The organism is Sphingomonas paucimobilis NBRC 13935, assembly GCF_000739895.2.
Lineage (GTDB): Bacteria > Pseudomonadota > Alphaproteobacteria > Sphingomonadales > Sphingomonadaceae > Sphingomonas > Sphingomonas paucimobilis.
In genome coordinates this window covers 56,310-97,083 of the sequence record NZ_BBJS01000001.1, presented here as the reverse complement: position 1 = coordinate 97,083, position 40,774 = coordinate 56,310, and the positions used below count along the sequence as shown (strand labels likewise).

32 protein-coding genes and 1 tRNA gene (1 of these 33 running past the window's edge) are annotated in these 40,774 nt (G+C 66.1%); 10 read left to right on the top strand and 23 right to left on the bottom strand.

What is annotated here, in order from left to right:
* Window positions 1–147: 147 nt before the first annotated feature.
* Window positions 148–1,497: a glutathione-disulfide reductase gene (gor, locus tag SP6_RS00420; RefSeq protein ID WP_007405734.1), complete on the top strand. Its 1,350-nt coding sequence runs from the start codon at window positions 148–150 to the stop codon at window positions 1,495–1,497.
* A 166-nt stretch (window positions 1,498–1,663) separates the two neighbouring features.
* Window positions 1,664–1,831, top strand: coding sequence for a hypothetical protein (locus tag SP6_RS20710; RefSeq protein WP_007405732.1), 168 nt, complete (start codon window positions 1,664–1,666; stop codon window positions 1,829–1,831).
* Between the two features lie 85 nt (window positions 1,832–1,916).
* Here SP6_RS20710 and SP6_RS00415 read toward each other — a convergent pair whose 3' ends face one another.
* Both SP6_RS00415 and SP6_RS00410 read right to left on the bottom strand, forming a co-directional pair.
* Window positions 1,917–2,543, bottom strand: coding sequence for a glutathione S-transferase family protein (locus SP6_RS00415; RefSeq protein WP_007405730.1), 627 nt, complete (start codon window positions 2,541–2,543; stop codon window positions 1,917–1,919).
* A gap of 45 nt (window positions 2,544–2,588) precedes the next feature.
* Entirely contained in the window at window positions 2,589–3,485 is an 897-nt protein-coding gene (locus SP6_RS00410; protein WP_037569113.1) for a dienelactone hydrolase family protein, read from the bottom strand.
* 132 nt (window positions 3,486–3,617) lie between these two features.
* On the opposite strand from SP6_RS00410, the gene SP6_RS00405 reads away from it, so the two are divergent.
* The gene (locus SP6_RS00405) at window positions 3,618–4,463 is read left to right on the top strand and encodes a hypothetical protein (protein ID WP_007405747.1); all 846 of its coding nucleotides are present in this window, start codon (window positions 3,618–3,620) and stop codon (window positions 4,461–4,463) included.
* 297 nt (window positions 4,464–4,760) lie between these two features.
* Here SP6_RS00405 and ftsH read toward each other — a convergent pair whose 3' ends face one another.
* The 5 genes from ftsH to ptsP all read right to left on the bottom strand — a co-directional run bounded on the left by ftsH (window position 4,761) and on the right by ptsP (window position 12,330).
* The gene (gene ftsH / locus SP6_RS00400) at window positions 4,761–6,728 is read right to left on the bottom strand and encodes an ATP-dependent zinc metalloprotease FtsH (RefSeq protein WP_037569062.1); all 1,968 of its coding nucleotides are present in this window, start codon (window positions 6,726–6,728) and stop codon (window positions 4,761–4,763) included.
* 141 nt (window positions 6,729–6,869) lie between these two features.
* Entirely contained in the window at window positions 6,870–7,862 is a 993-nt protein-coding gene (tilS, locus tag SP6_RS00395) for a tRNA lysidine(34) synthetase TilS (RefSeq protein ID WP_007405663.1), read from the bottom strand.
* A gap of 147 nt (window positions 7,863–8,009) precedes the next feature.
* Window positions 8,010–8,951 carry a tetratricopeptide repeat protein gene (locus tag SP6_RS00390; protein WP_037569065.1) on the bottom strand — a complete coding sequence of 314 codons (942 nt, stop codon included), beginning with the start codon at window positions 8,949–8,951 and terminating at the stop codon, window positions 8,010–8,012.
* 87 nt (window positions 8,952–9,038) lie between these two features.
* Window positions 9,039–9,986 (bottom strand): helix-turn-helix domain-containing protein, encoded by a 948-nt coding sequence (locus SP6_RS00385; RefSeq protein ID WP_007405679.1) that lies wholly within the window; start codon window positions 9,984–9,986, stop codon window positions 9,039–9,041.
* A gap of 70 nt (window positions 9,987–10,056) precedes the next feature.
* Window positions 10,057–12,330, bottom strand: a complete 2,274-nt coding sequence (gene ptsP / locus SP6_RS00380) for a phosphoenolpyruvate--protein phosphotransferase (RefSeq protein WP_007405687.1) — start codon at window positions 12,328–12,330, stop codon at window positions 10,057–10,059.
* Between the two features lie 367 nt (window positions 12,331–12,697).
* Here ptsP and SP6_RS21165 point away from each other — a divergent pair, with 367 nt between their 5' ends.
* A complete protein-coding gene (locus SP6_RS21165) occupies window positions 12,698–12,859 on the top strand; it encodes a hypothetical protein (RefSeq protein ID WP_164541244.1) in 162 nt (53 codons plus the stop codon).
* A 171-nt stretch (window positions 12,860–13,030) separates the two neighbouring features.
* On the opposite strand, the gene SP6_RS19940 is transcribed toward SP6_RS21165, so the two are convergent.
* Window positions 13,031–14,137, bottom strand: coding sequence for an RICIN domain-containing protein (locus SP6_RS19940; protein ID WP_053058543.1), 1,107 nt, complete (start codon window positions 14,135–14,137; stop codon window positions 13,031–13,033).
* Between the two features lie 40 nt (window positions 14,138–14,177).
* Between SP6_RS19940 and SP6_RS20705 the strand changes: the two genes are divergently transcribed.
* Window positions 14,178–14,366, top strand: coding sequence for a hypothetical protein (locus SP6_RS20705; protein ID WP_126053196.1), 189 nt, complete (start codon window positions 14,178–14,180; stop codon window positions 14,364–14,366).
* A gap of 165 nt (window positions 14,367–14,531) precedes the next feature.
* Here SP6_RS20705 and SP6_RS00365 read toward each other — a convergent pair whose 3' ends face one another.
* From SP6_RS00365 to SP6_RS00340, 6 genes are all read right to left on the bottom strand, one after another.
* Window positions 14,532–16,556, bottom strand: a complete 2,025-nt coding sequence (locus SP6_RS00365; protein ID WP_113667436.1) for a glycoside hydrolase domain-containing protein — start codon at window positions 16,554–16,556, stop codon at window positions 14,532–14,534.
* Window positions 16,553–17,674, bottom strand: a complete 1,122-nt coding sequence (locus SP6_RS00360) for a YdcF family protein (protein ID WP_007405646.1) — start codon at window positions 17,672–17,674, stop codon at window positions 16,553–16,555. Before SP6_RS00360 ends, SP6_RS00365 begins: the two co-directional genes overlap by 4 nt.
* Window positions 17,668–18,864, bottom strand: coding sequence for a Ca2+-dependent phosphoinositide-specific phospholipase C (locus SP6_RS00355; RefSeq protein ID WP_007405713.1), 1,197 nt, complete (start codon window positions 18,862–18,864; stop codon window positions 17,668–17,670). Before SP6_RS00355 ends, SP6_RS00360 begins: the two co-directional genes overlap by 7 nt.
* Window positions 18,861–21,410: a TonB-dependent receptor gene (locus tag SP6_RS00350; RefSeq protein WP_007405708.1), complete on the bottom strand. Its 2,550-nt coding sequence runs from the start codon at window positions 21,408–21,410 to the stop codon at window positions 18,861–18,863. Before SP6_RS00350 ends, SP6_RS00355 begins: the two co-directional genes overlap by 4 nt.
* Window positions 21,411–21,487: 77 nt before the next feature.
* Window positions 21,488–22,630, bottom strand: coding sequence for a TetR family transcriptional regulator (locus SP6_RS00345; protein ID WP_007405653.1), 1,143 nt, complete (start codon window positions 22,628–22,630; stop codon window positions 21,488–21,490).
* A gap of 292 nt (window positions 22,631–22,922) precedes the next feature.
* Window positions 22,923–23,576: a TetR/AcrR family transcriptional regulator gene (locus tag SP6_RS00340; protein WP_007405642.1), complete on the bottom strand. Its 654-nt coding sequence runs from the start codon at window positions 23,574–23,576 to the stop codon at window positions 22,923–22,925.
* A 184-nt stretch (window positions 23,577–23,760) separates the two neighbouring features.
* Between SP6_RS00340 and SP6_RS00335 the strand changes: the two genes are divergently transcribed.
* Window positions 23,761–26,922 carry a bifunctional cytochrome P450/NADPH--P450 reductase gene (locus tag SP6_RS00335; protein ID WP_007405740.1) on the top strand — a complete coding sequence of 1,054 codons (3,162 nt, stop codon included), beginning with the start codon at window positions 23,761–23,763 and terminating at the stop codon, window positions 26,920–26,922.
* A gap of 383 nt (window positions 26,923–27,305) precedes the next feature.
* On the opposite strand, the gene SP6_RS19935 is transcribed toward SP6_RS00335, so the two are convergent.
* Window positions 27,306–32,243 (bottom strand): DUF8508 domain-containing protein, encoded by a 4,938-nt coding sequence (locus SP6_RS19935; protein WP_007405731.1) that lies wholly within the window; start codon window positions 32,241–32,243, stop codon window positions 27,306–27,308.
* Window positions 32,244–32,380: 137 nt separating this feature from the next.
* Here SP6_RS19935 and SP6_RS00325 point away from each other — a divergent pair, with 137 nt between their 5' ends.
* Window positions 32,381–32,794, top strand: coding sequence for a toprim domain-containing protein (locus SP6_RS00325; RefSeq protein WP_047866770.1), 414 nt, complete (start codon window positions 32,381–32,383; stop codon window positions 32,792–32,794).
* A gap of 129 nt (window positions 32,795–32,923) precedes the next feature.
* On the opposite strand, the gene SP6_RS00320 is transcribed toward SP6_RS00325, so the two are convergent.
* From SP6_RS00320 to dapB, 3 genes are all read right to left on the bottom strand, one after another.
* A tRNA-Arg gene (locus SP6_RS00320) sits at window positions 32,924–33,000 on the bottom strand.
* A 46-nt stretch (window positions 33,001–33,046) separates the two neighbouring features.
* Entirely contained in the window at window positions 33,047–33,715 is a 669-nt protein-coding gene (gene nth, locus SP6_RS00315; protein WP_007405693.1) for an endonuclease III, read from the bottom strand.
* Between the two features lie 10 nt (window positions 33,716–33,725).
* Window positions 33,726–34,454, bottom strand: a complete 729-nt coding sequence (dapB, locus tag SP6_RS00310) for a 4-hydroxy-tetrahydrodipicolinate reductase (RefSeq protein ID WP_007405753.1) — start codon at window positions 34,452–34,454, stop codon at window positions 33,726–33,728.
* A 144-nt stretch (window positions 34,455–34,598) separates the two neighbouring features.
* Here dapB and SP6_RS00305 point away from each other — a divergent pair, with 144 nt between their 5' ends.
* Complete coding sequence (locus SP6_RS00305; RefSeq protein ID WP_007405650.1) at window positions 34,599–35,300, top strand: NAD-dependent deacylase; 702 nt, start codon at window positions 34,599–34,601, stop codon at window positions 35,298–35,300.
* Here the strand turns inward: SP6_RS00305 and SP6_RS00300 are convergent.
* Both SP6_RS00300 and SP6_RS00295 read right to left on the bottom strand, forming a co-directional pair.
* Entirely contained in the window at window positions 35,290–36,093 is an 804-nt protein-coding gene (locus tag SP6_RS00300) for a 3'(2'),5'-bisphosphate nucleotidase CysQ (protein WP_037569072.1), read from the bottom strand. The genes SP6_RS00305 and SP6_RS00300 overlap by 11 nt on opposite strands.
* Window positions 36,086–37,432, bottom strand: coding sequence for a TldD/PmbA family protein (locus tag SP6_RS00295; RefSeq protein WP_007405680.1), 1,347 nt, complete (start codon window positions 37,430–37,432; stop codon window positions 36,086–36,088). Before SP6_RS00295 ends, SP6_RS00300 begins: the two co-directional genes overlap by 8 nt.
* 147 nt (window positions 37,433–37,579) lie before the next feature.
* Here SP6_RS00295 and SP6_RS00290 point away from each other — a divergent pair, with 147 nt between their 5' ends.
* A complete protein-coding gene (locus SP6_RS00290; protein ID WP_007405647.1) occupies window positions 37,580–37,795 on the top strand; it encodes a hypothetical protein in 216 nt (71 codons plus the stop codon).
* Between the two features lie 3 nt (window positions 37,796–37,798).
* On the opposite strand, the gene SP6_RS00285 is transcribed toward SP6_RS00290, so the two are convergent.
* Entirely contained in the window at window positions 37,799–38,428 is a 630-nt protein-coding gene (locus tag SP6_RS00285) for a DNA-3-methyladenine glycosylase family protein (RefSeq protein WP_007405654.1), read from the bottom strand.
* A 57-nt stretch (window positions 38,429–38,485) separates the two neighbouring features.
* Here SP6_RS00285 and SP6_RS00280 point away from each other — a divergent pair, with 57 nt between their 5' ends.
* Window positions 38,486–38,803 (top strand): 2Fe-2S iron-sulfur cluster-binding protein, encoded by a 318-nt coding sequence (locus SP6_RS00280; RefSeq protein ID WP_037569127.1) that lies wholly within the window; start codon window positions 38,486–38,488, stop codon window positions 38,801–38,803.
* A 465-nt stretch (window positions 38,804–39,268) separates the two neighbouring features.
* Here the strand turns inward: SP6_RS00280 and rlmB are convergent, their stop codons facing one another.
* Both rlmB and SP6_RS00270 read right to left on the bottom strand, forming a co-directional pair.
* On the bottom strand, window positions 39,269–40,012 hold the full coding sequence (rlmB, locus tag SP6_RS00275; RefSeq protein WP_007405685.1) for a 23S rRNA (guanosine(2251)-2'-O)-methyltransferase RlmB: 744 nt from the start codon (window positions 40,010–40,012) through the stop codon (window positions 39,269–39,271).
* A protein-coding gene (locus SP6_RS00270) for a M20/M25/M40 family metallo-hydrolase (RefSeq protein ID WP_007405738.1) crosses the window boundary here: on the bottom strand, window positions 40,012–40,774 show its end. It continues 848 nt past the right edge of the window; the window shows 763 of its 1,611 coding nt (coding positions 849–1,611); its start codon lies beyond the right edge, outside the window; its stop codon occupies window positions 40,012–40,014. The genes rlmB and SP6_RS00270 overlap by 1 nt, the downstream gene beginning before the upstream one ends.

Genomic DNA, 40,774 nt, shown 5'->3' with positions numbered 1-40,774 from the left:
GGGCTGACGCCCTGCCCCCCCTTGCAGGTGAGGAATTTGGAATAACCGATCACTGTCAGGGGGACGCTGAACTTGGCTCGGCGTCCCCCGTTGTGCTTTTAAGCAGGCGCTATCGCCCTTTACCTATTCCCCGGAGAAACTGACCCCATGGCTGAGTATGACTATGACCTGTTCGTCATTGGCGCAGGGTCCGGGGGCACGCGTGCCTCGCGCGTGGCGGCGGCGCATGGCGCGCGCGTGGCGGTGGCCGAGGAATATCGCGTCGGCGGCACCTGCGTCATTCGCGGCTGTGTGCCGAAGAAGCTGCTCGTCTACGGTGCGCATTTCGCCGAGGATCTGAAGGACGCGCGCCGCTTCGGCTGGCAGGTGCCGAGCGAATGCGAATTCTCCTGGGCGACCTTGCGCGACAATGTCCTGGCCGAAGTCGATCGCCTGAACGGCGCCTATAAGAAGACGCTGGAAAGCCACGGCGTCGAGATCATCGACCAGCGCGCCGTCGTCACCGGTCCCAACAGCGTGCGGCTGGCCGACGGCACGGAGAAGACCGCCGAGCGCATCCTGATCGCGGTCGGCGCGCATCCCGCCATCCCGAGTTGCCCCGGCCATGAGCATGGCATCACCTCCAACGAGGCGTTCCATCTCGACTCGATCCCCAAGCGCGTGCTGATCGCGGGCGCGGGCTATATCGCCAATGAATTTGCCGGCGTCTTCCACCAGTTCGGCGCGCACGTCACGCTGATCAATCGCAGCAAAGAAATCCTGCGCGGCTACGACCTGACGATCCGCGACCGGCTGCTCCAGATTTCGATGATGAAGGGGATCGATTTCCGCTTCGACGCGACCTTCCAGGGGATCGAAAAGCTGGACGACGGATCGCTCAAGGTCTCCATGTCGGGCCATGACCCGATCGAGGTCGATCTGGTCATGTTCGCCACTGGCCGCGTGCCCAACACCTATGGCCTGGGCCTGGAGACGGCGGGCGTCGAGTTGGACGATATCGGGGCGATCAAAGTCGATGAGGACAACCAGTCGACCTGCCCCAGCATCTATGCGGTCGGCGATGTCACCAACCGTGTCCAGTTGACCCCGGTCGCCATTCGCGAGGGCCAGGCCTTTGCCGACACCGTCTATGGCAACAAGCCGACCCGCGTCGATTATGACTGCATTCCTGCGGCCGTATTCAGCCACCCGCCCATGGCCGGTGTCGGCATGACCGAGGCGGAGGCCAAGCAGAAGCTGGGATCGGTGCAGGTCTATACCTCCGACTTCCGCCCGATGAAGAATGTGCTGGCGGGTCGCGACGAGCGTGCCCTCTACAAGATGGTGTGCGAGGGCGTGACCGGCCGGGTCGTCGGGCTGCATATGATCGGCCCCGACGTGCCCGAAATCCTCCAGGCCGCCGCCGTGGCGGTGAAGGCCGGACTGACCAAGGCACAGTTCGACGCCACCGTCGCGCTGCATCCGACCATGTCGGAAGAACTCGTCCTGATGCGATGATCGGGAACCACATGCCCCTAACGGCGTCCCGCTTGGGGGCATGTGGTCAGAATCGATTGCATAAATACTTGTCGCGATAACGATTAGTTTGGTGCAAGCTTCGATTCGTAGCTTTCCTACCCGGCCGCGCTGACACGGTCGTGATTCTTTTCGAGTTGATAGTCCGATGAGCCACCCGAACGTCACATTGGAGCATGTCATCGCCCTGGCACAGGCCGCCATGGAGGGCGCCGACGCGCTCGGCATGCCGCTTGCGGGCAATCATATCGCGGCGGGCCTCGATATCCTGCGCGCCGCTAGCCCCGAGCAGCCGGATGTCCGCGATCACGGCTGAACCACGATCAGCCTGACGCAAAGGGGCTGAACGAAATCCTGATATCCACGCTCATGGGCAAGGATATCGGGATGATGATCGGCCTTTAGTCGACGACGACGTCTTCCACCTTCCCATCGTCGAGCGCGGTCGCGCGGACATGCGCCGGGCGATCGGCCAGTCGGCCGATATAGGCCATGACCGAATCGGTTTTGGGTATCAGTCCAAACTGGGTGAACCACATGAGTTGTGACCCCAGATAAACATCGGCGGCGGTGAAGCGCTCGCCGGCGATATAAGGATACCGGGCCACGGCCTGGTCGACGACCGCCACCGCCCGGTTGAAATCGCCATAGCCCGCCATGCGCTGCTGCTCGAGCGTCGGCGTGACGTTCATCGCGCGATTGGTGATCGCGGCCTCCAGCGGCCCCGACGCGAAGAACAGCCAGCGATAATAATCCGCGCGCTCCTGCGGCAGCGGCGCCAGTTCGGCATCGGGAAAGGCCTCGGCCAGATAGGCACAGATCGCCGCCGTCTCGGTCACCACCTGCCCGCGATAGACGATCGCGGGCACCTTCATCATCGGATTGATCGCGCGATATTCGGGCGCCACCATCGTCGTACCATAGTCAAGGATGACGGTATCATAAGTGGCGCCCGTCTCCTCGAGCATCCAGCGCGCGATCCGGCCGCGCGATTGCGGATTGGTGTAGAGTATCAGTTCGGCGGTCATGCGATATCTCCCCTATATGCTGCTGCCCCGAGCCCTCATCGGGTATCAGGCATGATCGAGATGGCGATGCAAAAAGCCGAGCGTCCGCGCCCAGGCCTGGGTCGCGGCGGCGGCATTATAGCGTTCGGCGCTGGTGTCGTTGTTGAAGGCATGATCGACCCCGGCATAGGTAAAGGCCTCTACCGGATGCCCGGCGGCCTTCAGCGCGGCGACCCAGGGCTCGCCCGTGGCGTTCACCCGCGTATCCTTGCCGGCATAATGGAGCATCAGCGGCGCACGGACCTTGGCCGCCTCGGCCGGCGCGGGCGCGGGACCATAATAGGCCACGCCTGCCGCCAGAGCCGGCCCCGCCGCGACCGCCAACCGGTTGACGAAGGCCCCGCCCCAGCAGAAGCCGACCGCGCCGACACGCCCCGTCCCCGCCTTGTCCGCCGCCGCATGCGCCATCATCGCCCGCGCCTGGGCCAGCGCCTGATCATAGTCGAGCGAACCGATCAGCGTGCGGGCGCGATCCTCGTCCGCCGGGGTGCCGCCCTGCGGCGCCAGCAGATCGGGGGCGGTCACGCGGAACCCCGCCAAAGCCAGCCGCCGCGCGACATCCTCGATATGCGGGGTCAGCCCGCGATTCTCATGGATGACCAGCATCTCGCCCAGCCGCTTTTTCGCGTCACGCGGCACCACGATATAGGCTGCGGAGCGAGCCCCCGCCTCCATCCCCTCGCGACGATCGATGCGCAGGCGGGCGTCATGGGGATCGGTGATCGCCGCCGCCGCCGGGCTCGCCGCGATGCCCAGGATCAACGCCTCGGCCGCGGCGGCCGAGCCAGCCAGGGCAGTCATCTGGCGCAACAGGGTACGCCGGTCATGATGCTCATGGGTGAAGGCGTCGTAGATCTGAACGGCGCGGTCGCGCAGCGTCTCGGTCGGGGGGACTTCGGTCATGCGGACATCCTCCATCCGGCCGCGCGGGGCGGGCCTGCCACCCTTCGCTCCCATCGCGACCACGCCATCAGCATAGTCGCTGGCATCCTGATCGGCTAGGCTCGGCATGGATCATAGGGGAGGATCAAGAACATGATGATCATCGCATGGGCCCTGCTCCAGTCGCAGGTGCAAACCCCACCACCGCCGCCTCCCCCGATCCATGGCGGCAACGTGCCGATGACCTGCCCGATCGGCGGTGAGACATTCTCCGGATGGCAGATGGGCAGCTATTCCACCTATGGCGAGCGTCCTGATGGGCGTCCCTATAGCTATATGCAGTTCCCCTTTCCCGTGCCGGAATGCCCGGACAATCATCTGGTGGTGTTCGATCGCTTCTCGGAGACGGACAAGGCCGCGCTCGCGGTGCTGATCGCCACGCCCGTCTATGCCAAGCTGGTCGCGCAAAAGGATTCGGCCCATTATCGGGCCGCATGGCTGGCGGCGCGGCTTGGGCGGCCCGAATCCGCCGTGCTCGGCTGGCTCCAGGCCGCCTTGTGGGCGCAGACGCCGGGCCCGCGCGATGGGCCGGACACTCCCGAAATGCGTGCGCGCCGAACGCGCTATGCCAGCGAGTTCGTCGAGCGGGTCCGCCATTTGCCAGCCAATATCAGCCTGAAGGACCGTCTATGGTCGACCGCCCGCGCCGCCAACCAATTGCGGCAGATGGGCGATTTCGCCGGTGCCGAGGCGATGCGGCGGGATGCGATGGCGCTGCTCGGGCAGCCGGGGGTCGGTGAGGGTTGGGATGCGTACCTGACCAAGCTCGGCCCGGTGATCGCGCGGCAGGATGCCTCGGCCGAACCGCTCGACATGATCCCGGCGCGTGAGGCGGCCTATCGGTGCGCCAAGCCGGGTGACGCGCCGCTCAGTGCCGTGGAGGTGCGGCTCTGCACGACACCCACCATTGCGGCGGAGATCGCGAAGCTGAAGGATTAAGCGGGTGTTGTTGAGGCGGGGCGATCGACTGCCCTCAAGCTGAACGGAGTTGGGGTAAGTGCCGTTCGTCCCGTCCGGAGCGAAGCATCCAGAGTTCCCTGTCCAGGCCCTGGGTTGCTCCGCTACGCTCGCCATGACGGCGGACGGCGATGGGACGTCATCTTAAGCCAAACGCGGCCGGTTCCAATGATGGCCAATTCTGTGCGGACATTTTGCTATCAGCCGCCGCCCATAGATATCCAAATGACAAGGGCCGCCCCAACCGGGACGGCCCCTTCGTCATCCGATCCGGACGGATCAGGCGCCCAGCGGGCTCGGCGCTCCGAACGGACCCGTGCCACGGCGCGTCTTCGGGATCGACGTTCCCGCCTTGGCGATCGGCGCCGACTTGGCCTTGGGATCGTCGCGGCCGATATCGTCGCCGGCGATCAGCTTCTTGATCTCATCGCCCGACAGCGTCTCATATTCGAGCAGCGCGCCGGCCAGCAGGTGAAGCTGATCGACATGCTCGGTCAGCACATGCTTGGCGCGGTGCAGGCCGCCCTCGACGATCGACTTGATCTCGTCGTCGATCAGTTGCGCGGTCTGATTGGACATGCGCACCGGCTGGCTCGACGAATAGCCCAGGAAGCTCTCGCCTTCCGGCTGGGCGTACTCGACCGGGCCGACCTTGTCCGACATGCCCCACTTCGTGACCATGTCGCGCGCCAGACCGGTGGCGTACTGGATGTCGCCGCTCGCGCCGCTCGACACCTTCTCATAGCCGAAGATGATTTCCTCGGCCACGCGACCACCCATGGCGACCGCGAGGTTCGCGTACATTTTGTCGCGGTGATAGCTGTACGAGTCCCGCTCCGGCAGACGCATCACCATGCCCAGCGCACGGCCGCGCGGGATGATCGTCGCCTTGTGGATCGGATCCGACGCCGGCTCGTGCAGCGCGACGATGGCATGGCCCGCCTCGTGATAGGCGGTCATCCGCTTCTCGTCCTCGGTCATAACCATGGAGCGGCGCTCGGCGCCCATCATGACCTTGTCCTTGGCTTCCTCGAACTCCGCATTGGCGACCAGGCGCTTGCCCTTGCGCGCCGCCATCAGCGCCGCCTCGTTGACCAGATTGGCCAAGTCCGCGCCCGAGAAGCCCGGCGTGCCGCGCGCAATGACGCGGGCATCGACGTCGGGGGCCAGCGGCACCTTCTTCATATGAACTTCGAGGATCTTCACGCGGCCATCGATATCCGGGCGCGGTACCACGACCTGACGGTCGAAGCGACCGGGACGCAGCAGCGCGGGGTCGAGCACGTCCGGGCGGTTGGTCGCGGCGATGATGATGATGCCTTCATTGGCCTCGAAACCATCCATCTCGACCAGCAACTGGTTCAGCGTCTGCTCGCGCTCGTCATTGCCATTGCCCAGGCCGGCGCCGCGATGACGGCCGACCGCGTCGATTTCGTCGATGAAGACGATGCAGGGGGCCGACTTCTTCGCCTGCTCGAACATGTCGCGCACACGGGATGCGCCGACGCCGACGAACATCTCGACGAAGTCCGAGCCCGAAATGGTGAAGAAGGGCACGCCCGCCTCCCCCGCGATCGCACGGGCGAGCAGCGTCTTACCCGTACCCGGCGAGCCGACCAGCAGCGCGCCCTTCGGGATCTTGCCGCCCAGGCGGGCGAACTTCGACGGATCCTTCAGGAACTCGACGATTTCCTGCAGTTCTTCGCGGGCTTCGTCGATGCCGGCCACATCGTCGAAGGTCACCTTGCCTTCCTTTTGGGTCAGCATCCGCGCGCGGCTCTTGCCGAAACCCATCGCACCGCTCGCGCCGCCGCCCTTCTGCATCTGGCGCAGAACGAAGAAGGCGATGCCGATGAACAGGATGAAGGGCAGCGAATTATAGAGCATCAGCATCCAGATGGACGGACCTTCCTCGGTCTTCGCCGTGAAAGTCACGCCCTTTTGGCGCAGACGCGGGATCAACTGCGAATCGGGAACCGGGGTCGTGCGGAACTTCTCACCCGACGACAGGGTGCCGGTGATCGAATCACGCGAGATGGTGGCGGTCTTCACCGTCCCCTCGTCGACCTTGTCGAGGAAGGTCGAATATTCGATCGGGTTACCGCTCTGCGCGGACGACCCCGCGCCGGACAGGCTGACGAACAGCGCGAGCGCCATCAGGATGCCCACCCAGATCAACAGGCTCTTCATCCAGGGGTTGCCGCCCCCATTGGGATCGGGGCTCTGCTGCTTGTCGTTATCGTTCATCGGTGCCGGATACCTTTCGCCTCCAAGATAAGCGCGGCGAGGTTAATGGCAATGGAACAACACCGATCAAAGTGATCGATCGGTAACGGCTGCCCCGGTCGGCAACGCAGAATCAACCCGGAGAGGCCGCTATCGCCCCGATCAGCCGGTCCGGCGCGGCGGTGCGGGGCGGAAGCGCCAGACGCCCGAGCGCACGCTGGCGATCACGCCAGCCTGAGTCGCACGACTGCCGGCGGCGAGTGCGTCGAGCAGTTTCTCGATATTGCCCCCCTCGCTCCAGGCGGGGTTTTCGATTGTTGCGACCTGACGCACCGTGCCGATCGCCCGGCGCGCCAGCCGACGGCCGAGTTCGCGCGGCAGGTCGGCCGCCGCAATGCGGACATTGTCGTCATCGATCTGCGCCCGCTCCTGCCACAGCCAGTCGACCGTCGCCCGCAGATCGGCGTCCGCCTCCGCCAGTTGGGCAGCAGCACGCGCCATCTGCGCCACGCCCAGCCACTCATTGGCGCCGAGCAACTGACGGAACCGGGTACGGTCATGCCGGGGATCGTGATTGGCAGGATCGTCGACAAAGGGCGCCTCCGCCCGGCGCACGATCTGGCGCAGCTCGGCACGGCGCCAGTCGAGCAGCGGCCGCAAAACCGGGACACCATTGATCTCGGTCCGCACCCGGACACCCGACAGGCCCGACAGGCCGGCACCGCGCGCGGCGCGCATCAGGAAGGTCTCGGCCTGATCATCGGCATGATGCGCGGTCAGGATCGCCGCCGCACCGATCGCCCGTGCCTGATCGGCGAGCAGCGCATAACGCGCCTCGCGTGCCTGCGCCTGAAGGCTCGCCCCCTCAATCGGCGTGGCGGGGCGCAGGCCATGATGGGGTACGCCCAATATCCGGCAATGCTCCGCCACCATGCGCAGCTCTTCCGCCGCCTCGGGTCGAAGGCCGTGATCGACCGTGGCCACCGCGATCCGCCCCGGAAATGCCGCCGCCGCCAGCATCAGCATCGCCATGCTGTCCGGCCCGCCGGACACCGCCAGCAACAGCGGCGCGGGATTGGTATGGAGATCGTGAAGCGGCGTCAGATCGGCGGCGAAGCGCGCAATCTGATCCTCGGCCGTGGCGTCGGTGGCCATGATATTCTCAAAGCTGGTCAGGGATGCCCGGCTCTAGGCCCCTCCCCGACACCCGCGCAAGCGATTTCCGGCCCGAATGCCTATCACCCGCATCGGAAATCGGACGCCGCGCGGATCCGCGACGCCCGATGCTCCGACATCATGGCGTCACTTGCACTTGGCGGTGGTGCGTCCCGCTTCGATCTGGGCCTTCATCGCGGCCGAAATCTTGCCGCCATAGACGTCGGTCAGTTCGTCATAGACCTTGCAGGCATCGGCCGGCTTGTTGAGCTTGGTCAGCGCCTGGCCGAGATAGAGCAGGCTGTCGGGCGCGCGCTCGCCATCGGGGAACTTCTTGTAATTCTCGTAAAAGGCCATCGAGGCGAGGCTCGGCTTGCCCGAGTCGAGATAGCTGCGGCCGAGCAGATTCTGCGCAAAGCTCGCCCGGCGGCTCTTGGGATAGTCGGCGACGACCTTCTTGAGCTGCGTCTCCGCCTCGGCATAGCGCTTGGCCGTCCACAGGCGATAGCCATAGAGATAGGCGTCCTCGGCCAGATCGCCGGTCGAGGGCTTGTCGACCGTCGCCGCGCCGCTCGCCGCCGGCGTGCCGGTTGCGGTATCGCCGCTGGCCACCGCCGCCGCCGGGGTACGGCCAGGGCGAGGTGCCGTCGCCGCGCCCTCGGTCGGCGTATCGAGCGGGGCGCTCTGTCCGGCCGGGGCGATCGGGGCCGGCCCCGATTCCAGCGCCTTCAGCCGCGCGTCGGTGGCGCGCTTGTACGCGTCGAACTGGTCCTGCAACTGGCGGGTGCGATAACCGCTCTGTTCGACCTGGCCGGTCAGGCTGGTCAATTGCTCCTCCAGCGAGGTGACGCGCGCGGTCAGGTCCGCCAGCGCGCTGGTCGCGGGCACGCCGGGGGCCTGCGCCTGGGTCTGCGGCGCGGTGATCTCGGGCTGGACATATTGGTTCGCACCGCCCGGAAACACCTTGCGCTGCACCGCGCGCATTTCGCTTTCCAGCTTGCCGACCCGGCCCTCGATATTGGACTGGGCACTGGCCATGGTCGGCACGATCAGGACGGCCGCAGCGCCGGCCAGCAACAGGTTACGCATCGCTCTCACCCCCCGGTGGGTTCATGGAAAAGACGGGACATCCTATCTGCCCTGCCGAAGCTGTCGCCAGCCTTAAAGATCAGCCCCTTACAGATCGGCCGGTGCCGTCGTCGCCGGGCTCGGCGACGGTGCGGGTGCCGGTGCAGTCTGCGCCGTGGCGGCAGAGCGCTGCGTACGGCGCGGCGCGCTCGTCTCACGCGGGCTGGGCGCATTCGCCAGCGGCGCGCCCGAGGCCCGCGCCGCGATCGAGGCCGGATCGAGCTTCACATCCTTGATCGCGCGCGATCCGTCGCCCAGCGGCGGGATGGCATTGCCGTTCAGCGTGACGGTCAACTTGTCGGGGCGGCCGACATTCAGCATCGGGCCATTGGCGTCGGCGGGCACCTCATATTGCTCGCCCTGCTTCAGCGTCCCGATCTTCAGCGTCTTGTTGTCGGCGTCATAGACGCGCAGCCACACTTCGCCATTGGCGGTCAGCATCACCTTGCCGCCGGTCACCGGCGTCGGGCTGGCGGCCGGCGCGACGGGCGCCGCCTCGGCGGTATTGGCCAGCGGGGTCACGGCCGGCACGTCCTGCGCGGTGCGGTCGCGGCGGAACAGATCGGTACCGTACCAGAGCCCCGCGATGATCAGCAGCGCCAGCGCGATGCCCGCGCTGATGATCGCCAGTCCGCGCGACGGCACGCGGGCGGGATCGGCGATATCCTGCGGCACATATTCGCTGATCCGGCGACCGACCCGGTCGACATCGGCGCGCACCGCCTGGGCGATCGCGACCTCGTCGGCGCCGACCGCGCGGGCATAGGCCTTGGCGAAGCCCACCGCGTAGGTTGCCGAGGGCAGGCTTTGATAATCGGATGCCTCGATCGCCGCGAGATGGCGGCTGGGGATACGCGTCCGCGCACCGATGTCGCCGAGCGACAGCCCCTGTGCCTCTCGCGCCGCACGCAGGACGTCACCGGCGCGGGCGGGTGCCGATGGTGCGGCATCGTGGCCCGGATTGACCTCGTCCATTCTCAACTCCGAAGTGATCATGGCCCACCCCATGATCGCGGTCGTTCTTTCAGACGGCTGGGATCAAGTCAACGCGAACCCCCGGCCTGGATCAGGCCAATTCCACACCATTCGTCGCAGCCCAGGCACCAAGCGCCCCGCGCATGTCACGCACCGGGTTTTCCAGCAGCCGCGCCATCTCGGCGGTGACCCCGTCGCGGTCCAGCGATCGGATCATCGCCTTGACCGGGCCGACCGCCGCAGGGGTGATCGACAGGCGATCAATGCCCAGCCCGATCAGGGCCATCGCCTCCAGCGGGCGCCCCCCCATTTCCCCGCAAACACCGACCGGCACCCCGGCGGCACGCGCCGGTTCGACCACCCGGCGCAGGAAGCGCAGGATGGAGGGGCTGAGCCAATCGTAACGCTCGGCCAGCTTGGGGTTGGCGCGGTCGGCGGCGAACAGGAACTGGGTCAGGTCGTTGGTGCCGATCGACAGGAAATCGACATTGGGCAGGATCAGGTCGAGCTGCTCGGCCAGCGCCGGCACCTCGAGCATCGCGCCGTAGCGGACCTCCAGCGGCAGGCGACGGCCGCGCCCGGCGAGCCACACCCGCTGCGCTTCGAACAGCGCCTTGGCCTCGTCGAATTCCCAGGCTTCGGACACCATCGGGAACATGACGTGAAGCGTGCGGCCCGCGCCCGCCTCGATCAGCGCGCGCGCCTGCGCCTTCATCAGCCCTTCGCGCTCCAGCGCCAGGCGCAGCGCGCGCCAGCCCATGGCGGGATTTTCCTCATCCCCCGCCTCGACATTCAGATAGGGAAGCGCCTTGTCGCCACCGATATCGATGGTGCGGAACACGACCGGGCGATCACCCGCCGCCTCCATCACGTCGCGGTACAGCCGCAACTGCCGCTCGCGCTGTGGCAGGGTGGCGGAGACCAGGAACTGGAATTCGGTGCGGAACAACCCGATCCCGTCCGCGCCCGTGGTATCGAGTGCAGCGGCATCGTCGCGCAGCCCGGCATTGACCATCAACGTGACACGGTGCCCGTCCTTGGTCACCGGCGGCACGTCGCGCAGCGCGGCAAAGGCCGCGCGCCGCTTCTGACGCAGCGCCAGCTTGGCCTCGAAAGCCTCCTCCATCGCCGCGGTCGGACGGACCAGCACGCTGCCCTCGGTCACGTCGAGCAGCAACTGATCGCCATCGGCGATCTGGCGCCGCACTTCGCGCACCCGGCCCAGCACCGGCACGCCCATGGCGCGCGCGACGATGATGACATGCGCGGTCAGCGACCCTTCCTCCAGGATCACGCCCTTCAACCGCCGCCGGTCATATTCCAGCAGCTCGGCCGGCCCCAGATTGCGCGCGATCAGGATCGTGTCCTGGCGCAGACCCAGTTGCGCCGCCGTCCCCATCTGGCCCGACACGATGCGCAGCAACCGGTTGGACAGGTCCTCCAGATCGTGCATGCGATCGGCGAGCAAGGGATCGTCGATCTGGCGCATCCGCTGGCGCGTGCGCTGCTGCACCCGCTCGATCGCCGCTTCGGCGGTCAGGCCACTGTCGATCGCCTCGTTGATGCGGCGCGCCCAGCCCTCGTCATAGGCAAACATCTTATAGGTCTCGATGACCTCGACATGCTCGCCCGCGACGCCGAACTCGGCCTCGCGCGCCATGCGGTCGATCTGTTCGCGCATCTTGTCGAACGCGGCATAGACGCGGCGACGTTCGGCATCGATGTCCTCGGCGACCGTGTGTTCGATGACAATGCGCGGCTGATGGAAGACGGCAAAGCCGCTGCCCATGCCATCGACCAGCTTCTGGCCGCCGAGCCGGATCGAGGCGGTCATCTGCGGCCGCGCACCCGCCGCACCCGCCGCATCGATCAACCCGGCATTGGCGATCAGCTCGGACAGCACCATGGCGACCGTCTGCAATGCCTCGATCTCGACATCGGCATATTTGCGCGGTTCGCTATGCTGGACGGCCAGCACACCCACCGCCCGCTCACGCCGGATGATCGGCACGCCGGCAAAGCTGTGGAACCGGTCCTCGCCGGTCTCGGGCTTGTAGGCGAAGTCGGGATGGCTGGCGGCTTCGTCGAGATTTAACACCTCGACATCCTCGGCGATGGTGCCGACCAGCCCCTCGCCCAGCGCCAGCTTGGTAACGTGCACCGCCTCCTCGGCGAGGCCACGCGTGGCGAACAGTTCCAGCACGCCTTCGCGCAACAGGTAGATGGAACAGACCTCGCTGCCGATCGACTCGCCGATGATCTGGACGACCTGGTTCAGCTTGGCTTGGGCGGGCGCGCGCGACGCCATGACGTCGTGCAGGCGGACGAGGATTTCGCGGGCGGAGGCGGCGGCCGAAACGGGCATGGTGACAGGGCTATCAGACCGGATGCGGCGGTGTCATGCGCTAATCGCACGCAGGCGTCTTTTTGGTCGGCGAGCTTGGTCACAAGCCCATCGAAAATGGCTGATCCGGGTCATGTTTCAATGATTTATCGGAACAGGCCAAGCGGTGACCGGTTGCACCCGCCATGACAGTCATGGGAGATCATCATGCCCAAGCCCGTCACGATCATACCCGCCCTCGCCCTGCTCGGGGCGCCAATCGCAGCGCATAGCCCGATGCCACCGAGGATCGAGCGGCCCCAGATCTTGATCACGGAACAGGCCGACGCCCGGCCCGATCGCTTCAATCGGCGCCATATCGCACCGGTCCTAGCCTATGGAGACGATCATGAATGACTGCCCCCAGTCCAGCACCGAAACCGATCAGCCCAACCTGTCGACCGAGCATCAGAAACCCGGTGACGCCCGCCGGCCGAACGATACGCTCGACAAGGGCCGGTCGAGCACCGAAGGACAGGATGCGCCTCCGCGAAGGTCTTCGCTAACCTGAGGCGGAAGCATAAAGTCTGACAAAACATCGCCGCTCCGGTATCGCCATTCTTGGTGAGAGCGATCTGCTCAGCGATGATCGGCACCCGACCAACACTAAAATTGTCGCGTTGGGTGAAATGTCAGAACCCGATGGACGCCCCGGATCCGACCGGGGCGCCCCCGCTTCAACTTACCGCACCAGATGCCATTGCTGGTTCGGATGCCCACCGCAATCCCAGACGCGGATCGACGCGCCGGCGCCCAGTTCGCCGACATTGTCCAGGCACTTGAACGTCTGGCGATTGCGCAACAGGAACCAGCCATCGTCGGTCGTGAGCAGTTCCCATTGCTGGGCGATGCTCTGCGAACGCGGCGCGAGCACCGTCGGGTCCCCATTGTTCGTGTTGCCCGCCGAGTCGATCGCACGGCCATCCGCGCTCACCAATTCGACATAGCCGTCGGCATAATGCACATTCCAGGTCAGGGTCGCGCCGGTCCCGCTGCCGGCGACGGGTTCGGTACCGGTCCCGTCCAGCAACAGCTTGCTCGACCGGTTGACGAAGCGGCGATCGCCCGCGAACTGCGTCGCGGCGTCACCCAGCCCCATGTCCCCCAATTGCGAGGATACCAACTGGACGTTCCGCTGGGTTTCATAGAATTCATTGTCGTAGTTCAGGCCATAGGGCCAGAAATGGATGCGGTCGCCCCACTGCACCGCGTCGGGGCCGTCAAACGCCTTGATCCGCGCATTGGTGATGGCCCCTCTCCAGCGGCCATCGACCATGTAATTTCCCCATTCGCCATAGGTGCCCGAGCCGAGCCAATGCGCCATTTCGTGCAGCGCCACGCGCCGGCCGATCGAACCGCCGAACTGGATGCGCCAGCGATAGCCGGCCTCCGCCGTGGGCGTGCCGGGGTGATAGGTGACGCTGACATGGCCTTCATAGCCGGCCAGGGTATTGGTATGATTGATCGTCCAGTTCATCGCATCGGTGATGCGGTTGCGGATATCCTCGGACACATCGGTATCGAGCGACCATGTCAGTCGGCCGACCGTATAGAGTTCCAGTTCCGCCGGGGCGGCGGCCGTGGTGCCGGAGGATGGTGTCGCGGCATTGGTCGCGGCGGCCGTTGCCGTCCCCACGCTCGGTGTGGACAGGGCGGACGTCGCGCCCGGCACGACCGAGATGGCGTCGGATGCGCCGTCGTTACCGCATGAGGCCAAGGTCAATGCCAGCGCACATGCCGTCAACGCGATCGCAAGGCGTGATGATTGCGGCGGTAGGTCCTTTCGCATGTCACTCTCCCATTCCATCTTCAATCATGAACATAATTTCATGATCGAATTTGACAGACGAAAGAGGAATGTAAAGGCAAAAGTAAGACAAATTAATGCTGTTAAGAATGGATATCAGGTCACCTCAAGAGTGTTAGACGATGCTTTCGAGCCCGTAGTCGCCTTGAAAGATGACGGAATTTTCATGATCCCCTCTCAAGGTCAGTTGAGCAGCCACACGGAAGCATGAGAGTAGTTTTTGACGCAAATCCGCGATTGGGGGTGGCTGGCTGACCATGAAGGAGCGCTCGAGTCGCCGGGAATCGGCAAATGATGGCGAAGGTCGGAAAGTGGCGACCCCTCGGAGCGGAATGGCGATAGCAATTCGCGCTCGGCGCGCTCGCACGATACCGCGTCAGCCTATGGGCGCGGTATAGACCGACAAGACGCCGCCCGAAACAAGCGCGGCATGATCGAGCCAAGGCGTGGCGACCGGCTTTCCGTTCCACAGGATGGCGGTGACGGCACCATCGGCCGGGCCGATACGCTCGATCGTCACGCTGCGCCCCTGCGACAGCGCGAGGCGCGCTTGCCGGACGAGCGGAACGCCGATCGCATAGCGCGGGCTGCCCGGTATCAATGGATACAGGCCCAGCGCGCCAAAGGCGTACCAGCCGGTCATCGCCCCGGCATCATCGTCCATGCCATCGGCGAAGCCCTGCGGCGCGAGCGCGAAGCTGCGGCCATGAAACGGCACATCGCGCTTTCCGGCATTGGTATAGGGATGGTCGATCGCTTGCGTCATGATGCGATGCACCAGCCGCGCGGTCCGGTCGCGTTCGTCCAGCGCGGCATAGAGCCACGGCACCTGGATATCGGGCTGGTTGGTCATGTTGAACAGCCCGTCGGCGAAGAAGCGATCCAGCTCGCCCAGGAACCGCTGCCGCCCCAGCGTCGCCACCATCCAGTCGAGATCGAAAACGGGTGCCCAGCGATATTGCCACAGCGTCCCCTGATACAGGCCGCGCGCCTTCACCACATCGGCATCGTCGCCCAGCCGTTCGAAGACCGAGCGCCACATCGGGCGATAGGCCATGGCACGGGCATGAAAGCGGTCGGCCAGCGCTCGATCGCCCAGATCGGAAGCAAGCTCGGCGGTCGCCCAGTCGTCATAGGCCGCCTCGATCTGCTGGTCGGGCGTCGCGCGTTGCAGCGTGTCACTCTCCGCCGCCATGGCCGCCAGTGCGGCCGCAGCGTCGAAGCCGGTGATCCCCTTGCGCCGGAAGTCGAGCAGCGCGATCCCGGCATGTTCGGTCCGCACGGTGAGGAAGGGCTCGGTCATGGTGGACCAGGACCTCTTGCCCTCGCGGTACAGCGCCACCAGCGAGCGGGCGATGTCGGCGGATCGTACCGGATCGAGCAGCGCCAATAGCGGCAACTGGGTCCGGTAATTGTCCCACAAGGCCCAACTCGTATAGCGGGTCTCACCCGGGCGGGAGCGATGAATCTCGCCGTCGCTACCACGGTGCCGCCCATCCGGGTCGTCGATCGCGACCGGTGTCTGCATCACGCGGAAGAGCGAGGTGTAGAATAGCGCCCGTATCTCGCGCGGCGCGGTGATCGCGACGCGGCCCAGCGCCTGCTGCCAGGCGGCGCGGGTGCTGGCGAGGATGGCGGTGAAGGGCCTTTGCCCGAGTTCGACATCACGCACCTGCGCGGCGGCGGCGGTATCGACGGTCGACAAACCGGTGCGGACTTCCACCACCGCACCCCGGCGCAGGCTCAACTCGAACCCCGCGACGGTGCCGTCCAGCGTGGCCGGTGCGTTAAGCGGCATACCGCCGATCGTCACATGGCTGGCACTGTAGAGACGATAGCGCCCGGCGTCGCACACCGTGCCCGCCGTCATCGCGGCGCGCAGATCCTGGCCCTGGATCGTCACCCACTGCGTCGCCTGCCGCTTGGTATAGCCATGGCCCGCATCCAGCCGCAGCGTGTAGCGCCCGCCGCGCGGCACCGTGAAGCGGAGCAGGCCGCCGCCACGCGTGGCGGTCATGTCGGCGGCGATGCCATCGGCATAGGTCACGCGGTACCGCCCGGCACTCGCCTTTTCGCGGCGTTTGTCGATCGCGGCTCCGCCGACCGCGCCGGCGGGAAGCAACGACACCATCAGGTCGCCGCCGCCCCCGCCGCAGCCGACGCCGACCGCGCGGGTATGCGAAAAGCCAAGCAGACGACGTGCGGCGAAATCATAACCGGCATGATTGGCCGGGTCGGTATCAGGCCCCAGTTGCACCATGCCGAAGGGCGCGACGGCGGCGGGCGAGAGTTGCCCGAAATCAGCCAGCGTTCCGACGAACGGATCGACCAGATCGACCGCGCGCTGCGCCTCGGCCGGGGCGGCGAACGACAGTGCGAGCAGGGCCAGCATGCGTGTCATGGATCGAGCGGGTCTCGCGGATCAACCGCCAGCGAGTCAGGCGAAGGCGTGAACGGCAAAGCCGTGGGCGAGATACGCGCCCCCAGCCTGCCCGGCTGATAGCCCAGTTCGTCCTGGTTGCGCCGGGCAAAGGCGTCGCTGTCGATATAGCCGCTTTGCCAGCGATCGGTGACGATCAGCGCCGGTTTGGCCGCAGGCGCGTGCATGGCGATCAGCAGACGCGCGGCGTTGCGTAAGTTGGTCGTCGTGTGCCGCGCATAGGGCTCCAGCACCACCCGGTCGGCGGGAATCCCGAAACGCTCGATCAGCGCGCGGCGCATCTCCACCGCTTCGTTATAGGGCGTGCGGTCGGGGTGAACGTTGCCACCCGAGACGATGACGAACGGCGCCTCCCCCGCCCGGAACCGCGCCGCCGCCAGCGCGAGACGCAGCTTGCCCCAGGCGCTGAGCGCGACCCGAGCGTCCTCCGGCCCGGCGCCCGGCACGATGATCGCGCTATAGGGGGCCTTGGCCCAGTCGATGCGGCGAGCGGTGGCGAAGGCGGACGCATTCTCGGCCTCGCCATAACGCGCCGCCTCGTCCCGCCCGTTGAGGTCGAGCAGGCCCAGCGCGAACCCCATCGGCCCCGCGATCGCCGCCGGTTCCTCGCCTTGCGCGACCAAGTCCAAGGTCGCGATCAGGCCGGGGAAATCCTGTGCCGCCGGATCGAGCGCCATGCCGTCGATCTTGGGATAGCGCGGTGCCTCGCCCTTGCCATAGACCGCGATGATCCGGTTGATCGCCGCCGCGTCGCGCCGCCATGCGCCGATGTCGGTCGACGGGGCGAGACGGCGCAGCGCGTCGTCGATGGTGGCGATATCCGCCTCGCTCAGCATGTGCCGGTCGAGGATACAGGCCGGGCGCGGCGTGCAGCTTTCGGCCTCCGCCAACCGCGCCGCACGCGCTTCAGCCAGGCGTCGCAGCGCGGGATCATGGGCCAGCGCCGCGCGATGTGCCGCGACCCGGCGTGACAGGACCGGAAAGAGGCGCGCCTGCAACGTCTCGATCGTCCGATCCTGTGCGGGGGCAGGCGCGGCCGCCAAGGCCAGCGATATCGCCAGAACGGCACCTTTCAGCATTGCGCACTCACTTTGTCACAGCGCCAGCCGGAGGCGAAGGGCGCCAGATGATAGCCATTGCCATGAACATTGGGCGCGCTGAGATAATCGGTCGAGATGATTTGCGCGCCCGAGGCCAGCGCCGCGTCGCGCCGCCGGACATCGTTCGCCCGCGCGTCCGCCGTGTCGATATCGGCACGGCTGCGCACCAGATAGCCGCGTGCGACGGCCGCGCGTATCTCCGCCCGATGGGTCAGCGCATTGTCGAACAACTGGAACGCCGTATGCGCCATACCGGGTCGGCCCTGGACGAAAGCCATCCGCCCCTCCAGCGAGCGATGCCCGTCGAGATAGGGCGCGAACGCCCCGAAATTCATTCCCGGTACCAGAAATAGGAAGACGAACTTGCCGCGTGCCTGCGCCACGGTCGGCCAGTGCCTGGCGAGTACCGCCGCCTCCAACGTCGGCGCATCGCCGCGCACATCGTCGGGCGTCACCACCTTGTCGCGACCGAGTATGTCGGTGATCGTGGCATCGACTTCAGCAAAGGCGGCGGCGTCGAACGGCGCCATGCCGGCCGTACCGGCTCCCGCCAGCTTGGGTTCGAGCAGGACGAAGACCGGCGAATGGCCCGGCGTCGCATCCGACCATAAGCGAAGCAGCGTCAGGCAGGAGCGGAAGGTCGGGCACTGGCTGCGGAAATCGAAGTCCGCGACGTGGAAGACCTTCAACCCTGGCTGGCGCAACTCGCGCTCGTAGATCGGCAGGAGGTCGCGCGCGCCCTGCGCCCTCAGCGCGCGATACGGCGCCGGATCGGCATAAAGACCGCCCTTGGGGTCGGGCTGCAGGTCCAGCTCGATACTGCGCACGCCGCTTTGCAACTGCGCTTCGATCGGTTGCTGGATATAGCCGAAGGCCTGGATGGGATCGTCCAGCGGCCCCGGATGCTCGTCGCGCAGCGCGGCCTGTTGCGCCGGGCTCAGCTTGCCCGCCATCGCTTCCTTCATCGCGCGCAATTTTGGCCCGGCAAGCGCCACCACCCGGCGGTCGATTGGCAGGGCATAGCTGTTATGCGTGCCGACGACCTGAATCTGATCGAGCCGCAACTGCTCCGCCGGATCGGCGGGCGCGCTGGAGCCCGCCGATCCGGCGGAGAGCGCGAACGCACCCGCCACAGCGAAGCGACGATGCCAGGCCTTCACGATCCTCACCACCGCTTGGTCAGGACAAGGCGGACATTGCGGCCGAACAGCGGACGGCCATAGATCGCGATCGGCGATCCCTGCCCCGACAGCGTGTCGGTGCGCGTATTGCCCTCGGTCAGGCCGCGCGCGTTGGTGATGTTGTCGCCCACGATCTGCGCTTCCCAGCCGGGCCGCGACATGGTGATCCCCGCCGCCAGCGTGTTGTAGGACGGCAATTGGGTCCGGTTGAACAGGTCGACATAGCGGCGGCCGACATAGTTCCAGCGTAGATAGGTCGCGATGGTCGCGTCGCCGCTGTGGAAGGTGAAGGTCGGGCGGATATTGCCGTAATTCTTCGGCTGGCGGATCAACTGATTGCCCTCGACCGCCGCCGCGCTCGCGCCGGTTTCGTTGAACAGATTGCCGATCGTGGGGTCGCTGAAGGTGAAGGCGCTCGCCAACTGGAACCAGGGGGCGGGACGCAGCGTGGCGTCGATCTCGACGCCCTTCGTCTTGGCGGTGCCGATGAAGGTCAGCGACTGGTCGGTGCGCCCCGTCTGCGGATTATAGGCGATGAACGAGGCGTTGTACGGATCGAACTTCGTATAGAAACCGGTCAGGTAGAGCGACAGGATCGGATAATCGATCTTCACCCCCGCCTCATATTGGTTGGCGCGGTTGATGACCGGCACCGCGCCCGAATAGACGATGCCTTCGCCCGGCACCTGTGCCTCGCGGCTGACCCGGCCGTAAAAGCCGATCCGGTCGGTCAGGTCGAAGTCGCCGCCGACCGTCCAATTGGTGACCGACATGTCATAGGGGTTGTACTTGACCGCGCCCGTGAAATAGCGGGTCGCGTCGTCCGCCAGCGTGGTGCGGTCGCCCAGGTCGATCTGTCCCTGGAGCAGGCCATAGCCGCGAAAGGCATATTTCTCGTGCCGGATGCCGGCATCGATGCGCAGCCGGTCGGTGATCTGCCAATTGTCGTTGCCGTAAAGGGCATACATGGTGATGTCGGACTTGCCGCCATTGACCGTGGTCGCATAGCGCAGCACCCCGTTCTTGGTCACCGAACCCAGGATGCGGCCATTGGCATCATAGGCATAGAGATCCAGCGTGCGCGGGCGCGCGGCGACCTCGAACAGATAATCCTGATAGCGCATGCGGAAATCGTCGCCATAATTGGCGCCGTAAGTCCCGACCGTCACCTCGTGCCGGCCGATGCCAGTATCGAACGCCTTGGTCAGCCGCAGATCGGCCTGGGCGGAGAAGAAGTCCGCCTCGACCGCGCGATACTGGCCCGCGATGACCAGCCCCGACGCCGCATAGGGATCATAGACCTGCGCGCCGCCAGTGCCACCGATCGCATAGCCCAGTCGCGCCACCGATGGCCCGAAGGCGGTGCGCGCGCGTGTCAGATAGCCCGCAGCAAAGCCATTGCCGTCCGCCGGATTGGAGGTGGAATAGAGCGCGTCAAAACTCAGCTTCCCCTTGGTGAAGCGCATCTTGAACGAGGGCTGCCAGCCGTTGAAATCGCCCTCATAGCTCATCGCGCCGCTGAACAGCCGGGTATAGCGGCCATTGCCCAGGTCGCGCGTCTCGGTCGTCTGGCCACCGCCCGGCACGGCATAGCGCATGGTCGCGTTGCGCAGCACCGGCGTGTTCAGCGTGCCGGTGAAGTAATCGATATAGGGATCGAGCGACACGGCCGGATTGCGCGGATCGGCGATCGGGATCGGCAGGAAGAAGACATTGTGGTCGTTCAGATACAGGCCGGACACGGTCAGCGTGCCGAACGCGGCCTCGTGACGCAGATTGGCGCGGAACTGGCCGCCGCGATCGCTGGGGAAACCGCTGTCGCGATAGCCCTGATGATGGCGGATGAAGCCGCCCATCGCATAGGTAGTGTGTTCGTCGATCGGTCCCGAAGTCATGGTGTCCAGCCGGAAGAGATCGGTATTGCCCGCCGTGAACTGCACCGCGCCGTGCGGCGTCTGCGTGCCGGTGACGGTGATCTGATTGTAGATCGCCGAGGCGTTGGAGCCGAAGATCGGCGCGGGGCCGCCGCGTACGAACTCGACCGTCTTGGTCATCAGGTCGATGCGGTTGAGCACATCGCCCTTGAAGAAGAACCCGTCATTGTCGTGATAGATCGGCATCCCGTCCTGATGGAACGCCTGGAACCCGCCCTCATTGGGGATGCCGCGCAGGCGATAGACATTCTGCACCTCGCCACCCGTCGCTTCCGCCAGGATGCCGGGGACCTGGCTGAGCAGGTCGGCAAAGCTCAGCGGCGCGAGCTGGCGGATGGCGGCGTTGGACAGCGAGGTGACGGCATAGGAGACGTCGAACTTGCGCTGCGCGGTCGCGGTGCCGGTGACGACGATGTCGGACGGCTGCTTGGTCGCGTCCTGCTCCTCGGTCGTATCGGAGGCCGCGATATCGGCCGTCTGTTTCGTCTGGGCCTGCTGGGCAAAGGCCGTGCCGCCAAGCGTGGTGGACAGGAGCAGGCCGACAAAAGCGGAACGAATGTACGGCGCACGGTCTTTGGCGGCCTTGCAGGATGCAGACATGACAAATCCCCCGAATTGATGAGGGTCGCCTTAGGTTCGCTTCATGACAACAAGGGGTAGAAAAGGTAACAACTGTGTTACATCGGCGCGTGGCCGGCCAGCCATGACCGAAGCTCGGGTGGCTGCAAACCGGACGCCTGTGCGGCGAGCGACTCGCCATGATACGCCATGATAAGCGCCTGCGCCCCTGCCCGGTCGAAACCATCGGGCCCGACGAGCAGGCTTTGCGCATTCTCCGCCCGACGGCGGCGCATATCGAGCGCGAAGAGGCGCAAACCGGGCTCGTGATGCGCGGCCACGGCAATGTCATGGGTCATGCGGATCACGGCGCGGCCATGATCCTGCGCGCGCGCCCCTGCCCCCGTATCGGCCAGCGCCCGCCACATCCGCAGATAGAGCGCATCGACGCCGGCCTGCATCAGATCGCTGCGGGTCGGGAAATGATGGGCGACGCTGGACGATGGCGCCCCCGCCTCGCGCGCCACCCGGCGATGGGTGACGGCCGCCACGCCCCCCTGCAAGATCACCGTCGCGACATGATCCGACAGGGCGGCGGCGCGCGATCCCGGCGGCGGGGCACGATGCTCGGCGATCGGGCGGGTACGGACGGCGATGGCGGACACCATGGCGTCGAAATCGGTGCTCGCCGAGGCGTCCCGGCGGAAGCCATGCGCCGTGCTTGCCAGAGTGATGTCGCGCAGCATCGGATAATGCACATCCTCCCCCAGCGACAGGGCGAAAGGCCGTTCGTCGTGCAGATAGGCGGCCATCACCGCCGCGCGCCGCACCTGATCGGGATGCCCCTCAAACATACGGCGCCATAGAGCCTCTTCCTGCGCGATGATGCGAACCAAGCCCGGCGACGGCACCCCGCTTCGCGCGTCATGGGCCAGAAAGGCGCTGGCAAGCTGCGCGGTGCGGCGGGCGACGGGCTCGACTTCGCTCAGCCATCGCCGCGCCACGGACACGGCGATGGCGGGCGTCAACGGTATCAGATCCCGCAACGCCGCGCAGCAGCGGTCGACCAACGCGATATGGTCCGCCGCTGCCCGATCGATCACGGCGTTCAGCAAATGGCCGCGGCCGTCCCAGTGATGATCGATCGCGCCCAGCGACACACCGGCGCGCTTGGCGATATCACGCAGGCTGGCGGCCGCTATGCCCTTGTCCAGCACCGCCGCCATCGCGGCATCGATGATTCTGTCGCTGGCCGATCCCATGCCCTCCGTTTAGTCGATGCGACGGCGCGTGCCACCGATGCGATCACGCGCGGGCATCTTCAGAACCTTACCCGTCGGATTGTTGGGGCGCATGAGGCCGGGCGCATCTTCAGGGAAATGAACCTGGCAAGGTCTACACCACCCTGCTGATCGCCCGCGGCCAGCTTGCAATACGGATTCGTTGCATCAGACAGGCGATAGGTCCTCTGGCACCCCAAGACCTAGGTTGAGGACTTGAGAGCGGATGAATTGCGGGCGGCAGGACGTCAGCCTGCCGAATTCCAGGCGGAGATCAACGAGAGTCCGAGGTGACGCCAACGAGAAAAATTGTGACGGCACGCTCGATAAGCCCCTGCAATACGGTGTCTACCGGGGGGGATGACAACCCAAGAGCAGCGTCACGAAGAACATCGGCCACGACCATCGAGACCAGCATCATCGCGCTGCCTTCCGCATCATCAATGATCATCCGCCCGACCGCTGCATATGCGGCGAGTTGGTCGGCCAGTGGCCTGATCCCATAGGTTTTGACCGTCTCGATATAGATACGGGCAACGTCAGGGAATTGCGAACCTTCGCTCATCACGAGGCGGTAGGAGGTTATGCCTTCGTCAGAAAAGGCGAGCTGGCAAAAGGCCCCAAGATATCCCGTCAGCCATTCCCTAGGCGGCGCATCGGGCGCGGGCGGCCCGGCCGCTGCCGCCAGTTCGCCAACGACCGAGCGGATCACCGCGAACAGCAATGCCTCCTTCGACGCCACATGGCGATAGATGGTCTTCTTCGACATCATCGCGGCCGCCGCGATCCGCCCGACATTGGCCTTGGCAAAACCATATCGACCGAATTCCGCACGAGCACTTTCCAAGAGGCGAGCCGGAAGGCGGTCCGTTGAAAGCGTTTCATCCATCATCGTCAGATACGCCGATCTTGATGAAAAACGCACCATGGAAACCAATGGGTTTCCATATCGCTTTCGCCTTCCTACATTGCAGGCCAGGAGCAAACCGATGGGTCATCGAGATAATCTTCCTGGCGCCACCGCCACACCGCTGCAGTTTGGCAAGGGAGCTGACGCGCTGAACGTCCGGTCGATCATCGATGCCGCCATCATGATCTGGAGGCGCTGAATCATGGCCACCATTCCGCAGCCCAAAGGCTATCCCCTGATCGGCAACATTGCCGAGCTCGATCCCAAGGCACCGGTGCAAAGCCTGATGCGCCTGGCGCGCGAACACGGCCCGCTGTTCCGTATCGAGATGTTCGGACGCGGTCTGGTGATCGTGGGCAGCCAGGCTCTGACCGCCGAGTTGTGCGACGAGGCGCGTTTCAAAAAGGCGTTGCACCGCCCCTTGCAGGAGGCACGCTATGTCGGCGGCGACGGTCTGTTCACGGCGCATGACGAGGAGCCCAATTGGGGCAAGGCGCACCGTTTGCTGATGCCCGCTTTCGGCCCGCTCGGGCTGCGTTCGATGTTCGACCGTATGTACGACATCGCGGAACAGATGATGGTGCGGTGGGAGCGGTTCGGCGAGAGTGCCACCATCGACGTGGCCGACAACATGACGCGGCTGACGCTCGACACGATCGCGCTGTGCGCCTTCGATTATCGCTTCAACAGCTTCTATCAGGACCAGATGCACCCCTTCGTCGCGGCGATGGTGGGGGCGCTTGAGGAATCGGGACGACGGTCGCGGCTGCCCCCGGGCGCGGGCAAGCTGATGCTGTTGCGCAATCGCCGGTTCGAGGCCGATATCAAGATTCTGCGCGACGTCTCCAACCGGCTGATCGAAGAACGCCATGGCGATCCGCGCCTGGGCGAACGCGGCGACCTGCTGGACCGGATGCTGACCGCCCGCGATCCCGAAACAGGCGAGATGCTGAGCCGCGATAATATCGGCTATCAGATGATCACCTTCCTCGTCGCAGGGCACGAGACGACCAGCGGCCTGCTCAGCTTCGCCACCTGGCTGCTGCTCACCCATCCGGAAGCGCTCGCCAAGGCGCAGGCGCATGTCGATGACGTGCTTGGCGGTAATGTACCAACGGTCGACGATATCGGGCGGCTGACCTATATCGAGCAGGTCCTGCAGGAAACGCTGCGGCTCTGGCCGACCGCGCCTGCCTTTGGCGTTCACCCGCGCGAGGCGACGACGATCGGCGGCCGCTATGCCGTCACTCCGGACGACACGCTGCTCATCCTGACGCCGGTCCTTCACCGCGACCCGACCGTCTGGGACGAGCCGGAGGCATTCCGCCCCGAGCGGTTCGCGCCCGAGGTCGCCGCCAAGCTGCCGCCCCACGCGTGGAAGCCGTTCGGCAACGGACAGCGCGCGTGCATCGGGCGCGGCTTTGCCATGCAGGAGGCGATCCTGGTCATGGCGCTGATGCTCCAGCGGTTCGACATCAGCCTAGCCGACTGCGACTATAAGCTAGTGGTGAGCGAGACGCTGACGCTGAAGCCCGCCAACCTCCATATCCATGCGCGTCGCCGGGATGGGCTGGTCGCACGGCCCCGCAGCACGGCGCAAGACGCGCCGACACGCCCCCTCGCCGCGGCGTCAGCACCGAGCCTGGGCGACAATGGGTCCCTTCTTGTCCTTTACGGTAGCAACACCGGCACCAGCGAAGCCTTCGCCCAGCGGATCGGCGCCGATGCCGCCGCGCAAGGCTATGCCGCGACCGTCGCACCACTGGACGATTACGCCTCCGGGCTCCCCGATGGCGTGCCCCTGATCATTGCCACCGCGTCCTATGAAGGACGCCCGCCCGACAATGCGGCACGTTTCGTCCCATGGCTGGAGTGTCTGCCCGAACAGGCGCTCGCAGGTCGGCGCTATACGGTGTTCGGATGCGGCAATCGCCAATGGGCCCGCACCTGGCAGGCGATCCCCAAACGCGTCGATGCCGCGCTTGCAAAAGCCGGCGCGCAGGCATTCCACCCGCGCGGCGAGGGCGATGCCGCCGGCGATCTGTTCGGCGCTTTCGAGAGCTGGTACGCGGATCTCTGGTCTTCGCTCGCGGCGTCCGAGGGGCGGGAACCGGCCGTCCAGGCCCAGCCCCGGATCGATGTGGAAGTACGACGCGGGACGCGCGAACGCCTGCTCAAGCTCGATGAACTGCAACGGGGCTTGGTCCTTATCAATCGCGAACTGGTCGACATGCAACGCCCCGGTGCCCGCTCGAAACGGCATATCGAGATCGCCCTGCCCAAGGGCATGACCTATCGCGCCGGTGACTATCTGGCGGTGTTGCCGAGCAATCCGCCCGAAACGGTGCGGCGCGCCCTCGCCCGCTTCGGCCTGGAGCCGGACGCCGAAGTAATCGTTCACGGCGCGCCCGGCGTGCCCTCTGTCCTGCCCGTCGACAGGCCCGTCACCGCCGAAACCTTGTTCGGCGACTATCTGGAGTTGCAGCAGCCAGCGACGCGCGGACAGATCACCACGCTCGCCACGATCATCCCATGCCCGCCGGAGCGCAAGGAGGCCGAGCGGCTGGCACAGGAAGATATCTATGCCGCCGAGATACTGGCACGGCGGGTGACGCTGCTCGACCTGCTGGAGCGCTTCGCATCGGCCGACATGGCGCTGGGCGTCTTCATTGCTGCTCTTCCGCCGATGCGGGCGCGCCAATATTCGATCGCCTCGTCACCGCTTGTCGATCCAAGCCGCTGCGCGCTGACGGTATCGGTTCTGGAGGTGCCAGCGCTGGGGGTCGATCGGCTGCATCGAGGCGTTGCCTCGACCTTCCTCGCTCGGCTGAAGGACGGCGATACGCTCGGCGTGGCGGTGCGGCCGAGCCAGACGGGATTTCATCTGCCCGCCGATCCGCTGACGCCCGTGATCATGGTCTGCGCCGGCAGCGGAATCGCGCCGTTCCGCGGCTTTCTTCAGGAACGTGCCGTGCGCAAGGCGGCTGGCGAACGGCTGGGCCCGGCGCTGCTCTTCTTCGGCGTGCGCGATCCGGATACCGATTTCCTGTACCGCGAGGAACTGGAGCATTGGCAGGATACGGGGGTGGTAAGCCTGCGGATGGCCTTTTCCGTGACGGGACAGAACGGCGTCGCTTATGTCCAAGATGCCATCTGGCGTGACCGTACGGAGATTGCCACCCTGTTCCGCGCGGGGGCACGCGTCCTGCTGTGTGGTGATGGCGAACACATGGCACCGGCCGTTCGCGACGCCTTCATCCGCATCTACGAGGCCGAAACCGATACCAGTCACGCTGAAGCGCTTGCCTGGGCGGAGCGGATCGAGCGGGAGGGCGTGCGCTATGTCGCCGACATATATGCATGATGTCGCGTCCAACGCTTATCTTCGACAGGTAAGGTCACGCCTGAATCATGAGGACTGGGGAGTCAGCAAGCATCCAGACGTACGACGAGCTTTGGGACTCGCCTGCCGCAGGTGGCGTGGCCACGTCCGGGCGGTCGCTTTAGCCGGCTGTGCTAGCTGACTCTGGCTCGCATCTGCCGAGGGTAGGCACTGCCGCTTTTGGGCGACAGTTAGGCTTAAGCCGCCGTTCGTTCAGTGGAAGGGCGGCGGCAGACAGGCCGCCAGATGCCGTCTCGAACACTGGCCTCGAGGTCGTGCCCGATCCGCATCGCTGTATGGCAAAAATGGCAAGGCCGCGCGATCCATCAGCGGGTCGCACGGCCAATAACCGATAGGATGGAACGTCAGAAGCCGTAGCCGAGGTCGACGAAGCCGGGCTGCGGGTATGCCAGGAAATCGCCGATATCGTCCAGCAGCCCGTCGAACCCCGGCTGGCGGTCCGACCAGTGATCAGGGCCGGAAAACTTGACCGACTTGACGTCGTTGACGCCCAGCAGCGTCACGCTGGTTGCCTGGGTGAAGGACAGCACGAGATCCTTGACGCCGTCCCGATTGACGTCCTGCACCCGCGAATGGGCAAGCCTGATCCCGTCGTCGAGCACCAGCGCGTCACGCGCCGTGTCGAAGTCGGTGATCGTGTCGCTGCCATCCAGGCGGCCGAAGTGGAAGACGTCCGCCCCGGCCCCACCGGTCAGAATGTCGTTGCCGAGCCCGCCGAACAGCACGTCGTTGCCCGCTCCGCCGTCCAGGACGTCCCTGCCCAGCCCGCCGAACAGGACGTCGTTGCCATCGCCCCCGAACAGCCGGTCGTCGCCGAACCCGCCATTCAACTGATCATGGCCGCCCAGCCCGTAAAGCGTATCGTGGCCAAAGCCGCCGGACAGCCTGTCCTCGCCCGCGGTGCCGGTCAGCGTGTCGGCGAAGATGCTGCCGGTGCGGACGACACCATCGGCAATACCGGTAACCGTAACCGCCACGCTCGCGGTGCTGGTCAGCCCATGGCCGTCCGACACGGTGTAGGTGAAGCGATCGATCTGCGACGCGCCGGTCGCCAGCGCATCAAACGCGTCATGGTCCGCAACATATTTCAGCGTCTGCGTGGCGGCGTCGAAGATCACGCTGCCCAGCGTGCCGCTGGTATCGACCTTGACGATCGACAGCGCCTGACCGGCGTCGGGATCGCGGTCGTTGCCGAGCAGGGTCGACCACAAATTGGCGGTGGTCGCATCCTCGTCTACCGCCACCGCATCGGCCGTCGCGACGGGGGCCTCGTTGACGTCATTTACCGAAATGGTGAAGCCGTAATCCGTATGCAGGCCGCCAATATCCGTGGCCCGCGCGACGATCTGGTAGCTCTTCACCGCTTCGTAATCGAGCGCCGCGGTGGTCGTGACCACGCCGGTCGCCGCATCGATCGCAAACAGGCCTTGGGCGTCGTCGATCAGGCTGTAGGCGAGGACATCGCCCTCGGGATCGCTGGCCGCGAGCGTGCCGACGACCGCCCCGGCGGCGAGATTCTCCGCGATTGTGTCGCTGGTCAGCGCCAGGGCAAACGGCGCCTCGTTGACGTCACCGACCGCGATCGTGAACGTCTGCTGCATCGACAGCCCGCCGCTGTCGGTGACCTTGGCGATCAGCGCATAGGACGATGACGCCTCATGATCGAGCGGCGCGGTGGTCGTCACGACGCCGGTCGTCGCATCGACCACGAACAGGCCTTGCGCGTCGTCGACAAGGGCATAGGTCAACATGTCGTTGGCGGTGTCGGTCGCCGACAGCCTGCCGACGATGGCGCCCGCCGCGAGATTTTCGTCGACCGCGGCTTGGCTCAGCACGAGGTCGCGCGGGGCCATGCCCAGCATCAGCAGCGCCAATTGCGGATCGTGATCGGTCGCACGATCCTCGCCGAACTGCGAATTGAGGTGAACCGAGTCATACTGGGCGTTGGTGACCAGCCCCCCGGTCACGAGGATGTTGTCGATCTGCTGCGCGTTGCCGCCAAACAGATAGCTATAGCGTTCCTCGGGGCTGAGCAGCGTATTGAGGTTGGTCAGCACCCCGCCCTTGGCGGGATCCGTCAACTGGGTCTGGGCCTCTTCGAAGTAGAAGCCGTTCCAGTCGCCGAGCACCGCCACATTGAACGACGGATCGTCGGCGAGATGCTCCTGGATATAGGCCTTGACGCCGGCGGCCTGTGCGGTGCGCGCCGCATCGCCGGCGTCGGCGGGCGGCTGGTTGTTGCCCCATAGCGGATCGCTGCCACCGCGCGAGGTGAAGTGGACGTCGATCGCGGTGACCTTCTGGCCGGCGAATTCGAACTGCGCGACCAGCGGATTGCGGCTGTTGTTATAGGCGCTGCCGGTGATCAGCGCCGCGCTGCCTTCGACATAGGAGACGCGGTCGACATTGTAGAAGAAGCCGTTGCGAATATTGCCGTTGGGTTCGCCGCCCGTCGAATTGGCGGTGGTCGGCGCGACCTCGATATAGGCGTAACGCAGGCCGGACTGCGCATAGATGGAGTCGATCAGCCCCTGGGCGGTGACGGTGCCCGAAAGATCGCTGCCGGTTCCGGCGCCGTCGGCATCCTGGATTTCCTGCACGGCCAGAATGTCCGGCGCGCGCAGATTATAGACGATGTTGCTCGCCAGCACGTCGAACTTGTTGTCCGAGGGGTCGAGATTCTCGAGATTATAGGTGGCGATCGACAGATGGTTGGCGTCGCCCTGGAGTTGCGTCACCTCCCTGGCCAACGTGACGTCCTTGGTGACGGTGACCGCGTCCGTGACCAGCACCTCGTAATTGCCGAAGGAGTAGTTGACGATGCCGGTCACGCTGCTGAGCTGGTCGCCGATGGTGTAGCCCGGCTTGAAGCCGGCGAAGATCGCGCTGTCGTCGTCGATCTGGATCTTCTCGGGATTATAGTCGATCGTGCCGTCGGCATTGGGCGCGATGGTGATGCCGCCGCGATCGTTGATGCCCGTGGCGCCGACCCCATGCGACGCGACCACATCCGTCTCGCCATATTGATTGGTGTTCGACACCGCTTGGGGCGCGTCGATCGTCACCCGCATGCCTTCAAGCGACTCCCAGAAATCGATGCCGTCATGCGCGGGGTCGTAGCTGGTCAGCCGGTCGTCATCGATAACCTGCGTCGGCGGCAGGATGCCGTCCGTGCCGATCAGCACCGCATCCGGCAGGGCATTGCCATGGCTGGCGACGGTGATCGTCGGCGTGACGATCTGCGTCACCGTCAGGCTCTTGGCGTCCCCGGCAAATTCGGACACCGTGCCGCGCACCGTCGCCTCGTCGCCGACCAGGACGGTCGGCTTGGTGCTGGTGAAGACGAAGATCGCGTCGGAGGTGCGCGCATTGCCGTCGCCGACCGCCGATTGCAGGTAGAAGCCGTTGGAGTCGACCGCGGTGACCACGCCGTTCGTGGCCACCGTCTGGTTGATGTAGGCCGAGCTGTGGCCCTCGCCCTGGATCTGACCGATCGCCAGCGCGATCGGGTCGTCGTTGACGATCGTGCCGGTCGCGGTGCCGCGATCGATCACCACATCGCCGCTGGTGGTCCCCAGCATCACGGACAGGGTTTCGTTGCCCTCGCCCATGGTATCGCCGACGACCGGCACGACGATCTGCTTGCTAGTCTCGCCCGCGGCGAAGCGAAGCGTGCCGGCAAGCTGTGCCGAAGCCGCGAGGTCGGCGGCGTTCGCGGTGCCGTCCAGATGGACCACATAGTCGACCGTTGCGGCGTTGGCGGTGCCGCCCGCGCGACGCACGGTGAAGATCAGGCTGGTGGTGCCGCTATCGCCCTCGACGACGCGGGCATCGTCGATGCGCAAATGCCCCGTGCCGGTCGCCGACAGGAAGCTCTGTCCCGCATTCACCGATCCGAAGCTGTCGGTGCTCGGCGCGGTCCAGGTAAAATCGCCAGCGCTCGACCCGGCGCCCTTGAGCTGCAGCGAAAAGCCGATGCCGGGGGCGGGGGATTCGGCGACGCCGATGTCCGTGCTGGTCATGCCGGCCGCCGCCGCGCCCGTCGCGGCGGTGATCGTGCCGCCATAGGACAGGAACTGCACCACCGTGCCATCCGGCGCGATCAGGGCGACGCCGTCGGCGGGGCCGTTCTGGATGCCGTTGACCGGATAACGGAAGGCCACCGCGCCAAAGCCGTTGCCTTCGTCATCGATCGTGCCCGACAAATTGGTGGTCGCATAGACCGGCGCCGCGTCAGGCGTGTTGGTGCCGTTGTACAGAACCAGCTTATAGCCCGACAGGTCGGTGCCCGCCGCACCGGCGATCTCGATCGCCTCACCGACATCGGCACCGCTATTATCGTAGTGAATCTCATTGATGAACACATTCGCCGGCGGGACGGGCGGCGCGGCATCGTCGTTGGTGATCGTCCCCGTCGCGACCGCACGGGTCAGCGTCGCGCCGCCCTGCGGATCGGTGAGCGTGACGGAGAAGGTTTCGTTGGCCTCGAACACCGTGTCGCCCAGCACGGGCAGCCGAATCTCGGCGGTGGTCGCGCCCGCGGCGAACGTCACCGTGCCGGTGCGCACCAGACCCGTGGCGAAGTCGCTCTCGTCGGCCATAGCGGTGCCGTTGCCCAGGTTCAGCGTCCAGGTCGCCGACACCTCGCCCGCCGTGCCGTCGCTGCGCGTCACGGTGAAGACGATGTCACGCGTACCGCTGTCCCCCTCGGCGATGGTGGCGTCGGCGATGGCCAGCGTGCCTGGCGTCGGGGTCGGCGCCGCGCTGCCGAACGTCTGGCCCGTGTTCGTCGCGCCGGCGGTCGCCGTGTTGATCAGCGCCCAATGAAAGTCTTCCGCCGTCGTGCCGGTGCCGACCAGGCCCAGCGCGGTGCCGTTCTGCGTCCCGTCCTCATAGACGCCGATATTGACGCTCGTCATGCCCTTGGCCGGTCCATCGGCGGCAACGAAGCTGCCCTCATAGCTGAGAAACTGGACGACATTCCCCGCCGCATCGACCAGCGCGAGGCCATCGGGCTCCCCGGCGGCACCGGAACCGCCGTTTTGGATGCCGTTCGTCGGATAGGCGACCTTCACCGTGCCCATGCCATGGCCCTGATCGGCGATGGTGCCGGTCAGCGCCACCGTGCTGTAGGCGGAGCGTTGCGCAGGATTGCCATTGTACAGGACGATCTTCCAGCCGGTCAGATCGGTGCCCGCCGTGCCGGCGACCTCGACGAACTCGCCCGTATCGGCCCCGGCATTGTCATAATGGAATTCGTTGATGAAGACCGACGTCGGCATACGCACTCCCCCCATGTGACACAGCCGCCCTGCGCTGAGTCGAACATGACATGTACGTTAGAAACCGACCGTGACAAAAATATTGCTATCCGAAGGAATAAGTTTCTCGTCTCGGCGTCCGTAGATCAGCGCGCCCATTGCTTCGGCTGTGGCTGTACTGGCGATGTACCAGACTTCGTGAAGACGTCCTGACGCTTGTCCAGGCGCTGGGGCGGTCTGTGTGGGCAGCGGCAGGCACTTCCATGATGCCACAGATGACGTTTGCGGACGTGACCCGCGCGATCGTCATCGGGGTCGACGGTGACGCTGCCGGTTCGGCCGCCGCCACAAAGGCAGCCGAGGCATATACTGAAGCCGGTCTAACAGTGCGGATCATTCGCGCGAACTCAGCAGCGCAACTCTTTGCGCTGGATTGCATCCTCGGCATCACGCAGCGCTTCACGTCCATATGGGCAGCACCGCAGCAATTCGCGCGCGACACTGGTAGGAACAGGAATTGGGTCTGGTGTCGCTTCTTCGCTCATCCCCCATATTTGGCGGGGATGGAATAAACGACCTATGACCGCCATCGTTCGTGCTCGAGCGCCTACGACAAGCACACGATGAGGGAACGAAGGTGGTACGCAGCCGCCACATCAGCCTTAAACGGCTGAATTCTCAATATGTTAGATGAGAACAAATGGCGCACCCGACAGGATTCGAACCTGTGGCCTCTGCCTTCGGAGGGCAGCGCTCTATCCAGCTGAGCTACGGGTGCGTGGGCGAGCCGACTAGCATTGCCCGCCACCCCGCGCCAGCCCTTTTTATACGGCCTCCGCTTTTCCAACCTTGGTGGCGGGCGCGGGGGTCTTGGGGCGATAGGCGCACAGATCCTCGACCGGGCAGCGCCAGCATTCGGGGCGCCGCGCCTTGCAGATATAGCGGCCGTGCAGGATCAGCCAGTGATGCGCATGCACCCGGAAGGGTGCCGGCGTCGCCTTGTCGAGCTTCAGTTCGACCGCCAAGGGCGTCTTGCCCTTGGCCAGACCGGTGCGGTTGCACACGCGGAAGATATGGGTGTCGACCGCGAAGGTCTCATGGCCGAAGGCGACGTTGAGCACGACATTGGCGGTCTTGCGCCCCACCCCCGGCAGCCGCTCCAGCGCTTCGCGATCGGCGGGCACTTCGCCGCCATAGTCGTCGACCAGCATCTGCGACAGGGCGATGACATTCTTGGCCTTGGTGTTGAACAAGCCGATCGTCTTGATGTGCGCCTTCAGCCCATCCTCGCCCAGCGCCAGCATCTTCTCGGGCGTGTCGACCTCGGCGAACAGCGCGCGCGTCGCCTTGTTCACCCCGATATCGGTCGCCTGCGCCGACAGGGCGACCGCGACGACCAGCGTATAGGGATTGCGGAATTCGAGCTCGGTCTCGGGATGCGGATTGGCCTCGGCCAGCCGGTGGTAGAATTCGACGATATCGGCCTTCTTCACCGCGCGTTCCTCAGAGCCCCAGCACGTCGCCCATGCGGTAGCGGCCCGGTGCTTGCCCGGCCAGCCACAGCGCCGCCCGCACGGCGCCGCGTGCGAAAATGCTGCGGTCCTGCGCGAAATGGCCGAGCGTCAGCCGCTCGCCCTCGGCCGCAAAGATCACCTCATGATCGCCGATCACCGATCCGCCACGCAGCGCCGCCATGCCGATCGTCCCCTCGGTACGTGCGCCGACCAGCCCGGCGCGACCATCGACCCGCAGGTCGGACAGGCTATGCCCCCGCCCCGCCGCCGCCGCCTCGCCCAGCAGTAGCGCGGTGCCCGAGGGCGCATCGACCTTGTGCCGGTGGTGCATCTCGGTGATCTCGATATCCCAGTCGGTGCCGAGCCGCGCCGCCGCCTCGCGCACCAGATTGGCGAGCAGCGTGATACCGAGCGAGGTATTGCCGGTCTGAAGCACGGCAATGTCGGCGGCGGCGGCATCGATCGCGGCATGCTGCACGGGCGACAGGCCGGTGGTACCGATCACGATCGGCGTCCCCGCCGCCCGCGCCGCCGCCAGATGCGCATCGAGCGCGCCCGCGATCGAGAAATCGACCAGCACATCGGCATTCTTGGCCAGAACCGTCGGATCGTCATGCGAATCGCAGCCACCTGCCAGCGTCGCGCCCTCATCCTCGATCAACTGGGCGATGGCGCGGCCCATGCGTCCTGCACTGCCGTAAATGCCGATCGCGGTCATAGCTGCTCCTGCCGATTGAAAGGTGAAGACATGGTCATGGGAGCGCTCCTTGACACAGGTTGATGGCCGGGGAAACCGATTGCCCATCGGTCCGGCTCGACGATCGGCGATGCTTTGCAACGCATGGACGGGTAAGAGCGCAGCATGAACCGCATCGCCAACATCGTGATCCTCACCGGCGCCGGCATCTCCGCCGAGTCCGGCATCGCCACTTTTCGCGGTCCGGGCGGGCTATGGGAAGGGCATCGGGTCGAAGATGTCTGCACACCCGAGGCGCTGGCCGCCAACCCGGAACTCGTCCACCGCTTTTACGACCTGCGCCGCGCGGCGCTGGAGACGGTTCGGCCCAATCCTGCGCATGAGGCTCTGGCGCGGCTGGATCGGGAATGGACCGGCGACTTGCTGATCGTCACGCAGAATGTCGACGATCTGCATGAGCGGGCCGGGACCCGGCGGATGCTGCATATGCATGGCGCGTTGAAGCAGGCCTTGTGTGCGGCCTGTGGAGAACGGTTCGGCTGGGCCGATGCGCTGCCGCCGGGCACGCCATGCCCCGCCTGCGCCGCGCCCGCGCTCAGGCCCGACATCGTCTTCTTCGGCGAGATTCCCTATCATATGGAGCGGATCGAGGCGGCACTGACTCAAGCCGATCTGTTCGTGTCGATCGGCACCTCGGGCGCGGTCTATCCGGCGGCGGGGTTCGTGCGCCTGGCCAATGCTTACGGCGCGGCGACGCTGGAGCTCAATCTCGATCGGTCGGAGGGCAGCGGCTGGTTCGACGAAAGCCGGCTGGGCCCTGCCGCGACGCTGGTCCCGCAATGGGTGGATGAAATGCTCAGCCGCTGACCGGCACGATCACTTCGCGTGCGCGGGGCCCGAGCCGCTCGACCGCCGGCCCTTGAAGCCCCTGCGCCGTCACCAGCACGCCGAAGGCGCGCGGATCGGGCTTGTTGAACAGAAGCGGCTGGCCCAGTGCATCGGCCACCCCCGCCCCCGCTTCCGACGCGATCAGCGCGGCAGCGGCAATGTCCCATTCATTGCCCCAGCGCAGGGTGGCGACCAGATCCGCCTCGTCCGAAGCGACCATGGCGATGCGCAGCGCGATCGAATTGGGCTTGAACACCGCGACCAGATCGCGGTCCGCCTTGGGTAGCGCATCAACCGGCACGCGCGCGCCCGGCATCTCGCGGCGATAGCCCGCGCACAACGTCCGCCCGTTGCGGGTCGCCCCACCGCCGGCACGGGCCAGCCACAATTCGCCCCGCGCCGGCGCGGCAAGCACGCCGATGACCGGCCGCCCGTCCTCGACCAGCGCGACCGACACCGCCCAGCCCTCTCGCCCGCGAATATAGTCGCGCGTCCCGTCGATCGGATCGACGACCCAGACGCGGCGCGCAGCCAGACGATCGGGCTTGTCCGCCGTCTCCTCCGACAGCCAGCCGGCATCGGGGATCAGCGCCGTCAGCCGGGCATGCAGCATCCGGTCGACGTCCAGATCGACCTCGCATACCGGACTGCCAGGCACCTTTTCCCATTGGCGGAAATCGGTGCGCCAGCGGGAAAGCGCCATCGCCGCCGCCTCGCGCGCCGCCGCGACCACCCCCGGAACCAGATCAGGGGCCGGGACCAGATCAGCCACTCGCGACCGTCATGCCGTCGACGCGCAGCGTCGGCACATTGACGCCATAGCGGAATTCCAGATCATTGGCCGGCGTCATCGCGCGGTACATATCCTTCAAATTGCCCGCTATGGTGAACTCCGCAACCGGCCCGGCGATCCGTCCGCTGACAATGCGGAAGCCCGCCGCGCCCCGGCTATAGTCGCCGGTCACCGGATTGACGCCGCTGCCGATCAGTTCGGTCACATAGACGCCGTCGGCAATGTCGGCGATCAGCGTGTCGACGGGCACGCGGCCGGCCGCCATGAACAAATTGCTGGTCGATACGCCCGGCGCGCCCGCCGTGCCGCGCGCGGCATGGCCGGTCGGTTCCAGCCCCAATTGCCGGGCCGACGCGGAATCGAGCAGCCAGGTCTCCAGCACCCCGTCCTCGACGATCGCGGTCGGCGACACCGCCAGCCCCTCGCCGTCGAAGGGCCGTGAGCGAAGCCCGTGCGGGCGGTGGGGATCATCCTCGATGCGGATGCCCTCGGCCATCACTCGCTCGCCCAGGCCGTCGAGCATGAAGCTGGTCCGCCGTGCGATCGCGCTGCCGGCGATGGCGGAAACCAGATGCCCGACCAGCGACGAACCGACACGTGGATCGAAGACCACCGGCATGGCCCCGCTCGCCAGCCGGCCGGGATGGAGCCGCGCCACCGCCCGCTCGCCGGCACGCTGGCCGATCGCCTCGGCGCTTTCCAGCAGACGGCGGAGGCGCGCGCCGTGATGGGCATAGTCGCGCTGCATGCCCGCGCCCTCGCCCGCCACCACGCTCGCCGAAAGGCCATAGCCGGTCGCGGCGTAGCCGGCGGCAAAGCCATGGCTGGTCGCCAGCGCGGAGACCACGCGGGAGGCGGAGGCACCGGCGCCTTCCGAATTGGTGACGCCGGCCACCGCGCGCGCGGCATCCTCCGCCTCCAGCGCGGCGGCTCGCAATGCCTCGGGCGCGACCTCGCCGCCATCGTCCAGATCGAGCATCGGTGGCTGGCCATGCATCAGCCGTTCTTCGGGCGCGAGCCCGGCCCATTGATCCTCGGGCGCCTCGCGCGCCATCGCGACGGCGCGCTCTACCGCGCGGTCCATCGCATCGCCCGACAGGTCCGAGGTCGAGACACTGGCCGAGCGCCGTCCGACAAAGACACGCAGCCCCAGTTCCTCGCTTTCCGACCGGCCGACATCCTCCAACTGCCCCAGCCGGACAGAGACTTCGAGCGCGGCATCGGCGGCGAAAACGGCGTCGGCGGCATCGGCTCCAGCAGCACGAGCGCGGGCGACAATATCGGCGGCCCGATCGCGGGCCTGTTCGGGAGTCAACATGCGACAGGACTTAAGGGCGCGGGCGCGGGGATGCCAGTGCCCGTGTTCCGACAATCATCCCGCCCCGCTCGGATCATCGCCGGCGCATCCTTGGCCCTTTCGTCAGGCCCATTTGAACCGCATGCCCCGGCGCCACGTTGAGGCGCTATGGCAAAGCTCGACAATGCACTTGGCCCCAGGACGTCCCGGCAGCGCGCCGTGCTGCGGATCGCCGCCGGGCGCAAAATCCAAATTGGGGTGAAAATCGAACTGACCAGCGGCGGGTTGCTGGCCATTGGCGGGCTGGTGTCGTCGATCCTGCTTTCGACGGCGGTGCTGGTCGGCGTGTCGACCCGCCATTTGCCCAAGCCCGATCGCCGATAGCCTTCACACCGGCGCGGCGTCGGCTCCCGCCCCGTAATGATGCCAGGTGAAGATGGCGAGCGCGCTGCGATGCGGGCGAAAGGCTTCGGCCAGTTCGCGGACCAGCTTCTCCGAGGGGCGTGCGTCATGCCCCAGGATACGCACCATCTCGATCTGCACCGCCAGGTCGCCAGCCGGCCAGATGTCCGTCCGCCCCTCGGCAAAGAGCAGATACACCTCCGCCGACCAGCGGCCGATTCCCTTGACCGCCACAAGTTGCGCAATCGCTTCCTCGTCATCGGCCGGCAGGTCTGCCAGATTCAGGCGCCCGCTGGTCACCTCTTCGGCCAGGCTGCGCAGATAGCCGGCCTTTTGCCGGGAAATGCCGGCACTTCGCAGTTCCTCGTCGGTGACGCCGTGCATCCGGGTCGGATCGGTCGCATCGCCCAGCAATTCGTTCAGCCGTCGCCAATGCGCATTGGCCGAGGCGACCGAGACCTGCTGGCCCAAGATGGTTCGGACCAGCGTGGCATAGCCGCGTTCGCGAATGCGCGGCTCGGGATAGCCGATCCGGCCCAACGCGGCCGCGATATCGGGCGAGGCGGCGGCGAGCGCATCCATGCTTTCGCGAATCTGTTCGGCACTCAGCCCCATGATGCTTGATCCGCGCGTTCAGGCCCGGCAGAGCCGCCGCCAACAAGGAGAATGGACATGCCCAAGCTTATCGTCGTGACCCGCGACGGGGAAGAACGCGAAATCGACGGCGAGGCCGGTCTGTCGGTGATGGAAGTGATCCGCGACGCCGGTGTCGACGAATTGCTGGCGCTGTGCGGGGGGTGCTGCTCCTGCGCGACGTGCCATGTGCATGTCGATCCGGAATTCGCCGGTACGCTGCCCGCGATCGGCCCGGACGAGGACGACCTGCTCGATTCGACCAGCGACCGCGATGCGACCTCGCGCCTGTCGTGCCAGCTGCCGTTCGGCGCGGCGCAGGACGGGCTGCGGGTGCGGATCGCGGCGGAGGATTGATCGGGCATTTGGTCTGAACGTCGGAGGGCGGGGTTTCGGCTCCGCCTTTTTTTTGCGCGCAGAGGCGCGGAGGCGCAGAGGTGGTGCGCTGTTGGGTGGCCTTCCAGCTTAACTAAGAGATTATGTTCGCGCGGAGACGCGGAGGCGCGGAGATGCCCGGCGCGGGGCGATCGGGGCCTGCTATCGCGACCGGTAGACTTTGCAGTGGCCCGATAGGATGGAGAGGCCTTGCGGCCGGACATGCCACCTCCGCGTCTCCGCGCCTCCGCATGAACCTTCATCCCGTGGCCTTCGACTTCGCTCAGGCAGAACGGAGGGTAGGGATCATAGCCACGCGTACCAACGGCCGTTCACGCTGAGCGAAGTCGAAGCGCACGCCCGGCGCTCACCACGAACACATTCTCTGCGCCCTCCGCGCTTTTGCGCGCAAAAAAGGCGGCAGGGCCCAACCCCGCCGCCGATAAATCACCGCGCCGCCACCGCGTACAGCGCGATCGCCGCCGCGTTGGAGACGTTCAGACTCTCCACCTTCGGGCTGATCGGCAGCTTGGCGAGTTCGTCGCAATGCGCCTCGGTATTCTGGCGCATCCCCTCGCCTTCCGCGCCCAGCACGATGCAGATGCGCTGCGTGCCCATCGCCTGGGCCAACGTCTGGTTGGCATGGCCCGTCAGGCCGATGCGCCAAAAGCCCGCTTCGGCAATCTCTTCCAGTGCACGGGCCAGGTTCACCACGCGAATCCACGGCACCGTCTCCAGCGCGCCGCTGGCCGAACGCGCGACCGTGCCCGATTCGGGCGGCGCGTGCCGGTCCTGGGTCACGATGCCCAGCGCGTCGAACGCGGCGGCCGAGCGCAAGATCGCGCCGACATTGTGCGGGTCGGTCACCTGGTCGAGCACCACCAGCGGCCGCTGGTCGTCCTGCCCCTCGTGCAGCAAGTCGCCCAGCCACATATCCTCCAGCGGATCGACCTCGGCCACTAAGCCCTGATGCGGCGCGTCGGCTGGCACCAGGCGACCCAGATCCGCCGCATCGGCATAGGTGATCGGCACGACCGGCGGCAGGTCGAGCGCGGCCAGCGCCTCGCGCGTGCCCCAGATCTTGCGCACCGTGCGGTTGGGGTTGGCGAGTGCCGCCGTCACCGCATGCCGCCCCCAGAAGCGCGGGCGGTTGGAAGAGGCCTGGCTGGGGCGATGTCCTCGGCGTGCCATCAGTCGTCGGTATCCGTATATGCAAAGGGGTTGGTCGGTGCCGGTTGGGTCGGCACCGGCGGACGCGGCAATGCCTTGTCCGCATTCGCCGCCGCGAGCAAGACCCCCGCGAGCACGACCGAGGCCTGGCGCATGTCGTCGCCCTTCAAATGATCGAAGGTATCGGCCGAGCTGTGATGGATGCGGCTGCCATAGTCCAGCGGGTCCTGGATGAACTGGAACCCCTGCACGCCGACCGCCTGCATGAAGACATGGTCGGTGCCGCCGGTGGTGCGCTGCACGACATTGCCCGCGCCCAGCGACGCATAGGGTGACAGCCATTCCTTCAGCATCGGCACCGCCGCCGGGTTGTTCTCGGCATAGAGCCCGCGCAATTTGCCCGAGCCATTGTCGATGTTGAAATACGCCGCGAGGTCGCCATAGCCCGGCTTGGGAGTGATCGGCCAGCGATTGGTCCAGCCATAATAGCGCTTCAGCCCGGTTTGCGGCGCATCGCCCGGTCGCCCGCGCGTCGCCAGATGCTGCTCGACATAGGCCATGGAGCCCAGAATGCCCTGCTCCTCGCCCGACCAAAGCGCAAAGCGGATGGTCCGCTTGGGCCGCTGGCCGGTGGCAGCCAGGATGCGCGCCGCCTCCATGATCATCGCGCTGCCCGCTGCATTGTCCGCCGCGCCGTCGCCCGCGACCCAACTGTCGAGATGCGCACCGGCCATGACATAGCCCGCCTTGGGATCGGTGCCGGGGATCTCGGCGATGATGTTG

Coding starts and splice junctions, on each gene's coding strand:
- SP6_RS00290 (WP_007405647.1), top strand. CDS start 37,580: ATGGCAAAGCTCGACAATGCACTTGGCCCCAGGACGTCCCGGCAGCGC.
- SP6_RS00410 (WP_037569113.1), bottom strand. CDS start 3,485: ATGACCGAAGTCCCCCCGACCGAGACGCTGCGCGACCGCGCCGTTCAG.
- SP6_RS00350 (WP_007405708.1), bottom strand. CDS start 21,410: ATGTCTGCATCCTGCAAGGCCGCCAAAGACCGTGCGCCGTACATTCGT.
- dapB (WP_007405753.1), bottom strand. CDS start 34,454: ATGACCGCGATCGGCATTTACGGCAGTGCAGGACGCATGGGCCGCGCC.
- SP6_RS00305 (WP_007405650.1), top strand. CDS start 34,599: ATGAACCGCATCGCCAACATCGTGATCCTCACCGGCGCCGGCATCTCC.
- rlmB (WP_007405685.1), bottom strand. CDS start 40,012: ATGGCACGCCGAGGACATCGCCCCAGCCAGGCCTCTTCCAACCGCCCG.
- SP6_RS00365 (WP_113667436.1), bottom strand. CDS start 16,556: ATGACACGCATGCTGGCCCTGCTCGCACTGTCGTTCGCCGCCCCGGCC.
- SP6_RS00340 (WP_007405642.1), bottom strand. CDS start 23,576: ATGGTGCGTTTTTCATCAAGATCGGCGTATCTGACGATGATGGATGAA.
- ftsH (WP_037569062.1), bottom strand. CDS start 6,728: ATGAACGATAACGACAAGCAGCAGAGCCCCGATCCCAATGGGGGCGGC.
- SP6_RS00285 (WP_007405654.1), bottom strand. CDS start 38,428: ATGGGGCTGAGTGCCGAACAGATTCGCGAAAGCATGGATGCGCTCGCC.
- SP6_RS00345 (WP_007405653.1), bottom strand. CDS start 22,630: ATGGGATCGGCCAGCGACAGAATCATCGATGCCGCGATGGCGGCGGTG.
- SP6_RS00385 (WP_007405679.1), bottom strand. CDS start 9,986: ATGATCACTTCGGAGTTGAGAATGGACGAGGTCAATCCGGGCCACGAT.
- SP6_RS00405 (WP_007405747.1), top strand. CDS start 3,618: ATGATGATCATCGCATGGGCCCTGCTCCAGTCGCAGGTGCAAACCCCA.
- SP6_RS21165 (WP_164541244.1), top strand. CDS start 12,698: ATGAATGACTGCCCCCAGTCCAGCACCGAAACCGATCAGCCCAACCTG.
- ptsP (WP_007405687.1), bottom strand. CDS start 12,330: ATGCCCGTTTCGGCCGCCGCCTCCGCCCGCGAAATCCTCGTCCGCCTG.
- SP6_RS00360 (WP_007405646.1), bottom strand. CDS start 17,674: ATGCTGAAAGGTGCCGTTCTGGCGATATCGCTGGCCTTGGCGGCCGCG.
- SP6_RS19935 (WP_007405731.1), bottom strand. CDS start 32,243: ATGCCGACGTCGGTCTTCATCAACGAATTCCATTATGACAATGCCGGG.
- SP6_RS00390 (WP_037569065.1), bottom strand. CDS start 8,951: ATGCGTAACCTGTTGCTGGCCGGCGCTGCGGCCGTCCTGATCGTGCCG.
- gor (WP_007405734.1), top strand. CDS start 148: ATGGCTGAGTATGACTATGACCTGTTCGTCATTGGCGCAGGGTCCGGG.
- SP6_RS00280 (WP_037569127.1), top strand. CDS start 38,486: ATGCCCAAGCTTATCGTCGTGACCCGCGACGGGGAAGAACGCGAAATC.
- SP6_RS19940 (WP_053058543.1), bottom strand. CDS start 14,137: ATGCGAAAGGACCTACCGCCGCAATCATCACGCCTTGCGATCGCGTTG.
- SP6_RS20705 (WP_126053196.1), top strand. CDS start 14,178: ATGATCGAATTTGACAGACGAAAGAGGAATGTAAAGGCAAAAGTAAGA.
- SP6_RS00335 (WP_007405740.1), top strand. CDS start 23,761: ATGGCCACCATTCCGCAGCCCAAAGGCTATCCCCTGATCGGCAACATT.
- SP6_RS20710 (WP_007405732.1), top strand. CDS start 1,664: ATGAGCCACCCGAACGTCACATTGGAGCATGTCATCGCCCTGGCACAG.
- SP6_RS00415 (WP_007405730.1), bottom strand. CDS start 2,543: ATGACCGCCGAACTGATACTCTACACCAATCCGCAATCGCGCGGCCGG.
- SP6_RS00295 (WP_007405680.1), bottom strand. CDS start 37,432: ATGTTGACTCCCGAACAGGCCCGCGATCGGGCCGCCGATATTGTCGCC.
- tilS (WP_007405663.1), bottom strand. CDS start 7,862: ATGGCCACCGACGCCACGGCCGAGGATCAGATTGCGCGCTTCGCCGCC.